This is a genomic window from Enterococcus sp. JNUCC 77 (assembly GCF_054819945.1).
Genome location: NZ_JBTHIG010000002.1, coordinates 285,326 through 342,996 on the forward strand (window position 1 = coordinate 285,326; position 57,671 = coordinate 342,996).

A 57,671-nucleotide genomic window follows, 5' to 3' on the forward strand; every position below is an offset into this window, starting at 1 on the left:
TCCTTTTAAACCAATATTTATGGAATATCGGTATCGAATTGTAATAAAATGTTGTCAGAAATAAAAAAATAAACCTTTTAAATAATCGGTATAATTAATTAAATAAATAATTAATCTCTTCATTTTAGACAAAAAAGCAAAAAATATATTCAAAATAAAGATTTATTATTACGTTTAAAACGAGACTTCATAATCGGTGGGTCTTGTGGATTACTTTGAACCTCAAACAATCTTAAAAAAACTAAATAGGGATAAATATATAACGTAATCGTTTGTTTTTTAAGAATTTATCAAAAAAAAAGACCTCGATCGTATGTGATCGAGATCTCTACTAGCTATTTCCCAGCAAAAAATATTTATTAATAAGTGTGCCACTCCCCTTATCCCACATATTTATTTTTTCCTCTTGATACTTTTCAAAATTTTTTTACACCTGATATCTAAGAAAAAACTAAAAATTTTACTTGAAAAAGTACCAGTTAGATTGGTTAACCTCAGCTGATTCTTATGAGTATTTTTCACTTGTTTAATCATTCATCTGTTATTTTTGAGAAGCTTAAGCAAAAAACCTCACTCAGTAATTCAGCATGAACTAAATTATCTATAATTACTCACCTCCTTTTCATCTATCCTCATCTTATTCCGTTTATTTTTTCAGTTCGTTTTAGTTATCTTTTAAAACGATTTTCATGACAGTAAATCAATTTCCGCAACGATCTGACAATAGGCGTGGCTATCGTTTTTTTATTCCCTAAGAATTTTTACGAATTTTAGTTTATTAAGGATTATTTCTTAGAAAAATGCTGATATCAGCTCATTTTTTTAATCTTCATAAAAGTAAGATCCTAGTCGTTTGGCTAGTTGTTTGCGCCAGTAAAAAATGGTGCTGCGGCTAACCTGATATTGGTCGGCGATTTCTTGGATACTACGCCCAGCGAGCCAGCGTTCTTTTAAAAATATTTGTTCACCACGAGAAAGCTTGGGCCAATTGATGGTTAAAAATAACTTTAATTGGCTTTCAGCTTCAGGATTATTGATAGGTTCTTGGTATCGGTCATAGCTTCGTTCTTTAATCTTTTGCTGGCGCAAATTTTTCCGCTGATGGTCTCTGACTTGCCAACATAAATAACGGAACATTTCTGGCAAATTAACTTCTTCTTGGGTTAAACAGCGTTGAAAGAATGCCAACTGCAACTGTTGGAAATAATCTTCGTAATCAGGACTAAAGGGATACACGCGACTGACATGTAATACCTTGTGAAATAGACCTTGGTAATTTTTTAAGGCTGTTTCGATTTCTGCTCTTTCCACAATGCCTCCTGTAATTATTTTCTCCGGCCGGGTACTCATAATTTAGAAGCGATTGCCGCCTTTTCCCAATTTAGAACTTGCTAAATTCTTAGTATTCTTACCTGATATGTCTTGCCAAAAAAGTGTTTAGTAACTTCTATAACAAACCTAAAGGAGTTGATCAATCAATGAAAAATGGACCCTATGGCAGTTGTAATACTGACATCTTGGATTGCAATATTGCCAGTCCTGTGTGGGATTTCTATCTTGAGAAAGCCACCCTTTTTCACCAAAATAACCGGTGTGAGATCCACGCTGTGTTGCCTGTGCCAAATAGTTTAGACACTTTGTTTTTATGTAACGACACGCTCGCTTTCACTAGTCAAAAAAGTTTCAAAGTATTGCAGGAGCATTTTTTTCGTGATAGCTTTTTAGATTATCATATTGTCTGTAAAACCGTGCGAAAGTTTCAGCAGTTTCCCCAATACAAGGTCCCGATGACTGATGGGCATCAACTTTTGGTTCCGCTGGAGAGTCCGTGGGGAGCAGCGATTTGGTTGAACCCTTTGAAAATTTATCAAATCCATGAAAATCCCCATCAGACTTTGATTGAGTTTGAACAAGGACCGTTGATTGTTTCGACTTTACGGAAAAGGAGTTTGAGATGGTTGAGCTTGGAGGCTTTGCTGCTATTTGCTGTGATGCGAAGGGATTTTGCCTTTTGTCCACGAGAATTGACCGACTTAAAAAAGAATCTGCCTGATTGTGGACACTCCCCTTTTTTGCAAACTATTTTGTTGGCCTTACCACGAGATTGTCAGCAGCTTCCCTTGAATAAATTCTCGCAAACATATTTCACGGAAGCTTTTAAATGGCATTACAACGCTTTGACTAGTGACCCAAATTAAGAAAGAAGGAATAATATGAAACCATTAATTATCGACATCAGCGAATGGCAAGTCCCAGCCAAAATGAATTACGCCGCTTTAGCCAAACAGATCGACCATGTAATCGTCCGCATACAATACGGCTCGGCTTATTTAGACAAACACTACGTTAGCCATATCAAAAATTTCCAAGCCTGCGGTATTCCAGTGGCGGTCTACGCCTTTGTCCGTGGGATCAACCATCACGATATGGAACACGAAGCACAGACTTTTTATCAACGAGCCAAAGAATTTCAGCCAACATTTTACTGGTTGGATGTAGAAGAAGTGACGATGGCAGATATGCGAGGTGGTGTAGAGGCCTTTCGTCGAAAATTAAAAGATTTAACTGGCGCAAAAGTGGGGGCTTATATCGGGCATCACCTGTACAAACAACTAAATCTCGTCACCGAAAACTTTGACGGTATCTGGTTGCCAACTTACGGACGAGACACTGGAACTTATCAAGGGGTCAATCCGTCAGTCACACAAAGATACGACCTCCACCAATATACTAGCCGTGGACGGTTGAACGGATATAACGGAGATCTGGATCTCAATCGTTTAACTGGGCAAAAGAATCTTAATTATTTCACCGGGGAACCATTAAAAGATCTCCAATGGGGCATCAGTGAACCCGGGCATTTCAAACTCCACAGCGCTATTCATTTACGCTGCGCACCTACGACAAATGCCTTGAAAATTGCGACATTAAAAGCCGGCGAAGTCCTCAAATACGATGCCTTCGCTCACGAAAACGGCTATGTTTGGCTGAGACAGATTCGCCAAGATGGCACCTTCGGCTATCTCGCCACCGGAAAAAGTGACGGCCAAAAACGAACTGAAGCACCATGGGGTACTTTCTTTTAAGTTATTGAAAAGTGAGAGACATTCAATAATTCTCTCCAGTTATTTTTAATAGATATTTAATATCCTAAAGTATTCCAACTAATTTTTGAAAAGATAGCTTATCAATATGCAACGGATAATAATTATTGATGTACTTGAATTGTGTGCTAGATTTTTAAACAACAACAAACAAGCAGTTAGACAAGAGAGTTGTCTAACTGCTTGTATTGGTCTATTGATAAACGCACCTGATCAGAAATGTTGAGAGATCTATTCCCTTTCAAATCAACTCTTGATTATCGTAAAATAATTAGAGGTTCACTTTTGTATTTATTTCCCGTAAAACCCAACACCCTCAGAGCGCCAACCTTCACGAACCAAGCCAGTATTTTCAGTTGTACCCAAAGTATAATGATGAGATCCCGCATCTTGCGCATTCGGATTAAATACGCGATAAATTGGAATTTCATTATTTTCAGCCGCATAAAAGGCAATCCCCTCTTTATTCCAGCCAGCTTCTCCCACCGAATCATACTCAGCTTGATCTAAAGTATAGAAATGTTCACCAGAGTTTGGATTGTACAAACGATAAGCTGCTTTGCCAGTTTTCTCGCCGCCATACCAGCCGATGCCTTCGTCTTGCCAGCCTTTATCAATCAGACCTTGAGCTTCTGATTGACTCAACGTGTAAAGATGTTCACCATTGTTTTTGTTGTAGACACGGTATAGTGGTAAACGATCTGGATCACTTGGTTCTGGTTCTGGAATGGTCTGCTCCTTAACAATCAAGCTTCCTGAACCATAGGTCACTGCGTAATTATTGCCTATTTCTGTTTTGATACCGGGATTCAAAGTGATGCCAAATGTTCCCGCTGTTTTCCCATCACTTTCGAAACGGGCAGAAGGTAAGGTGCTGAATAAATCAGTTTGTGTTTGCCCTGCCACAAATCCATCATAATTAATTGTTGCTTCTGGTAAAGTTTCCCCTTGTTGAAGGGTGACATCGTCCACCGTCACTGCTAATGGTTTCTCAGTAATGTTGAAACTTCCTAGTAAAATATCGGCTGCACCGTAGTTTTCGGTTTCCTTTGTTCGAGCGTAGACTTGGTATTCTCCCACATTAGTAGAATTAGACTCATTTCCATCTTGCTTGATGATGGTGTCGATTTCCCCTAGTTCTGCTATATCGCTGGTGATTTCAATGATTGGTTGTTCGCCATTGTAGACATAATTTTCTTCAATTGTTGCTTTGAAGTTAGTTGCTGCTGGTTGAGGTTTATCTGCTATGGTAACTTTTCCATTTGTAATAATACTAGCGTTTTTAAAATTCGTATTCTCACCAACAATGATCTTAATCTGATAAGTGCCAGCTTCTTTCATCGTCGCTGTCTCTCGACCGTCTTTCACATACCTCACTTTATAATTGGTTAAAGTCGCATCCTTTGGTTTAATTTGATTGTTAATAGTCCAACCTTCACTGCGATAAGCGAGATTGGTGGTGGTTGGATAGGTAAAGTCACTTTTTGTCGGCGTCGCTTTATTGATAAAAAATGTGATGGCATCTGTCGACTCGTAAGCTTGATAAATATTCCCACCAGCTGTCTCAAATTTTGCTTGGTATTCTCCTACTTGAGTTGGCATCCCTTCACGATAATTTTCACTACCAGCATCGGCATACTTAAAGGTCATTGCGCCAAAATCCTGTTGGTTATAGCCTTCAATTTCCCTTTCAGTAATTCCCTGAGGCTGACTATTATAAGTAAAATTAGCAGTATTTCCAGGCAACTGACCACTGTCGACGATTTTTCGATTCACCGTGACACCATCCACTTCAAAGAAACCTATGTTGTCATCATTTTGATAAGCGATTCCTGAGACGCCGTTACGGTATGCCCAGTTTACAGTTGGGCTATAGGTCGAAGACGCATCAGCTGTAAAACTTAATTCGTTTTCCGTTCCAGCAGTGTAACTAGCAGAAGGATTTTCAGCTCTTTCAATCACAATCGCTTTTTCTTTTAGACCTTCCCAATTGGAAAAGCTATTGGCTCTGTAAATTGAATCTACACCACTAATATTTTCATTGTAGATAACGCCATTGGTTGTGTTTAATGTTGTTTGCTCACTTGAACTATATCCATATAGGTAGATATTGCTACCGTAGTATACTGAATTACTGACTCTATTGTTGACGATTTGACCGCCATTCAGGTTTATTATAGAAGTAACTGCATAGATGCCACCGCCGTTACGACCTGTATTGTTATGGATACTCCCACTATTTACATTTATTGTGGAAGCAAGAGCATATATACCACCTCCAGAATTATTTTCTGATCTATTGTCACTAATTATCCCACCATTTATATTTACAGTGCCATTAAAAACATATATACCACCGCCAGAATTATCCCCACTATTTCCTCTCGTAATCTTACTGCCACTATTCAAATTTAGCGTTCCATTATTTCCAACATAGATTAGTGAACCGTTAGTTGCTCTCTCTTCACCATCAATCGTCACATCTTCCAAAGTCAAACTGGCACTATTAGCAACATTAAATGCTGCATAAGAACCTCTCGTTATCTTAGTATTTCCATTTTTTGGTTTCAGCAAAATATGACGATCACTTCCTGATACAAAAATTGTATCGGTCAAAGTAATCGCATCACCTAAAATAATCTCCACAGGATTCTCTACACTACCGGCTGTCGCATTTTCAATTGCCGTAACCAATCCAGCTTCTGTCGTGATAGGTTCCGCCACTTGCGGCGTGATAGGCGTTCGCAGCATTCCTAATTTCAAAGATTCATTCATCAAGCTTCCTGCTTTTACTTGATGACTTGTATCTTCTTCTGCAGATACCGGTAAACTACCTAAAGCTATTTGGCTGACTAATAAGATTCATGCACTGACTTGGATGAATTTTTTGCTATGAGTAACCAAATGATAATGTCGTTTTTTTATCATTATTTCCGCTCCTTTTCCCTCAGTTTATTCAGGTTAATTATAGCAAATCCCCTCTGACAAAAATACATAAATTATTCTATTAAAAGTAAAATTATTTGATTTAACGCATTTTTATGGTGGTTTATCTGTAAATGTTTTATTTTTTAGAAATTGACATTCTTTTGAAAATTATATCTCTAAAATAAAAGAATTGTTTCCATTTGTTATTTTAATCGTTAATATAAAGTCCTATCCGCTTAAAAATAAAGCTTGTCGATCCCTTTTTTTCAAAATTTCCCCGAGGATTTTGATAAAGATATATAAACGCACCAATTGGCGATATTTTTCCATTAACAAATGCCATTCTCCTGCGGTGAAATATTCTCCGAATTGATAGATCGAAACCGCCAACTTTGGCGTAGCCGGTTGATTAAAATAAATTTCCCTAACCACGGGATATAATGGCAAGTCTAACTTCTCCGCTGCTAATGCCCGTCTAATAAGTAATGCCTCTACAAATTTCAAGCACAAGGCAAAATTCATCGTATGCTGATAATACTTAGTCACTTTTCGTTGGATTTTTTGATAGTCACGATTAAATAGTTGACGGCAAGTGAAGTGATGCTTTTTCATAAGTTTTTCTCCTCATTTTTTCCTCTTACATTTAATAACGAAAGTTTTTGAAAAAAAGTCCAAAAAATTATTCAATCCATTTTACTTTGCAGGATAAATCACTTTTATTGGATATTTATTTAAAATAATATTTGCTGCAATTTTTTGGCTAGGATAAAAAAATATTTGCTTTAAAATGGGTTAAATTTTGCCGGCAGCGATTTTCCTTTTCATGATTATTTTATTTGTTTATAATAAAATCTCTCTGTTTTACTAATTCAATTTTTATTTACTTCAAAAAAATAAATATATTGTTATAATTTTTTTTAGCCAAATTCATTTCAATTGACCAAGAGGCAAGAGGGTCTTTATGGTAGAAAATACCTATTTAGTGCTTCTCATTTAGAAAATCATTGCTTATGTTTCTGACAAACTATCTATTTTGACGATTTAAGCTGAAACTTAAAAATAATTAGAAATAATGATAATTTTTTAAAATAAAGGTCTTTATGTCTTTACCGGCTTCAAACATATGCTATGTTGTTGATACAAGATACTTAGGGGGTCATTTTTTGAGAATCTTTATAATTGAAGATCAGTTTATCTTTAGAAAGAAAATCATTGATTTAATCCATTCTGCCAGTGCCCATCCTTTTGAAATAGTCGAGGTACTCAATGAACGAACCTTTTTTCAAGAAATCGAAAGAATGGATATTTATTCGACTGATTTGTTCTTTATCGATATTGATCTTAATTTTTATTTGACGGGAATTGATTTAGCAGAGGTTATTCGGGGTAAAAATAGAGAATGTGGCATTGTTTTCTGTACTTCTTTTGAAGATAAAACCATCGAAATTGTCAATCGTCAAATTCTTCCTTTAGGCTACTTAGTGAAAGATAAGAATCGGGGGTTGGTGCAGCAGGATTTAGCGCGGATTCTTCAAAAATTTGTAACAAATACGCAAGAAGATGTAGGAAATCATCTTAAACTTATCATCAATCAAGGGCGTGAAAAAACCATCATCAATGAAGCAGATATATTTTACATAGCGACTATTCCTAGTCATAGAAATACACTTACTTTGCGTTATCAGCAGCAAGAGATCCTGGTTCCTGGTAAATTAAGAACTTTAAAAACAGAATTGAAAAGTCCCTTTTTCATAAAAGAATTGAAATCTTTTATCTTAAATATCAATAAAATCGAAAAACTATATTCCACAGATGGTCTGGTACAATTCATCGATCAAACAATTTTAGACATTGGTCTGGTGGGGACTAAAAAAGTACAACAGTTTTTACGAGAGGAAAATAGTGATGTCTCCGGGTAATTCGATGGCGCTGGCTTCTTTGTGCAACATTGTACTGTTGTGGACTTTTTTGATCAAATGTTTATTTCCAGAAAATCCAGCTATCTGCTTAATGTTTTGTGGTTTGGTAATTTTTTTTTCTCTTTATTAAGCCAAGAAATTTCGGCTTTTCTAATTTTTTATTTCCTTTTTCTGCTAGAATTAATATTGATGAAGCGTTATTTGTCTAATTGGTTACTGCCGGCATTAATCTTGATTTTTCAATATGCTTTAATCGTGTTTGTCCGCCTGATCACTTATTATCTCCCAGAATATATGGTGATAGGCATCGACTTCAATTCTGGAAAAACCCTGTCGTTATTAGCGTTTATTCAAGTGAGTTTATTGTTAGTGTTATCACATTATTTGGTTAAGTTAGACAAAAAATATCATGTGGTCGGCTCACTAAAAGAGATGCCAAAATCATTTTTTCTATCAGGTATCAGTCTGTTTATCCTGTTTATTATATTAATGACTTTGCTCAATTTTTTTTCGATTTTTGGACCATTCACCTTACTTTTCTTACAGCTGCTCTTGATTTTTTCGATTGCTACTCAGACTATTTCAGTCTTTACTTTAAGGAACAAAGTTTATCAAAAAAATGCCTATTTGAAAGCCTTGAAACGTTCAATGAAAGAGGAGCAGGAAAATTACGAGTTGGCTAGAGAATATCGACATAATTTTCGTGGTATTTTATTAGGTCTCAACGAATATTTAACTAGCGAAGATCTATCTGGCGCAAAAGATTATTTGTTGCAAACTTTAGCTGATTCAGAGGACTATTTTAAAGAATATCGCTATAAACAGTTAGCTGAGGTTCGAAATGCTGCGATTCGCGGCGTATTATCTGATTTTATCAATCATTGTGAAGAAGATCATATTTATCTAGAATTAAAAATTTTTGACCAAGGTACGGACCTGCCTATCTCTCAGATTGAATTGACCCGTTCCATTTCGATTGTGCTAAACAATGCCTTTGAAGCAGCTGTGATGGAACCGCAAAAGTATATTTACGTCGAACTACAAAATACAGCAACCAATTGGCAAATGACGGTGACTAATCCCTCCACCCTAAACCAGTCAAACATCACTACTTTGCTCCAAAAAAATTACTCTAGCAAAGAAAATCATAGTGGTCTGGGCTTGTTTCAATTGAATAAGATTAGTCGGAAGTACGCCGATTTTTCATTAATGATTGATAAATCACCTGACCAATTTACCGTCGACATTACGATTAAACAAGTTTAAATTCAGTGTAATCTCAAAGACTTTTAAAAATTTTTTTGATTGCACAAACCCTTATGAAAGCGTTATCAATTTCCGTATTTACTGACTATAGTTTGTTACACTTTTTACATATTCAATACGGGGAGTGGAACAAATGTTAACCATCAATTTAAAAGTAGGTACTTATGTAGAAATCAAAAAATTCGAGTATGTCTGTTACGAGTCGGGAAAAATGCTAAATAAGGCTGATTTTGATAAATTTACACTTCAGCCTAATCTTACTTATAATTTCCAAGGAGAAAACTATGTCTCTATTTTAGGATCTGAAATCATGTTTTTAGAATTAAATAATTAAATAGATCAATCACAAAAAAGCTGAACCTTTCATTATGAAAAGTTCAGCTTTTTTTAATTAATTAATTGTAATTGCGCGACCATCTTTTTCAGCGTTGTATTGACCGACCGTGATCCATGCTCTAGCACCATTATCGTATTTCATATTTTTACCACCGCTGCCTGCACCATCATCTGCTGAATAGTACAACGGATCATAGACTAAAAATTTGCCATCTTGATAACCAGCAATGACTTTACAATGATTGCGATTGGTATCACTATCGACTTGATAAGACGAAAATCCGTAATATAAAACTGGTTGTCCGCTTAACACGCGATTGATAATTTGGGTCGTACTTTCCCCAGAAATATCGACTGTATTGCCGCCAAAAGTTTGACCATATGTGGCTAAGGCATTAGGTTTGATAACCCATCCAAAGCCTTGTCCGGTGTATACGTCGCCTTTTTGTCCATCAGGATTAGCCGGATACATCGGTAAATTATCTTGCATTGTTTTCGGATCAGCATTGATCCCTTTTGATCCAAGTATCATCGATAAAGCCGCTGAAGCACAGCCCCATGGTGCTTTTACTGGGACGTATTGGCTCACATAAGGCACTTCTGCGATAAAACTTTTAGTCGTAACTGTTGAAGCGCCGCCGGAAACAAACCAAGAAGTTCCTTCATTTTTCCAGCCCTGGCTAACTAAACCATCCCGTTCACTTGCTTCTAAAGTATAATGGTGACTACCTGCATCTCGTGCATTAGGATTATAGACCCGATAAACTGCTTCACCTGATTCTGGTGTTTTCCAAGCAACACCTTCAGCGTGCCAACCATTTGCGACTAAATTCTGTTGCTCGCCGCTGTCTTTTGTATAAAAATGTTCCCCTGAATTAGGGTTGTAAACGCGGTACAAATCATTACCGCTACCGTCAATCTGCATACTAATCCCTTCGTACACCCAGCCGATACCCATCAGGTTATCTCGTTCACCTGAATCTAGCGTGTGTAAATGTTCTCCCGAATTCGGATTATAAACCCGATAAATTGGTGCCAAATTATTGGCAGGTGTTACTTCCTCTGCGTCAGCCGCCTGTGCAGTAAATGCCAATAACCCAAGCGCCGACAATGATAACCATAACCATTTGTTCTTCTTCATATAGCTCCTTCTTTTTATACCATAACCAATGGAAGTTGGAAATATTTTATTAAAAATAACCACTAAAATTTAGGATTACGCTTAAATTTATTTAGCTCCTACCCATATTTTAACGAATCCAAAATGAAAAATCAAAATTAAATCCAGTTATTTTTCAAATTTATTTAACTAATGCAATCCTTTTACTTTCTTTAGCTTCTATAAAAATTTATAATCTATTTGAGGAGTGATGATATGGAGAAGAAAAAACGCCAGCCTTTAATTGCTTTTTTAGGAGGTAAAACCTCTTATTATATTGTAGGCTTAGTCGTTTTATTAGCATTAGCTATTTTATTACTACAAAAAGTATCTTTTATTTTCCATCCAATTGTAGTTATTTTACAAACTATTTTACCACCGGTGGTCTTTGCCTTGCTGCTGTATTATTTACTAAATCCTTTAGTGGACTTTTTAAATAAGCATGGTGTTCCCCGAACTTTGAGTATTACCTTAACCTATCTGGTTATTTTTGGGTTATTAATATTCGGCGGCTTTCAATTGGTCCCAGTAATCGAAGACCAAAGTCGTGACTTGGCAAATAATTTCCCAAACTTAATCAACGACTTCCAAAAAGCCATCGAAAACATCTTGGCTAATACACCGTTGAAAAACTGGGCAGAACAAGCCTTTGAGTCTGTCGATGAATGGTGGAAAGATATCGCTGGGATCGTCGGTGACAACTGGCAACAAGGCGCCCAAAGCCTCGGCAATATTTTCTCAGCCGTTTCTAGTGTGGCAATTACCCTTTTCACTGGACCGATTATTGCTTTCTTTTTAATCAAGGACCCAAGAAAACTATATCAAGCGGTGATCCAAATTACCCCACCAAAATTTCGTGATGATACCAAATCCTTAATCAAAATCGCCAACCAACAATTAGGCGCCTTTTTGAAAGGACAAGTGATCGCCTCGTTATTATTAGGCTTAATTTATTGGGGCGTTTTCTTATTAATCGGCATGGAATATTCCACCGTCCTAGCTTTAGCAGCCGGTATTTTAAGTATCATTCCATATGTTGGCGCCTTTTTAGCTTTCATTCCGGGATTATTTATCGCCTTCCAAATCTCAACTTTTATGGTGGTAAAATTCGTGATTGCCTGGTTTGCCGTTCAATTATTACACGGTGACTTAGTGGTGCCGCGAGTGATGGGCGATCGCTTGAAAATCCATCCAGTCACTATTCTTGTGGTGTTACTAGTGATGGGCGACCTATTAGGTGTGGTCGGAGTAATCTTCGGAATTCCGATTTATTCAATGGTCAAATTAGTCGTCGTCTTTATATTCCGCAAGTTTAAGCAACGCTACAATCGTTACTTTGGCGATGAGGGCGAATATCAAGAGACGAAGTTTTCGGAAGAGGATTATTAAAAGTAGTTAGAAAAACTTTCTTAAATGAAGGTTTTTCTTTTTTTGGTAAACTATTTTCACAGTTTGTTATTTAAGTTAATCACTTAGTAAATTATTGAACCCTTTTTTATAGCATTTCCATTGTGAACGATCGACTTATAGAATAATAAAAAGACGTTATATTTTTAATTAATCAACTTTTTCACTCATCCCCCTTGACCTTCCCTCAAAGGGAGCCTTTAGAATCCTATTACACTAGTAAAAGGAGTGGATGATGATGAAAAAAATCACAAAATATATTGCAATGATGCAAGATAAAGCTAAAAATCCATTAACTGAAGAAGAATTGTTGTTAGGTACTAAAAAAAATAAGATTATCAACTTTTTCACTTCAAAAGATTTACACAAAAATTTGGATCATACCTTATCCCACGTAAAAGAAAAACTTGGGAAAATTAAAGGTAACTTGATTATTAACGGAAATCTGCCCCAACCTATCATCAATCAATTAATGAATCTTGCTTTGAAAACCAAGAATCATTTCTCCGTTGTGGTCTATGATGGTTACCGATTATGGAAATCTAAAAAGTTCGAAGGTTCTCATTCGTTGGCGTTGATTGTGGTCGAAAAAAATGAACGCACATCTGTATAATCAGATGTGCATATGCTTATATCTACTATTATATAACCGATTAAAAATCCCCAAAAACAATGCCCTCTTTCTTCACAATAATCACAATCGATTGTTGCACTTCTCCCTTTAAGAAAGCTTCTTCACGATTAAGGACGGGTTTTAAATTTTCAGTAGCGGCTATTTTATCTGAAAATACAAAGACATAATAATTTTTATGGGCAATTTTTTGAGCTAGTTTTTGTGATAGTTTCATTTTAATGTCTCCTTTGAGAAAATTTTGGCAACAGAAAATGACTGATTTTTTGATTGATTAAATTTAGCCAAGCTAGTTTGTGATTCAGCCACAAGATACAACTGCTGCTGAAAAAACCAATCAACCCACTAGCAACTACATCGATTGGATAATGAACCCCCACCCAGATGCGCGCAAGCCCTACAAGGATCGCCGAAACCAAATATAAACTGCGATACTTACTTTGGCTAGTGAGAAATAAAAGACTCATAATAGAAAAAAATAGTAGACTATGATCACTAGGAAAAGCATTATCCACCGCATGATTAACCAATTGATGAACACCTGTCAAATGAACGAAAGGTTGCGGATGATTATATAAAAGTCCAGCAATCTTTCCTAATAATTCTGCAAAAACAAAGGAAAGTCCCGCTAAAAAAATTCGCTGACGACTATTTATCAGTTGCTTCGAGAAAAACCAGCGATATAAAATGAAAAGATTTAACAAAATCGGGGAAAAATTGGCGGCAATAATAAAAAACCAATCAATCACCTGCACTTGTCCGGCAAAATGATTGATTGCATAAAATAGGTTGTTATTGAGTTGATTCATCGGCTCACTTCTTTCTTTTATTATCTTACATAAGATAAGAAAGAAAAGTAAATTCGATGACACGATTTGTTAAACAAAAGATAAACTCTTTTAAACTAAGGCATAAATCGATAGCCTGCACCCCAAACGGTTTGAATATGTTGTGGCTCAGATGGATTTTTTTCAATTTTTTCTCGTAGCCGGTTAATATGAACTGCCACTGTACGAATATCGCCAAAAGCATCCATTCCCCAAATCCGCTCATAAATCGCTTCTTTACTAAAAACATGTTCAGGATTTTCCATCAGAAACAACAATAATTCAAATTCTTTATGCTTTAATTGGGCCACTTCTCCAGCGACTGTAACCTTCATGGTATCAGGGCTAATCTCGATTTCACCAAATTGAACAATTTTACTAGTATTTTTTTCTCCTCTGGCTTTCAAACGCTCGGCCTGAGCCAAATTTGATTTGACACGTGCAACCAATTCCGATGGCGAAAAAGGTTTACTGATATAATCGTCAGCACCCAAACCTAAGCCCCGCAATTTATCTAGCTCATCCCCTTTAGCTGTTACTAAAAGAATCGGCACCATGACCTTATCACGAATCCGCTTCATAATTTCGATGCCATCCATTCCCGGCAACATAACATCTAGTAATAATAAATCATATTCATTGGATAAGGCTTTTTTTAAACCTTGATGCCCATCTGTCACAATCTCGGTTTCAAAGCCGTTAATTTCTAGAAAATCCTGTTCAATTGTAGCGATAGCTTCGTCATCTTCAATAATTAATATTTTTGTCATAAGTTTCCTCCGATACTAGCGGGAATGTCAGCTCAATCGTCAATCCACCACTCTGTCGATTTTTGGCAATAATCTTTCCAGCTTGGGATTCAATCATTCTTTTGGCGATCGCTAAACCAAGCCCACTGCCCTTTTCTGGTTCAGTTCGCGCCTTATCTCCACGATAAAAAACTTCAAATAAATTTTCTAGCTGGGCTTGTGGCACGCCGGGACCATTGTCGCTAAAAGTAATCACCGCCTGATTTCCGACGATATATTGATTAATAACCATTCGATTATCTGTTTGATTACCATATTTTATTGTATTTTCCAAAATATTGATAAAGACATTTCGGGTCTGTTCTTGATCAATTCCCACATAAGCATTCGCAGTGCTAACTTCTAAGGTCATCGTTAAATGGCGCTCGCGATATTCATCTTGCACACTTGTAACAAATTGACTGATAAATGCACCTAAATTAACAGTTTTTAAATGTAACGGAATTTCTCCGATATCAATTTTTGAAAATAGAAAAAGCTGTTCCACTAGATGATTCAGTTCATCAGTCTTTTGAGAAATAGTCGCAAAATACCGACTTTTTTTAACTGGCGTCTGAGCAACACCCGCCTGTAATCCCTCTACATAAGCTTTTATCGCTGTCAATGGCGTCCGCAAATCATGGGAAATACCAGCAATTAGCTCTTTCTGATTTTCACTATTTTTTTCTTGCTCCGCCACCATGCGTTCAATCTGACCAGCCATCTGATTAAAACTTTCCACCACCGGATAAAATTCGTCTTGATTTTGATAATCCACGCGCCAATCCAAATTTCCATCTCGTAACTGTTTTACTCCCGAAGTTAATCGATCCAAGGCCTCATTGATGGGCTTGTAAATAAAACGAATCATCATAATATTCGTAAAAATAATTGCGCTCACCGCAAAAATTCCGCAAACCACCGCCACAAAAATAATCAAGCTTTTATTGTCCACCAACGTCTCTTCAATCATAATATGATAATTATCATTAACGGCAATGAGGGTTTCATCCCCCAGTTTAAATTTCACTAACAATAAATTATCCTGTGATTGAGAATTAGGCGCATCACTTGCAATCATGGCTTGTACCATCTCCTGATTGGAAAAGCTACCAATTTTCTGAATCAATTCCCCTTGCTGATTATAAAGAAAAGTCGTCAGGTGCTCACTATCATATTCCTCTCGTAATTCTTTCACTTCTGCCGCCACATCAGGCGAAGGTTTCTTTTGCAGCTGTTCAATACCCTCATGAAAATAGGCAAATTTTTCGTTGGAACGATACTGGCGGAAAAAGTCAGAGCCAAAGCTTTCATTAAACGCTAAAATCAATGCCCCCAAAACCGTTAATGTCACCACAATTGGCATGACAATCATCAAAATATTCGAAATAAATAACCTTCTTTGAATCGTCAAATTTGGCCCTCCTGATGACACTTAATATTATCTATACTATAGGGTAAGGAAAATAGCATAGCAACTTTTTTATGTAGTATCCAGCTAAAAATAGCCTACCGAAAATTTTTTTATCTTACATTTTTAATGTAGCATAAGTAAACCTCATTTATTCTATGACCTCAAAAAAACTGCTATTCAACTTCATCCGTCACCATGGTGTGGCTTTGTTATCCTAGATCCTATCTAAAAAATTTGCGATAGAAAACTGTAAAATTGTTTAACTTAAATTCGTTAAACTTAAATCTCTTATTGATATAATAAACAAATTGATGTTTTTTTAGAAAAATCATAAATATTATTAATAATTAATCAACTCCTCCTTATAATAAACACTAAAAAACAAAGAATTTATCAAATAATCAAAAAAACTACCTAACAAGCGTTAAAATGTTTTTTAATAACTATTCATATTTAACAAAATATATCATATAATAACAATACAGAAAATAACAGGCAAAATAATAAGGGGGATACATATGTTAACAATCAACTTAAAAGTAGGTACTTATATCGAGCTAAAAAATTTTGAAAAGGTCGTAATCCATTCGGAAAATGATGCAAAAGAAGTTTCTAATTCAAATTTTGAGCAATTCAAACTCAATTCACAAGTTAGCTATAATTTTTTTGGTGATTTACAAATTTCAATTCAAGGAAGAGAAATCATGTTCCTAGAATATCAAAATGTATAAAAATGGTATACTAGCTTTTTTGAAATTGTTTTAGCGTTCAATACGTCCAATCATTTTTTCAGATTGATCAACTAGTCACTTTTTTGTGGCTGGTTTTTTTGTTATTTTTTTCCACAGTAGATTGAATCTATAGATAAACTGGACCCCTCAATTGCACTAACTGTGCCAATAGCAGCTGAAAATTTACATTTTGGGATATGATATAATGAAGTAAAGTTACAGTATAAAGGAGCTGTGCTATGCAAGTTGTTGGTTTATTTTTAATTGTGATTGGTCTAGGGATGATTGCTTTTGATTTTACTTACTACAAAACAAAAAACCTAAATGGCTCTTGGATCAGTTTTGGTATTTTGTATACGATAGGTATCTTAGGGGTATTGAATAACGATGCGCTAAAACAAGCATTAAATGTTGATACTGGAAAAAGCTTTTTTAGCATCTGGTCAATAATTATTTTAGTGGTTGGTATTGCCGCTGCTTATTTCTATTTTCAAATTTTATCAAACAAAGGAGATAAAAAATTAATCATAGGAATCTTGACTGCCGTAGCCATCCACTTTATTCCGTTTTTTTCCATCTACGCTTATATTTTGTCAGCAGCGTTATTAATAAATTGTTTTATCTCATTTAAAAAAAAAGAAATCTCAATATATTCTACGGTTGCCATAGATGCCGGAATCAAAATGTTTATGGGACTACTTTTATTCATGCAAATATTTAACTAATCTTTCAGTTTTTTATTCGTTGAAAGCCTTTTGGTGTTTAATAAGCATTGTTGATTAAAGTAAAAAAATAACCACTTATTTCAGCATTTTATTCTCAAAAAAACAAATAACCAGAAATAGTAACTCTTTAATTCGATCGTCTTTATTGTCAGTTAGATGTATTTTGCGCAAACTAACAGTCTGAAACTTTGAGGAGGAGAACCTATGGGCACCTTTAGTTTTTTAATTTTTAAAAGCTATGTCATTCTTATTGCTGTAGGATACTGTTTATTGCTAGGCCTGACCTCTTACAGGACCAAATTATTTAAACCCGTTCTTATTTTAGCTAGTGTAAGTCAAATAATTTTTTTAATCTACTATTTAAAAACTGGCACCTACCTTCTCAATCACAGTGCTTCACTTACTTTGTATAATGAATTTTATTTTTATATCGAATGCTCCTGGTACTTCTTTTCAATCTTCCTACTCCTCACTATTTTTTTCAGATTACTGTTTAGCAAAACCTTTAAAGAGCAAAGTACAATGATAAAATCTCTCTTGGTAATATTCATCGCATTTTTTTCGTTTATTATGGTTAAATACGGCTTGTTTATGTATATATTACTGTATTATGGATTTGCTCCGTAGAAGGGTTGTAGATTGACCAATCAATATTTGATAAATACTTTGATTTTAAGCTGGCCACTCTATTGATACCAGACTGATTTTAATTAGCTATATTTTATATATCTAGGAGCAGTTTGCTATTAGTAAACTAGTTATAATTGGTCTACGATTTTTTATTCCAGTCATCCTAAAAAAGATACGACTTACTAACATCTAAAATATTACCATCATTTATCCAAAATAATACTGACTACACTATTCAAAAGAGAAAGATAAGGAAAATAAAGTATCTACTTCCAAATATCTTCCTCCATTTTATATTGTTTTTCTTTTACTTCTATTGATCGTCTCCATCACCTCTTCATTTTACTTTTATCAATCTGCTATAAAAAAGTGTTAAAAAATTTGATAGAATCTATGAAAATTATTTCCGGATAGTTACTAGCAACACCCTATCCATTTGACTGATATAGTCGCTAATATTTCAACATGCTATAATCAAATAAATCTTAAATTTAAGGTGGGGAAATCATATGATTTTAGAAACGGAGCGCTTAATTTTACGTCCTTGGTCAAATCATGATGCAGAGGCATTATCCGAGCTGGCATCTAATGAAAAAGTTGGGCCTATTACTGGTTGGCCGCCACATACCAGTGTTGAAAATAGTTTAGAGATAATAAAAAATGTGTTTTCTAAAGAACATGACTTTGCGATTTGTCTAAAAGAACAGCCTGAAAAAGTAATTGGTTCGATTGGAATCATTTTAAATCAAACAAGCGAACGACGCTCTTTTATGGGTAAAAAAGATGCAGAAATCGGCTACTGGCTGGGTTTTCCTTATTGGGGAAAAAGTTTCATGCCTGAGGCTGCAAAACGGGTGATTCAATATTGTTTTAATGATCTCGGTATGGAAAATGTTTGGGCCGGTATATTCATTGAAAATAATAATTCCAAAAGAGTAGTAGAAAAATTAGGCTTTGAATATGTCTTACAGCTTGATAATGTAGACATACCCTTGCTAAACGAAGTAAAAACTGAACTTTTTTTTAAATTAACAAAGAATGATTGGCAGTTTTAACTAAGGAAAGCAGTGTGAAAAATAATTTTTGCATCATCTACCTATCAATTTAAAATTTGCTGCTTTTTTTATATCATCTTTACTTTGCCTCAGTGGCTAGGGAGTTTTATTGAAGTATTCGCGAAAATCGCAATAGATACTATAAAATATATTTTATTAATTGTTGGTGTTGTTATTGTGACTGTCCTTTTGATTTATACTTTAGTAAACAAGCCAAAAAGAAGAAGTAACAAGTTTCAATATTTTACGAACATTCATTATTTTTATCTGACCGTTAAAAGCGTATAATATTAATAAAATTCAGAAAGTTGGTAAAAAATGAATAAAAAAGAGTTGTTTAAAAAGGCTTTTCTTGGTTTTTTTTTGTTAGTATTAGGTTATTTAGTAGCCATTTTTATTTCAAGAGTGATCTTAAATAGATAATATCCAAAAAGTTTACTTAGCTATCTTTAAATAGATGACTTTTTTTTATCTGTCAGCACTCTTCAACAAACCGTATGTTTTTCTTTTTAATCAATGGCTTCAATATTAACTCTCAATAACTAAAGTTACCCTTGCCCCACCATTTTTATTTTCTATATTAATTTTACCACCATGGTCTTCTGCAACTTTTTTAGCTAAAGCTAATCCAATGCCATAATTGACATTCGTTGAGCGACTCTGATCCTGTTGCCAAAACATCTCCGTAGCATGTTTCAGTCCTTCATCTGAAAAACCTGGACCAGTATCTTCAAACACAAAATTTATATAGTTGTCTTCTTTGGTGACAGAAATTTTTATTTCTCCTACTGTAGAATAATTTATGGCATTTTCTCCAAGAGTGATTAAAGCTCTGACAAGATTAAATACATCAGCAAATATTTTTAATCCTTCTGGAAAGGAATAAGTAATCAATAAATTTTTTTGTTTAGCCAAAGGACGTAAAATTTCATCGATTTCCTTTAGTAACGCTTTGACTGACATTTCAGTTTTTTCTTTCATCTGTAAATCAAAGTTGGATACTTGTTGTAGCACTTGAAGATAGTGCTGCGCTCGCTGGCTTGATTCAAAAATTGCTCGGACCGATTCTTTTTGCGGTGCTGTTAGCTCGTCTTCTAATAATAACTCTGAATTTCCGCTGATAATTGTCAGTGGTGTTTTAATATCATGGCTTAATGCTGCTAAATCTTGTTTTTGTTGCTGCTGTGCTTGCCACTGTTGAACCAATGAATTTTTAAGTGCTTGCCGCATTTCTTCCATAGAATTCAAGCTACTATCAAACTCTTTAATACCACTTTTCATTTTTATTGGTGAATCTAAATCTTGCCGTGCAACCTGCTGGCTGGCTTGATTAATTAATGAAATCCTGTTACTTAAATTTTTACTCGCAAAGCGAATGACAAATACAGAATACAGAACTAATAATAGCAAAGTGATTCCAAAGAAAAGAAACTCCGGTCTTGGTAAATATCTCCGTAACCAAGCGTTGGTAAAAAGTGCTTGGTACTGCCAAACAAATAAAGAATAGCTGCCATCTGAAAATTTTAGATAAGCACCGTTAGCGTAATCTTGATTGAGGTTTTCATAACGTTTTTTTACATCTGTTAACTCTTTATTTTGCAAAGATGAAGAAACTACCTCTCCTTCAGCGTTGAAATAGATGTAATTAAAATAGCTAGTATCAAAATTAGTCGAGAAATGTCCTTGTACTGTTAAATCTTCAATAGTATTTCGTGCCGCCGTTTCTCCAATATTAGACGGTGCAATAAAATTTGTTTGTAGCATCACCAAAAATGCAGCAACCATCAAAAGGATGATTAAAAATGTCCCTCCAAATGCCATAAATAAAATGCGTGTCACATAATTGGTCAAACCAATGGATTGTTTTTTTGCCATTTATAGCCAATCCCCCAGACTGTTTGAATTGGTGCCAACTGATATTTTTTTAACTTACTGCGGATATTTTTGATATGCTCAACAATGACCGTTTCATCTGAAACACCATCTAAACCGAATACGGCTTCATAGATTTGTTCCTTTGAAAAGACCTGTTCGGCATGCTCCAGTAAATACACACAAATCGCATACTCAGACTTAGTAAATGAAATCATTTCTGACTGAAAATAAAACTGTTTGGCTTCTAAATCAACGGTTAGCTCTCCACTACGTAAAATATGATGATGTTCTCGCCTCTCTCTTCTTAAATGAGAAGCAACCCGGGCCCGCAATTCACCAATTGAAAAAGGCTTTTCGATATAATCATCGGCACCAATACCTAAGCCATGAATCAAATCTTGTTCAGCTGTTTTTGCTGTTACAAAGAGGATCGGCACATCCACTTGCTGCCGAATTCTTTCTAAATAACTAAAGCCATCTTCTTCAGGCATCATCACATCCAGTAAAATCAAATCGGCAAACTTTGCTTTTGCAAGAGTGACTTCAGAAGGATTTTCAGCCGTCTCAACTTGATATCCTTGTCGTTCAAGTGCCGTTTTCATTAATTTTAAGATTTGTGGATCATCATCAATCATCAAAATTCTTGTCATCATTTCCTCCCAAAAAAACTATTCTTCGTTCGTACGACCTTCCCAGCTGCTCATGATGGCAAAGAGAATGACACCCATTACGACCGTTACAACTAATATTAGCAAAATAATGAGGGGAAAAGGAATAAATTTCAGTAGTACATCACCGGTAAAATCAGTTCCCATTAAACGAATCAGCCTCATTCCCCAGGCACTAGGGACAACAATCCAGAGAATCTCTCCTAAACTGGTCATCATTAAAGCTGCTAATAAAAATTCTAATGCAGCTACTCCAAAACTGACATGTTCTCCCAATTTAAGACATAAGCTCATATGCAAAAAATACTGAAAAATACTACAGCCAAAGACAAAAAGAAATAACTCTCCCACCTGAAAAAAAGAAAGTTGATAGCTCGGCACTAACAAAAAATTTAGCAAATGATAACCAAAGACTGCAATAAAACAAGCCAACAAACCACCTATCAACAAATAAAAGAGCTTAGATAATAATGCACTACCACGAGACCTCGCACTCAGTAGAAAAAATCCTCCACCAGCTTCAATTTCTTGATTTATGACAATATTTGTTAGCCACGCAGCGACAATGGGATAGACTAAAGACAATACCTGACAAAAATTAATCATCATTAAATTACCGTTATGTTGGGCTATTATTTGATAACTAAAGAAAATAAAAATCCCTAGTAAAGGAATCAGTAAATGTAGCAGAAAAAAAAGAGTTTTTCTTATTTTAAAAAAATCAGCAAGCAAATTATCAATCATTTTTCTCCACTCCAATCAAATGATTTAGTTGTAAACCATGAACTGAAAATGAACAAGAAAATAGTAATAATAACCCCTGGAAGTATAACGCTTGTATTCCAAAGTGGACTATTTGCTGAGAGCGGCACACCATTGGGATTGATGCCAATAATTGGTGTCATTAATCTAGGTGGAATGGCAAAAGGAATATACCATATCTGCCCACCGGCAATATCTTGAAAAGAGCAAACGGTATTTGCTGCAATTAGACACAAAAAAGCTGCGGTTGAATTGTATTTTGTGACTAACCACATCCCTAGTGGTACTTGCCATGCCCAAGTGATTGTCAAAATTAACCCTGCTAACAGTCCTCGCCAGATTGGATATTGTGAACCAAAAAGCAGTCCAGAAATGGTTGAAAATCCAAACAGCATGACATTCATCAAAAAGAGATACGTACAGCCAGTAATTATCTTTGAAACCCAAATTTTCTGACTTGAGATGGGTAACGTTTTTAGATTGATAAATCCCATCCGTTTTTCACTGTTAATTAAACTAATTACTAAAAAAGCAACGGCTGCCGGTAAAAGTAGGATATACCACCAATTATAAGCAGCAATTTGTGATAACTGACCGCTCATTAAAAAAACTGCAAAAAGTATGGCTACCATTGGAAAAATTATCATCGAACGTCTCCCAAAACTACGACGACCTTTTATATATTCTGCTTGGATTAACGATTTCATTTTTAAAAACCTCCGACTTCAGCATACGTTTTGGCAACCTCTAAGAATAATTCTTCCAATGCTTGCGTATCCTTTGGTAAATCCCCTTGATAGCCCAATCTTCCGTTTGAAATAATACCAATTTTATCAACAGTTTGTTCAATTTCCGATAAGATATGACTGGATAGAATCACTGTAATACCTTTTTCTGGGAACGAGCGAATCAATTGTCTAAAGTCTTGAATACCAATGGGATCCAAACCATTTGTCGGCTCATCTAAAATCAGTAGTTTGGGATTATTTAATAATGCCAGGGCAATTCCTAATCGCTGTTTCATGCCCATTGAAAATTGTCGTGCTTTTTTCTTACCTGTATCAGTCAACTGCACAATTTTTAATACTTCTTCAATGCGTTCTTTAGGTAATCCCAGTGTCACTGTTCGCACTAACAAATTTTCTTTAGCCGTTAAGTTGCCATATAAGGGTGGAGACTCGATCAAAGCACCAATCTCACTTAAATCTTTTCGTTTCCAAGGTTGGTTCTGATAAAGAATTTCCCCCTTCGTTGGTGCTACAATTCCAGTCAGCATTTTTAAAGTAGTTGATTTACCCGCACCATTTGCTCCCAAAAGACCATATACACTATTTTTAGGCACCTTAATGGCTAGATCTGATACAACATTTTGATGATGATAAGACTTTGTTAGTCCCCTAGTTTCTAATAGAAGTTCATTCATGATATCGCTCCTCCTTTTGATAGCTTTATCATAGTAAAAAATTATCAGGAAACTATAAGGAAATATAAATGGTAGCTCATGGATCACGAAGTTCTATTCTCTGGTATTTGTGGCTGTTGAAAAATGAAATTAGATTCCAGCACAACTTCACAAGATAAACAAAAAAACTACGATCAACTGAAATAAAAGTTAATCGTAGGGAATGTTCATTTATTATTTGTACTGGAGAAATCCGTCGTTTTTGGTCTACTCATTTCTCAACGCGTATACTATTAATAGAATTCTAATAGAAGCATACCTATAATGAACAGCTCCATTTTTATTTTATAAAGAAAAAAACAGATAACCTATAATGGTATCTGTCTTTATCAAATAATTATTTCTCAGAAAAAATTGATGTTAGTACCGAATTTTTACTAGTAGTAGCAAACATATCTGAGGGTAAAAAAGCACTAATGGTTATAAATATAGATAATAACATTGTAAAGAAGGTAAGCAATGGTGATCCAGAAAGGTTTAAAGTTGTTAAAGGTGTAGTAACGTCTGAATAGCTACTATATGCTGACGCCATGCTAGTTACTGAATTTAACACAGTTGAGTATAAATTCATCCCCCAAGTATAACTAAGGGCATAATATACAATAAATAAAACTAAAATTGTCTTACTTTTCAAGCCTGTATCTCTTAATCTTCTTACTGATAAAGCAATGGAAGGAATGATGATTGCTAAAGTAAATAGTACAATTATAAATAACATAAAGCCATTGATAGGTGATTCATAGTATTCTCTGTTGCTGGAAGATATCCCAGTAATTATAGTTAAAATGACATAAATAACTAAAATTCCTAGCATTGCAAACCAATATCCTCTACGTGTAGACCGTCCTCTAAAATCAGCATAACCTTTGAAAAAATCGCTCATGGCCTGAGGGAAAGATACTTTCCCTTGTTCTAATATTCTTTTCATAATAATCCCCTTTTAAATATTGTATTTTACAAAAAAATTAATCTACTTAAATTTGATCCAAGTTTAATTGGCATAATAAAAAGTGTTACCTTAGGTATACCCATAGGTAACACTTCTCATAAATATATTATTCTGATTCAGGTACTTCTACAGATTCTTCTAATGTAACTAAAGCATCTGCTAATTTGTTCAATTGGTCCTGTAATTCATCTTGAGTAGCCTTAGTATTATCTAACACTGCTTGAGACTCTGCTACAACTGCTTTAAAATCTGCATAATCAGTTGGATCATAATCCGCTTCTTCTAAAGAGTTAGCATACTCAATCAAATCTCCAAGCTGTTTTGCATATGATACAGCATAAAATTGAACGTCTTCGTTAATCCAACCAGATTTCACTAAACCATCATGTTCAGATTTACTTAATGTGAACATATGGGCACCGGCAGCTAGTGCATTTTTATTATAGCTTCGGTAAACTGGAGCGGTTGTGTCTGCAGAACTTAGGAATGATTCACCTTCTTGAACCCATCCTTGTTTACTTAACCAATCATATTCTACGATACTCTTGGTATAGAAATGGTCTCCAGCGTTAGGGTTGTATAGACGGTAAACTTTTTCTCCTTCAGTTGGTGTCAACCAGGCAAGGTCTTCTTGAACCCATCCCTGATCTTCTAACCAGCTGTATTCATCAAGACTTGCTGTAAAGAAATGTTCTCCTGAATTAGGATTATAGACACGATATAATTCTTTTTCTGTTTCTGGTGCTGGGGAAGTTGCCTCCGCATTTGTACTCAGCATAAAGGCTGCACCCATACCAACAAGCAATGTAGCTCCTAAAATAATTTTCTTCATGAAATTCCTCCTTAAAATAAATAATTGTCACTTTATTTATTATAACAAAGAAATCGTTTTTATGTTGATAAATTTGAAAATATTTTATCATTAATGATTTAAATCAATGAATATTGATAGATATATCGGCATAATTAAACACTATGAAATAAAAATCATTTATATAGAAACAACCTTTTTTGGTTTTTTATATTAGTTTTCTATTTATCTAGGTGTATAGAAGGCAATGCCTTCATCTCTCCAACCTAAACTAATCAACCAATCTGCTTCTGAACGAACCTTAGTATACATATGTGATCCAGGTCCAGTTGCATTAGGATTAAATACTCGGTATACAGGATCTCCTTCTTCTTTAGTAACCATATAGAAACCAATGCCTTCTTGCTTCCATCCTGCAGCCCCAACACTATTGTATTCAGTTACATCAGTTGTATAGAAATGTTCTCCTGAATTGGGATTATACAAACGGTATACTTTAGTCGCACTTTTATGAGTTGGCACGACACTTTGAAAGGCAATACCTTCTGGTGTCCATTTATATGTTTGAATCCAATCATATTCTTTTTTACTAGTCGTAAATAAGTGGTCTCCGTCATTTGAATTATATGCTCTATATACAGGAATCAATTCATCTTTCGGAATACTATTACTCTTATATACAAAGGTAACGACTTTAACATTTGATGTGTATTGACCAGTAGGTTCTCCAACAACTTCAATCATTGTATAGTTATCAATATTTAATTGAGTCGCTGCATAGTCAGAACCAATTGCACCACGGAGTATTTCATTTTCTCTTAAAGTTTTACCTTCAGAGTCTTGATACTGAACAACTACAACTCCTTCTTGAAGAGGATTATCATCTGTTAACAAGTGATAAGAAAGTTTAATTGTTTGTGCTTCTTCGTTCAGTAATAGGCCACTAAGAGGAGCAAATCCATCATCTGTAATAACACCATTAAATCCGTACTCAGGTACATAAATAATTGGTGCATCATAACGTTCACCGTATTTACCAGTTATCGTTTCATCCGCATGGATTTTTTTAATAGGATTACCATTTACATCGTACTCCCAATACTCAACAGTTATTTTTCCAGGAACAATTTCTGAGTAGATATAGGTTACTTCCTGAGATTCATTCGTAAAGGTTCCTGTTGTATTACCAACAACTTCTTTAAATTTATAACCAAAAACTTCTTGTTGCGTTGTTGTATATGATTCTCCTATTGGACCAGTTAAAATAATATCCTCAGATATTGTTTTACCTTGTTCATCTACATAGTGAGCAGTTACGCTTGCACCAGCCGCTGGTGTCCAAACTGCATATAAAGTAGCTCCTTCAGAAACAATTGTAGTTTGATTGCCAGCTTTTAAATTGTCATCTGGTTTCGTGGCACTTGGATCAGTAGACCATCCTAAGAAATCATAATTTTCTCTACTTGCATTTAAATCTGATTGTCCATTAATTATATTAACTTTTTGAGTATTATTTCCTACTTGATAATAAGTAGTAGGTTGTTTTTCTCCGTAATAAGTTGAGCCATCATATTTATCAGGTAAATTATCGAAATTAAATTTACCTCCATTACTATCATATTTCAACCAAGAAATTTCAACAGATCCGATGTCTGAAGGTTCTATTCTAGGAATATTTCTTTGGTCTACAGGTAAACTAGTTCCATCTTTAACTTTAGCATCTGCTAGAAGTTCTGGTGCAATTGGAATAGTTGGAACTGTTTCTCTGGTATTCGAACTTCCTGCACTGATAGTAGAATTATCTGGGACAAGACCATATGGAATATTTCCAAAAACTTGTTTTCCATCTTTTACAATGTCCCCTGTTGCTCCTGTCGCATCATAACCGATATTATTTCCTTTATCAGTCGATTTTACAGAAGAAGATGCAATGGAGTTTAGTGTTTCTGTTCCAGTAGAATAACCATTTACATTATCCACCAAGATATTGTTTGTAAAATTTCCTCCAGCACCATTAAAAAACGGCGCTCCGGCAAAACCAATAGCTCCTCCAGAAGTTACTGATTTGTTTGCAGCAAATGTGTTAGAAATAAAGTCAACCATAGTTTTTCTACTGGTACTTCTACCACCATTTTGATAAATCTGAATTGCTCCACCACTTTGAGTTACGCCACTGCTTGCAGAACCATTTGACTTATTATCATAAAAAGTATTGTTCTGGAAAAGGATCCCAGAAGTAACGCCATCAGTGGAAGTCGAACCATTCGCTTGTATTAGAATGGCTCCTCCGTTATCTCCGGCAACGTTAGAATCAAATGTGTTAGAATCGAAATCTATTTTGATTCCTTGCATTACATTGAAAAATGCGATCGCACCACCATCGGCTAGTGTTTGAACACCGGTCATAGAAGAAGCATTTTCCACAGCTTTATTTTCTTTAAAGTAATTATTCTTAAATTCAAAAGAAGCAGAAGTTGAAGGAGCATAAAACCACATTGCTCCACCCTCGCCACCAACAGCTCCTGTACCAAGAGCTAAAGTTTCATTATTGAAAAATTTAGAATTTTCAACTACTAATTTACTAGAAAATTGTTTTCCAGCAATAGCTCCACCACCATATCCAGGTGCATTTGTCGTATTATTTTCAAATGTGCTATCTACAATAGACGTATTCCCGCCAATATTCATAGCTCCACCATCAGAAGGATTATGGAAGTCTCCAACATAGACATTATCTAAATTGAAATCGCCTTTATATCCACTGGTATTTATTGCTTTACCAGAAGAGTTATTTCCTTGAAGAATCATGTTTTTAAGTGTTACAGAGCCAGCAGTACTAGAGCTCCCTCCAGAATATGAAAACATTAGAGTGCTTCCATCTGAAGTTAAGGTTTTATTTTGCCCATCAATTATAATTGGATAACTGGTATTTTCTTTCAAATCAATTGTTTTCGATATTGTTTGAGGAAAGTTGGAATCTAAAGTAATCGTTCTAGCTTGTGTCGCAGTATTAACTTGTGTGATTAAATCATCAACTGTTGATACTTGTACTGTATCTGCGAGCACTCCTTTACCAATAAATAATGTTAAAAAGACGAGTAGTCCATTTAACCAGAAAAACTTTTTGTTCATATTTAAATCCCCTTTTTTGATTGATAGTACTTCTTTCTTAAATAAAAGAAGTACTATCCTTTTAGAATCTACTGTATAAATTATTTTGATTGAACCCTAAAGATCATTTATTTTTGCTATCAATAGATCATGTATTGCAATGATAATTTCGATAATATTTATCTATTTAGTTTTCTTAATTTTCTTATGAAAAAAAGAACAACCGCCATCAATACAATTAATGTTCCTAAAATAGAAAATAAATAATTATAGTTCTCACCTGTATTAGGGAGTATTTTACTTAAAAAGCTCTTGCCAGAACTAGTGGGATTATTCGTAGTCGTTATTACTTTTGGTGTATGAGAGTTGGTAATAATGATGTTCCCTTTATCAGAATCATCAATAACTGTCGTATATCCAGGCACATCATCGATTTCTTTCACTGTGTAAGTAATATCTTTCCCATCTCTTCTTTGGTCTAAGTCTTTCCAAGTAGTTGTCCATTTGTTCCCACTATTTAGCTCTTCAGGATTACCCGTTTTCACACCATCCGCATAAAGTTGTACAGATATTTTATCTGGTCTTAAGCCATCTTGATCATTCTTATCATTCCAAGCTTTAGTAACAGTTACACTGGTTTTTCCTGGTGTATAACTATTGGTAATATCAGTACCTGTTACTGTTGGTGTATAGTCAGTCACTGTATCTTCGGTGATGGTGTAAAGAATCTTGCTACCGTCTTTGTACTTATCTATGTTAGCGAAGGAGTACTTCCAGTCCTCTTTTGCAGAGACTGTTTTTGAATCTACTTTTGTCCCATTAGCTAACAAGTTCACCTTGATTGATTCTGGACGCTTGCCATCTTGATCATTAGCATCATCCCAGGTTTTCGTACCTTCGACAGTGGTTTTCTCAGGCGTGTGTGAATTGGTAATGATGACATTCCCTTTATCAGTATCATCAACAACAGGTGTGTACCCTGTAACTGTTCCCTCTTCTTTCACAGTATAAGAAACATCTTTCTTATTTTGCTTTTGAGCTAAATCAACCCAAGTAGTTGTCCAGTTGTTATCACTATTTAACTCTTCAGGGGCACCAGATTTCACACCATCCGCATAAAGCTGAACAGAGATTTTTTCTGGTCTTAAACCATCTTGATCATTGTTATCATCCCAAGCCTTAGTAACAGTTACACTGGTTTTCCCTGGTGTATAACTATTGGTAATATCACTACCCGTTACTTTTGGCGTATAGTCTGTCACTGTATCCTCAGTAATTGTGTAAGAAATTGCTTTACCGTCTTTATACTTGTCTAAATTAGTAAAAGAGTACTTCCAATCTTCCGTTGCAGAAACTGTTTTTGAATCTTTTTTTGTTCCATCTGCTAACAAGTTTACGACGATTGATTCTGGACGTTTACCATCTTGATCATTAGCATCATCCCAAGTCTTCGTACCTTCGACAGTTGTTTTCTCAGGCGTGTGTGAATTGGTAATGATGACGTTCCCTTTATCAGTGTCGTCAACAGCAGTTGTGTACCCTGTAACTGTTCCCTCTTCTTTCACAGTGTAAGAAACGTCTTTCTTATTTTGCTTTTGAGCTAAATCAACCCAAGTAGTTGTCCAGTTGTTTCCACTAGATAACTCTTCAGGAGCACCAGATTTCACACCATCCGCATAAAGCTGAACAGAGATTTTTTCTGGTCTTAAACCGTCTTGATCATTATTGTCATCCCAAGCCTTAGTAACAGTTACACTAGTTTTTCCTGGTGTGTAGCTGTTAGTTATATTTGCTCCTGTAATTTTGGTTGTGTAGTTAGTTACTGTATCTTCAGTAATTGTGTAAGAAATTGCTTTACCATCTTTGTACTTATCTAAGTTAGTAAAAGAGTATCTCCAATCTTCCGTTGCAGAAACTGTTTTTGAATCTATTTTTGTTCCATCTGCTAACAAGTTCACATTGATTGATTCTGGACGTTTGCCATCTTGATCATTAGCATCATCCCAAGTCTTCGTACCTTCGACGGTCGTTTTCTCAGGCGTGTGTGTGTTGGTAAGGTTAGTCCCTGTTACTGTCGGTGTATAATCAGCCACAGCTTCTTCGTTAATTGTGTAAGAAATCTCGGTTCCATCATCTTTGTATATTTCTAAATCAGAAAAAGAGTATTTCCAACCATTTGCCTCAGAGACTGTTTTTGAATCCACTTTTTTTCCGTCAGCCAGTAAATTTACTGTGATTGAATTTGGACGTTTACCATCTTGATCATTGGCGTCATCCCATGATTTAGTTCCCTCAATGGTCGTCTTGTCTAATTTATTAGTAATTTCATAACGGTAAGTATTTTTTTCGTTAGGATCACTCTTATCCGTCTGAGTCATAGTATAGCCACTTGGTACGTCTTTTTCGTTCACAGTATATTTATTTTCCACTGCTTTTGCATTAGACATATGATATTTTTCTAAGCCTTTAATTTCCAGCGTTTCCCAAGTACCATCTGTTGATTTAACGATTTCATATGGATCAGTTGAGCCATCTTGATTAAATGCTTTGCCATCTTTTTTCAACTCAACTACGATATTTTCTGGACGTTTGGAAGTATTCCCGCCGTCTTCCCAGATTTTTGTTACATAAAGGTCTACAGTTTCAATAAGACCTAGATCCCAGTTCTCACTTCTTTGTCCATCATTTACATGGAACTCTGCAGTTACATATGGCGCATCTATCCCTTGAGAAGTGGTATCGCTCCGATCATCAAATTTCATGCTACTACCATTGACAGTTCGCTTATATGATGCCGGCATTTCTTTTAGTCCAACTACATAATCTCCTGAAGTTAAATCGGGACCAGAAAATTCATAGTATCCATTGTTATCTGTGACAGTTGCTTTTACAAAAGCATAGGTGCCATCTGCTTCCTTTTTATACAAATTCATCGTTGTACCTTCTGGGTACGTATCTTCTAAAGTAGTCTGCCAGATACCGTTTATAGCAGTGTCTAGCCAAACATTTCCCGATATAGCTACACTATTATTTGCACTTGATTTATCTACATATCCACCATCAATGTTATCTACCTTAATTATATTTTCAGGTGTAAGATCGATAGTATCTGTAATACCTAGATAACCACCTTTTTTATCTGATAGCCAAGGAGCATAATCATAAATGACACTTTTATCACTCATGGGTTTCATATCATTCACGTTATTATCATTTAATTCCAGGTTTTTAGTTAGATCCCAACCAGCATCATAGCGATCATTTTGCATAATCACACGATACTTACCTGCAAATAATTGAGTGAATTCATAATATCCATTTACGTCTGTAGTAGTTTGATCAATAATATCATTGTTCTCATTTACTAAATAAACTGGATAATTAGGAATAACTGGTTCACTATCATTTCTGATCCCATCCCAATTGCTATCTTCCCATGCATATCCGTTCAGACTTTTAACAGCATCATTCCCAACCATCAGACCTGCTTTTCTTGGTTCAGTCACTGCTATATTAAATTTATTATTTCCAGACTTATAATATCCGCCTAGTGCCACACTAGCCCATAAAGATTCTGTATTTGTGGTAATTTCTGGGACATGATAATCCATATAAACTTTTATGCCCTCACCAATACCAAGGCCACTTTTCTTAACAATTTTTATCGCTCTATAATCATCCGTTAATTCAGTCGCTCCATCCCAAGGTTCCCATGTAGAATTAGAAGAATACCCTGAAACACCGGTATTTTTTAAATCTTTTTTATTATTAGCAGCGGTGGCGTCTTTAGAAACATATATTTCATATTCATCAAAATTGACTCCAGAAATGCCGGATCCATCATCGATCGATAAACCTTTTAGATAACCTGAAATAGTACTGTTTTTAGAGACATCATTAGTTGTGACAGTGTCGTTTTTGTAAGGCAACATACTGATTAACTCTGTTTGATTTGTGGGATTTGTTCCGATATTTTCAGCACTTAACCGGAATATTACATTTTTTCCTCCATTTTGATTTACTAATGAATTTACAAACGAAAAGTCTTCTTCATTTGTTCCACCAGTACTTACTTTAATTTCGCTTGAAAATTTTAAAGAAGAATCAAAAGTAGCCCATTGTTGAATAGCAACAGCATAGTTTGCCCATGGCATTCCTGTAGCTCCTCGCCATCCAACTCCTGCCACATATTTTTGATTTGGATTATTAGATCCTAAAAAAGCTGTAAAATCAACAGCTGAACCTGTTCTACTCGTTGGTTCAATGTCTCTAATGATCACTTGATATTTCGAATCATATGTTGTAGCCGGCATAGATTCGTTAATACTAATTTTGACTAAATTATACCCACCATCACTAGGAATAATTTCAACCGTTGGTTTTGTTTTAAAAACACCATCTTCGTATCCTTTTATGGTTACTTTTTCAGGATCAATGTTTAAAGTGTTAGGATATTTAACATATACAACAGGGTCTTCTATGGCTATATTGCCACCTGCCCATCCAACATTTGCCGGTGTATTTTTATAGGAAAATGTATCTCCTACAGCAAATGTATTTTGAGAAGTTACTGAATCTTTGTTGTAAAATGGTTGTCCCCAACCTTCCCAGCCTGGATAAGCTCCCTGTACTTCTGGGATATAAACGGTTGTAGCATCGTACTCTTTGTTAATTTCTACATAGCTATCTCCGTCTAAATACTCTCCAGAAAACTTGGCAGTGTTAACAATATTATTATTTGTACTTAAAGTAGTGTCCGTAATATTTTCTGTTGTTTTTCCATTTAATTTGAAAATTACATCTCCACTGTTAGCTGGAATAACCTTACTTCCACCATAAGAAAGATCTAATTTTACCAATGTAACATATTCATCACTTGCTAAATTTAATGAAGAAACAGTCACGGAACCATTTTTACTAGGGTCACCAACCACTTGCCATGAACTATTTTTATTGGTTTGATAAGAGAATTGACTATCTATATTGTTTAATGTCGAATTCCAATTAAAGTCAGTGTAATTATATCCTTTAAAAAAATCTGTCTCTTTATATGGATCGTCTATGATAACCATGTTTTTTGTTTCAGAACCAGATGTATAATTAACTGAATACTCAATTGATTGATCTGCTTTTTTATAAATTTCTTCAGTTGCAGTCTTTCCTAAGACTCCAGCACCTTTATATAGTGTTTGTTTTTCTTTAATGGTACCTGCTTCAGTAAATTCTTCACCGTTGTATCTTGTGCCTGTAAAAGTAGCTTTTATTTCATAATTCTTCTCATTAACACCATCAGGAAGATCTCCATCCTTTAGCTTCGGATAATTGTAATCAATCGTTAGACCTGAAAAATTCGATTTATCTACATCAAATGGAGATACATCTAGTAATATATACTTAGTTCCATCTGGATTAGCTTTTACAGTTGATAAATCAAGATTTTGTCCTTTGAAATTTAGCCCATTTAAGACAATATCTGCTGGAAAATCAACTTTCAATTTACCGTTAGCTACATTTAGCCCACCTTCTTTTAATTCTGGTGTCAAATTGATTTGAGCTGAATGTGGTATATAAGCCTTGAATGTACTAACTTGGTCAATAATATTCATGTATACCGGTTTTGCAGTATTATACGGAGAAACCTCTGGTATACTTGCCGCATCTGCATCATCTGCATTATCTCCGGTAAAAGTAACCTGGCCTGATAAAATTTCTGAAGGCAAACTTACACCCTCTTTAAATTTTACAGGGATCTTAACATCGTAATTCCCACCGGCCTGAAATTCTGCAAATCTAATGACAATATTATTTCCTTCTATTGAACAAGTGTATTCACCATTAGGATCTGTTGGTAAAGTCCCTGCCTCAAGTTTATCTGAAGAAGATAGTGGTATCGTTGCAACCGCATTATATACAGTATTGTCCGTTCCGTAAGACATTCCACCAAAAGTTAATATAAGATTGAAATAATCTCCTGAAGGAGGATTATTTTTATCAACAGCAACATCAACTCCTAATTTAGCAATCTTATCGGTTCTCGTTATACTTGGGTTCACCGTTTGATCAGCTTTCTCAATAGGGGGAATTGATTGTTCAGTTTGAACTTCATTGTTTTCTATATTTGGAACCTCTTCTGCAAAGGCTGCCCCAAAAGATGAGAATTGAGAAAACATTATCACAATCAACATAAATACATTGATTACTTTATTAAATATTTTTTCTTTACGTATTTTCTTCACAATACTCTCCTTAAAAATTATCCATATATTTTCAAAAGAAAGGACTAGCGGTATATAGATACTAGTCCTTTTTTACTCACCTTTATTTAGGAGTATAGAAAGCTATTCCTTCATCTCTCCATCCCAAACTAATTAACCAATCGGCTTCTATTTTAGAAGCTGTATACATATGAGAACCTGGCCCAGTAGCATTTGGATTAAATACACGGTAAATTGGATTACCTTGTTCTTTAGGAACCATGTAGAAAGATGTTCCTTCTTTTTTCCAGCCAGCTGCAGCTACAGTTTCATACTCAGATAAACTGGTTGTATAAAAATGCTCTCCAGAGTTAACATTGTATAAACGATAAACTTTTACTGCATCTGCATATGTTGCTTTAACACTCTGGAAGGCAGTTCCTTCACCAGACCATTTTTGATCTTGAATCCAATTGTATTCATCTTTGCTTGTTGTAAATAAATGGTCTCCATCATTCGGGTTGTATGCTCTATATACAGGTACTAAAACATCTTTAGGTACTACACTGTCTTTTTGATAAACATAAGTTACAATCGGAACGGCATTAGTAAATGTACCTGTAGCATTTCCAATAACTTCCTTAAATTTATATCCAACAATATCTTCTTTTTTTGTTGTATATGGCTTGCCAATTTCACCGCGTTCTATATAGCTAGATTTGATTTCGTTTCCATCAACATCTTGATATTGGACAAGTACCATTCCTTCAGTACTCTCACCTGCAAGCTTGTGATAGGTCAACTTGATTGTGCGATCTTCTTCATCCAGTAATCTACCTGCAGCTGGTGCATATCCCGCTTCTGTATCAGTAACTACACCATTAAATCCATATCCAGTAAGATAAAGAATTTCGGCATTATAATAGTCTCCATATTCTCCAGTAATAGTTCGCTCATCAAGTTTTTTTACTGCATTTCCTTTAGTATCATATTCCCAATACTCAACAGTTAATTTACCAGGAACTATTTTAGAATATACATAGGTGACTTGTTGCGGACTAGAAGTAAATTTCCCATTTGCATTTCCGACAACTTCTTTAAATCTATACCCATAAAAATCTTTTTGAACTGTGGTGTAGTCTTCATCAACTTCACCTTCTAAAACGGTATCTTTTTCTTGTAACTTATTGCCAGATTCATCAACGTAACTAACTGTCACATTTCCTCCCTGAACAATATCTTTCCAAACAGCATATAAAATAGTATTTTTTGCAATAGTGTATTTGTCTCCAGCATTATATAGAGGAGATGTACCTGCTACATAATTTTGATCTGTACTCCAACCAATAAATTTTGCATTATCTTTTTTCATATCATTTTGATCTTTTAGTACAATTGATTTTTCACCATCATATGGACTATCCGAATCAACAGGCGCTGTTCCTGAAGAATTTCCGTTTCCGTCATATACCATTACATACCCTAAACTTAACTTTCCATATCCTGGATTAGTTTCTAAATTGATACCCACATATGGATTAGTCACTGTGATTCCAGCCAATGAAGCATATGGTAACAACGCATCTGGAACACTTACGATGAATGTAGTCTCTCCAGAAGGCGATGAGACTGTCAGCAATCTGTCAAATTCACCTTTATTTATTTGGTTAACATCATCCCAAGTACTATCTTTCATAACTAACAAGTTTTTAAATGAAAAATTCAAGGTGCCAAATTTATTTTGTAAGTCTAAAATATTTTGTCCCGTAACATTTGGTTTTACTGATACAGAAATTTTCAAAATGTTATTTGCTGACGTTACAGACTTTATCTCAAAAATATTTGAATACGCTGCAGCTTCTTCTCCATCAAATAACAAACTATTAAAATCTGTCGTAGTTTGTAATTGATTTATAGTGTTTTGATTCAAGGAAAAATAATTTGATAGTGCACTATTTAAATCAATATTCAAGTCAAAAGAGCCCGAAATCAGTGCAGCAGACTTGAACTGTCCTATAAAAGTTTGTTCAAGGGGAGAAATTGTAGATATCTGCCCTGTAGAGACCGCTTGAATAATTCCATCAATATTATTCAAATCGAATTTAGCTTGTACACCAAGAGAATTAGAATCACTTTTTAATAAAGGATTATCCCAGCCAATCACACTACCATCTTGCTTTATAAATGATACTGTTGTATCTCCAGTCGCTTGCAACGTCCCTTTATGCATAGCTGCGTTATATTGAGCTTTATCAGCATCCGTAGACGCATGAACTTTTGCCCCTCCCGTGTACATAGTTATCCCAAACATTGCCACTAGACCTAATAAAAAAAATGGGATCTTTCTTTTCAAATTCATTTTTTCTCCTCCTTATATTTTTTAAATCCTCTTTCTAATACGCTTATGTTGAGGCATTAAAATCCCCATCCTTCCGTCCAATTTTTATAATGTTCTTATGTTCAGCCTAGTTAAAGGTAAGGTTACGACTAACTGAAATTGTCACATCTGGATTAAACTCAGGTATATCCTGACATTTCCATCAGATACTCACATACAATCTAAATTTGTTCCGTTTCTCCACCCAACGTTAACTGCAATATCACATTAAGTTTTATTTGTTGATTAAAGACGTCGCTAGAATTTGGATTTTAGATTCTATATTCTTGTTTCTTCTCTTGCATGTCTTTTTTAATAGGTCAGTAAAATATTAATCTTCTAAATCCATTTGATTCATCTGTTCCTGATATCCAACATGCGATAATAGTATTCATTTTTATTAGCGAATTATTTCCATAACTGTTGTTATATATCCGATATATAGCTGCTTCAGGATTAGCTATGGATGTTATTGTGTAGCATCTTCTTTTTTCTGTTTTGTCATCCTATTAATTTACTAATTCCAAAGAATAACCTTTGCCCCAACTGGTTAAGATCTTCATATTCTCTATGCCAAATTCCTTTAGCTTCCTATTAATATTTTTTGAAATATTTGAAAGCCGGCTTTGGGTAGAACTTGTACAGTCTTTACCCCATATTTTTTCTGACAACTCTTCTCGTGAGACATATCCAGTAGCTTCTTCTAACTCTTTAAAAACAAGTTTTTCTTGATTCGACAAGGTCCTTAAAAATCTTCTTTTTTCTTCTTCCTTCATCGTTTCTTCATTAATACGAATAGATTTTTCCATATTCGTATTCATTAAAGTCAACTGATCTTCGTAATGATCACACCAGAGCAGCTCCCTGAGATAATCAAAATTCGTTTCCTCTGAAATAAAATGAGTGATTCCTTTTTCCAACCATAATCCCTTCTCATTCTCACTCAGAGAGTGACTTGTTTTTAAAATAATTATTGTCTGCTTAAAACTACAAACAGAAAGAATCTCGTAAATCATCTGATTAGAAACTGTCTCACTAAAAATAACTACTTGAAAATATTTTAGTAATCCGCTAACATCACCTCCGGTTCTTAAAATTTTTAACAGTTGTTCACTGCAAAAAACCTCATGTTTTATTGCATTTAGATGTTGAATAAATTTAGTTTCAAAGAATGAACAATTAGATAATAATAAAATATTCATTTTCTCCTCCTTTTCTCAAAAATTTACATCAAAGTATGCAATAATATTACTTATTAAGAAAGGATAAAAATTGATTAAACAGCCTCATCTATTTCAATAAATTCTTGTTTTTATAAAAAACGAGATAGATATGTGCTGTTAAGCAGTTTATAAACCTTCTATACCTTATATTGTAATTTGTTTCGTGGTTTATATCAACAAATTTATTTAAAAACGTTTTTTATGACGAAATATCTTATTTTTTTAAAAGAAAGCTGTATTTTCGCGAAAAAAGTATTAGCCGTCAATTAAGCCGTCATAAATTTATATATTATTGAAAAGGAGTCTTTCAAATTGAGTCGAAGAGGAGAAAACATTTATAAACGCAAAGATGGACGATGGGAAGGTCGTTTCATTAAGGGAAGAAGAGAAGATAATAAAATTAAATATGGCTACATATATGGGAAAACTTATCATGAAGTAAAAAATAAATTGTACATTTTTAAAGCAAAGTATCAGAATTTACGAGAAACGAATGGTGATAGCGTAATGCCACTTATTAGTTGGGGAAAATACTGGCTTGCTTCCATTCAAGACTCAGTTAAACAATCTACCTTTGCTAGTTATGAGTATAAATTAACTGCTTACGTTTACCCATCAGTTGGAGATTATCCATTAAATGAACTAAATAAAATACAATTTCAAGAATTAATCACGACGTGGCAAAAAAAAGGAATATCCAATGCGTCAATTCATGTTATCTATCGATTATTAAATCAGTGTCTTAATGCTGCTGTAGAAAGAGGTGATCTTACAGTTAACCCTTGCAATCAAATACAGCTTCCAAAGATTAGAAGAAGAAGGATTTCTTCATTATCTAGAGGACAGCAAAAAGAGATAGAAGCTGCTGCCAATCAGATCAGTGGAAAAGGAAGACTTGCAGTCCAGTTAGGCTTATCGGCAGGTTTGAGAATAGGAAAAATCGCAGCATTGCGTTGGGAAGACGTAGATTTTGAAAAAAGATTGTTAAGAATTAACTATACGTATCAAAGGATTAATTCTTTATCTGATAAAAATAATACTAAACTATACTATACCGAATCTAAATCAGATGCCTCAACGAGACTAATTCCTATGACAAAAAAACTTCTGGATCAGTTAAAGTACTATAAAAAGAAGTCAGATAGTTACTATGTTTTAGAAACTCAAGGGAAACCTTGCGAGCCTCGCTTACTAACTTATCACTTTCATAAAATAAGAGATTTAGCCGGATTAAATCATGTTCATTTTCATCAATTGCGTCACACGTTCGCAACTCGCTGTATTGAAAAAAATGCCGATATCGCATCAGTAAGCGCATTATTAGGTCATGCTTCAACTCAGATGACATTAGATACGTATGCTGATGCTATGTTAGAACAGCGAATTCAAGTAATAGCTACATTAGATCAAAAAGGAGCTTAAGAGAAAAAAAACTATGATTATTTTAAATATATGACTAAAAAAAAGTTTTTTTGGGCCCTTTAATGAAAACGCTTTCTATAGGACTTGTTTTTTTATTTTCCTTACTTTTTCATTATTTAATTCGCTAACCAAAATTCATTATAAGCCGTCTTTGACCGTCAGTAAGCCACTTAGATCTCGTAATAGTCTAAGCTTCTGACGGTTTTCTTGTTTTTTATAAGAACAAGAAAAAAACAGTCATGTTTAAGCTAACTTTAAACATAACTGTTTCTCTTTTATCGTATTAATTTTTGAAATCGCTTTCTTTTTAATTTAATGAAAAATATCAATTTGGAAACACCTACTTATACGCCTTATCCCTAGAACATAAGTAGGTGTTTTTCTCTATGTTAATAGAATAAAGGTTCGCTGATATTGCTTTAAAAATGACTATTCTGAACGAATTGATAACTCTTTTACTGATATAAATCTTTTTTTTATTAAATAAAAAAAGCGCTCTTTTTCTATGATCATTTACAGATTACACGCTTATTAAATATCGAATTTTAGTATTATTTTTTTTTGTTTAATACAATTCTCCAGATACATATTATCTGTATTAAAAACAGATAATTATATGTATAATTCAATAAATAAGTTGAATAAGTAGTAATTATATATAATATTTATCCGTAATAACGAATTATTTTCATTCTGTCTGTTGAAATTATTGTTTCTTAAAATTTTTATAATTTATCCAAAATAGAAGGATTCATACTGATTCTCAAAAATCAAATAGTCATTAATTGATTCTTAAATCTTGATAATAGACAAAAATTCAGACAATAACTTTTTAAACATAATAAACCTGCCAGTTATTAAAGAAAGATATCTTCTAATTGACTATAAAAATGTCGCAATTATTTCTTTTGCAATATTAATATCATTATCCCGTTGAAGATCTCTGCTTTTCTTTGCTATTAGTAGATTTCTATATTATTTTGAGTTTGATATACTTAAATCGAAAGCAGGTGTTGATATTGGAAAACCCACTAAAACTAAGATTGATGCAAGAAAGTAAATCATTACAAGAAGTGGATAAAACAGAAACACTTAACTTGCTTGGTGATTCAAAATTAATCAAAAAGTTAACTCATGTTGAACACAAAAATTTGTTAACTCACATTTGGAATCTAATTGGGTTAGCGGAAATTCCCAATACAATTGACCTACCTTATACTCAGAACCTAGTTTCTTATATTAATAAACATATTGCTACCGAAGAAGGATTTTCATATACAGGTATTGCAGCTGAAATTGTCCCCTGCTACAACGCATTGATCTTTGAAGCTTACTGCCGTTTAGGTCTTGGCCATACTGATGAAGCTCAAGCGGCACTCAATTGGATAAAACAATATCAAGTTTTTGATCGTGTGACAAAAACAACTTGGCCGTATGAAGGTATTTGTAAACATGGTGGCTGTATGAAAAATGTTCCTTGTTTTATCGGGATTGGTAAAACGGTGCGGGCATTAATTACTTATCGAGATTTTTCCCAAAATGAAGACACTGAAGTAAATCAATTAATCCAAATAGGTTTGGACTATATGATGCAACATCACATGTTTCAAAGACTGAGCAATCAAAAACCCATTAGTCCACACATCACCGATATCATGTTTCCCCAAAGTTATGTGCTTTCGTTGACGGACATTGTTTATATTATTGGAAAAACGAATAGTTTAAATAGGCCTGAGATACTTCCGGTATTAGATTTATTAAAGGACAAGCAAACTTCTACCGGTGGTTGGAAAATTGACTATATTTATTCATATCAAGGCTATGTCCCATTTGATAATCGAAGGAAAGATTCCGAATGGATCACGTCTTTGTTTTTAAGCTGGCTGGGAACCGATGTGTTTTAGTGCATTGATTCTATTTCTATTTTTTTCAATAATTATCGACTGATTTTTTCCATACTTATTGATGGAAGACGCAAATTATTTAATTGCTTTTGTAAGACAATTGCCATGAATAACGTAATCACAGCAGTCAGGATATCTGCAATTGGTTGGGAATAAATGATTCCTTTTGTTCCCAATACTTGTGGCAACATTAAAATAACTGGAATAAAGCAGATACCTTGGCGACAAATTCCGAGAAAAAAACCTTCCTTGACTCTTCCTAATGCCAAGAAAAGTGACGAATACACGGTATGAAAGCCAAACAACATAAATGAAAGTCCAATAATTCTTAATGCTTTGGCTCCGATACGAACCATTTCGGTACTTCCAGTTGAAAATATTGAAATAATTTGAGTTGGAAACATCATCATCGTTATTCCGAAAATGACACAAAAAGCGGTTGACCAGATAATCGACACTTTAATCGCTTCAGCGAGACGATCATATTTTTTTGCGCCAAAATTAAAACCCGCAACAGCTTGAAAACCTTTGATAAATCCAAAGACCATTAATGTGCTCAAGGACACAATTCTAGTCACTGAGCCCATTCCAGCAATAAAAGAATCCCCGTATTCTCTAGCTTGTATATTGGTTAAGGTAATAGAAATGCTTGTTAAAACTTGAAAGGCCAACGTCGAAATACCCACCTTAAATACTGGCAGAAGAATATTTTTCCCTAGATCAATCTCTGAAAATTTGAAATTGAACACACTATTCTTCATTAGAATATTGAGAACTAATACTAAAATAGCCATACTTTGAGCAACGACTGTCGCAAAGGCAGCACCTGCAATCCCCATCTGAAAAGTATAAATAAAAAGTGGGTTCAGGATAAAATTTAAAACGGCAGTTAAAGAATTTACGATTAGCACTAATTTAGCTTTGCCTTCGCTAGAATTAAGGCTATTCATCGTAACGATATAAATATTTAGAATCAAAGAAGGAACATAAATTTTGGCGTAATCCAAAGCAAAGTTCAAATTTTCTTTGGTTCCACCTAAAAATCTTAAGAGACTTTCTAAGTTAAACATAATTAAGAGTATTGCTAGAATTCCTAAAAACAAGCTACCATAAATGGCGGTTGAGGCAACTTTGTTTGCTTCTTCCATTTTTTTTGCTCCTAATAAGCGTGGAATATACGCTCCCGCGCCATTTCCAAATAAAAGACCTAAAGCAACAACGGCTTGTCCAATCGGTGCACAGATCAGAATTGCTGAAAGTTGGCTGACCCCAAGTTTGCTGATAAAAAAAGCATCCCCAATATTATCTAAAGCCGTAAATAACATTCCTAACATTATTGGCAAACCCATCTTAAATAAAAGGGGCTTAATTGGATCCGTTCCCATATTGATTTCCTGTACTTTTTCTGTCATATTAATCCCTCCAAATCTTCCATTAAAGAAAATACTATAATTTATAGTACTTTACTTCGAGAAGTTACAATACTATAATTTATAGTAAATTGTCAAGGAGGATTTTTATGGCTACAATCGATTTAATTGTTTTAGGGATATTGAAAACAGAACCACTTAGCGCATATGATATCCAAAAACTGGTTGAATACCGCAATATTTCTAAATGGGTAAAAATTAGCACCCCTTCTATATATAAAAAAGTAATTACATTAGAAGATAAAGGACTGATAAAAAAAACTTTGGTGAAAGAAGGTAAAATGCCAGAAAAAGCTGTTTATTCTTTAACAGCAGAGGGAGAAAAAGAATTTAAAAATTTGATGGTATTGACTTCACTTCAACCGATTAGAATTTTTTTAGATTTAAATGCGGTCATTGTCAATCTTGATTCCCTTTCAGCTCAGGAACAAAAGGTTTGTCTGGATAATATCGAAAAAAATCTGAAAATGCTTAAAACCTCTTTAGAAGAAAATCAAAATATGAAAGCTAGCCTCCCAGAAATATCACAAACAGGGAAAGCCGTTTTGAATCAGCAAGTGATTTTAGCAGAAGCTATTGAAAATTGGCTAGAAGATACCCGGAAAAACCTAAATGAATAAGAAGTATCTTTAAATGACCCTAGTAGATGTAAAAAAACTATATGACTGACTGATCCAAACTTCAATTTTAACAAACAAGGAGCAAATAGAGATGAAAAAAGAACATACTACTGAAACAGATTTATTTAAAATTCTTTATATTATGGATGAAACAGGTATCAAATATTATCTCGATGGTGGCTGGGGTGTCGATGTTTTAACGGGCAAACAAAATCGTCAGCATCGAGATATTGACCTTGATTTCGATGCTGATTTTACAGATGATTTACTAAAAAAACTTCATGATATTGGCTATGAAACCGTCACAGATTGGTTGCCGGTGAGAATAGAATTGTGGCACGAAACTTATGGTTATTTAGATATTCATCCTTTTATTTTTGATGCTGATGGTTCTGCCAAGCAGGCTGATTTAGAGGGTGGTTTTTATCAATTTGAAGCAGATTTTTTCACGACTGTCCGCTACCAAGATCGTCAAATTCCTTGTATTTCTCAAAAGGCACAATTACTTTTTCACAGCGGCTATGAGCTACGAGAAATCGATCAGATTGATATTCAAAATTTAAAAAGCTTAGAATAATATTTTAATCAAACCTCTTACTTCCAAAAAGTTAATAGTAGTCGTTAAAAAAATTAGCTATAAAAAGAACTTGTCCCCCAAAAATCAATCATTGATTCTTAGGTGGCAAGTTCTTTTAGTTATTGTGGGTAACTATTTCTTTGGCATTAAAAAACACAATTAAATGATCATTTAATTTTTTTCTAGCTTCCCGACTATTAAGTTTCTCAAATTGACAATTAAAAAAAAGACGTTTAAATTCTCCATTAGACAATTCAAGTTTTCTTTTTAACAGAGTTGAAAGCTTAATATCCACGGGATAATCACTATAAATTTCTAATTTAACAGACTCAGATGAAAGGAACTTTTCCCCAATGATTTCATAATCAAGTTCCTTAATATAAACCCCATTCTTTTTCAAAGTAGTTTTATCCAAACTATATTTTTTTACTAGCTCTGGATCATTATCTAAAAATTTATTCAGCATTTTTAGATCTATTTTATTTGAATTTACTCGAGAAAAGATCGTCGCATTCCAGCTAGTTTTACATTGTTCACAATTATAGATTAACCAAATATCTAGATTTTTCTTTTGCGCATTCACACGAAACATCTCTGAACAAATAAATTCAGTATCTTTGTGGCATTTTTTACAGTGGCGAATAATCGTAGGTATGGACAAGCAATTTACTTTCCATTGAACATTTTTCATCACCAACAATCCTTTCTTAATTTACTTAAGAAAGAGCTGAAACAGGTGGATCTACCGCTACCATTCTCATACCAAAGCCCCCTTTTCCAATAAAAAAATCTTCTAAAACTAGTCACTTGGTTAAGTCACTTCATTTTAGAAGAAATTTGTGCTGTTGGCTTCTGAATTCTTGCTCTATTTTACTGGGATACAACAATCTAATTTAACATAACCTTTTCGCCAATCGACTTCACGATAAATATTCAAACCATATTGTTCTCGCATATTAAAATTACTTTGCGGTAACCAGATACTAAAGAGTCCCTGCAGCTCGTTAAAAATATCTGGAATATAGCCTTCAAAAGAATATACGGCATATTTTCCACCTGATACAGTTGCCATTGCTTCTGTTTTTTCTGTCACACTTAAACAAAGATCGCACAGGTTATTTTGCTGGGTGGTTGAAGATGGATCTGTATAAAATTTTTCAATCATGATAGTCGCCGAAGTCATATTTGCTTTGTTGTGATCAATAAAATTGGACCAATTCTGTTTGACATTCAAATAATTATCTAAAGTTCGTTGATAAATCACTGGATAATCCGGCAGATTTTTTATTTGAACAGCTGCTTGATAATTCTCAAATGATTTAAGCTCTTCTATTTTTTCGTTATCAAAAGGATTGATAACCCTGCTTGAATTAGCAGTCTTTCTAAACTCAGTTGGCGATACTTGGAAAAGATTTTTAAAAACCGTACTGTAATTATTTGCACTGTAACCATAATCCAAACCGATATCAGAAAGTGTCCGTGTCTTTTCCAGCTTGATATCGATTGCGCTTTGTTCGACTTTCAATCTTTTGATAAAAGAATAAACACTTTCCCCAGTGACTTCTTTAAAAATTCTAGAAAAATAAAATTTCGAAAGATAAAGATAATCGGCAATATCTTCAATCAAAATATTTTCCTTATAGTGTTCCAATATATAATCAATACTCGTATCTACCAGTTTTTTCTTATCCATCTGAGCTTGCCTACCTTTAGTGATCCTGATTTGTTTAAGTATATCATCATTTATTTTTCCAAATTAAAAAAAGAGCTTCATTTCATTATTATTATGAAATGATCGCTCTAATTTTTCATGCAACGAATTAAATCTTTGTTACAAAAAATTGGTATCCGCATTCTTCAATCAAAAACATGTGAGCCACTGATGATTATTTCTGAGGGCGACAGCGTGGCTTCTTCAATGCTGGCTCCAGAATTTTTTAGATATTCTTTTACAATATGATAGCCGATGGTATATCCAGCATTTCTGGAAAGTCCAACTGGCGCATAACCCTGTTCTCGTGCAACTTCATCACCATACATATATGCGGCAACTTCCTCAAAGCCACGTCCTTTACGACCGTCCTTTATTACTTCAATTGAGTAAGCTAATTCCTCTTCATCGTAATCTTGCACCCAAGGACCACGCTGTTCAATTCCAAATAAGGATTCGGCAAAAACTTCTGCCAAGCCTTCAATAACTAAATATTCTTCTACGCTGACATCTCCGTGATTAAAAGGAGCATAAGTAAACCGGATATTATGATTGAATTCATGAGCTAAGGCTGATTTTAAGCGTGTACGATTATAGTCGTTAGGAAAAACAATTAAAATTATGTAGCCAGGAATCCCTCCAAAACCGCTATAACCTTCACTTGCCATCACAATTTTATTCTCAGGATCAGCCAGAAGTATATTGAGAACAAATTCTTTCAAAGGAATCTCGTAACCAATATTTTCAAACCTAGCAATTCCTGTATCAATCACTGCTTGATACTCCTCAAAAATCTTTGTCGCTTTTAACTCAGAAATCTGGTCGGCAATTAAATCAACGCTTTTTCTAGGCGTCCACATCCCCATCATCTCCGAAGCCATGACTACATCATAGCCTCCTGGTGTTTTTGGTAGAAGTGGCGCATTTAGATATTGCCACATCTTTTCCATTGGCTGCATAATTTCATAGCGAAAACTATTCTCGTCAGCTTGGCCATTGATTGCTTTTTCATAAAACGATAATGAATCAATTAATTGAACCTGCTTTTTTTCCATAATGATTCCCCCTTCTTTTTTAGAATAAGGGTTTACGCAACGTCAATGTCAAGTGGAGAAATTTATTTTAGCCAAGAGTATTTTTGTAACGTCGATATTTTTTGTTGCTTAAGCGATAGATTGGTTGTCTGTACATTTTTTAATACTTTTTCTACGTCCTCTTCATAATCATAATATAGTGTCTAAAAAACTAAGGAACCATTTTAATTTTAGTCTAACTATCAATATTTTTTCTTTTACCATAAAAATAATATTAAAAATTAAATAAATATTGAATTTCTCTTTTTTATTGGGTAACATGATATTGAGAATCATTCTCAATTGTGAAAAAGGAGGAGTTACTTTGAAATCTCAAAATAGTCTTAGCTATTTATTTAAATTAGCTGGTCGTTCACGCTGGTTGTTACTGTTTTCTGGAATCTTTAGTCTCATTTCAGGCTTATTAGACTTTGTCCCATTCATTATGCTTTATCGAGTATTGCTTTTTTTATTCGGTGAAAATCCTAATGGTGAATTGGCAACGCAATACGCGATATATGCAATAATTGCTATTGTTTTTAAATTTTTAACAAGTATTATCAGTGGTGCCCTTTCTCATATCGGCGCTTTTAATACACTTTATGAGATTCGGTGTCGTCTAAGCGCTCATATTGCAAATATTCACTTAGGTTTTTTCACTAACAACACTTCGGGTAAAATCAAAAAAGTGATTATTGAAGATACAGAACGTATTGAAACTTTGTTGGCTCATCAAGTACCCGATCTTGTAAAAGCCGTCACCGCACCAATTATTATGTTTATCTATATGTGTACTGTTAACTGGCAAATGTCCGTCTCCCTCTTATTACCAATCGTTCTAGGGGCTGCTGTGATTATGTTGGGCATGCGTAGCAGTGGCAGTTATATGCCCCTTTATCATCAGCTAACAGGCAAATTAAATTCTTCTATCATGCAGTTTATCAATGGTATGAATGTGATGAAAGCTTTTAACGTGACTGCAAAAGGCTTCAAACAGTATTCCGATACTGTTGAGGAATACCACGTGATGTGGACAGAATGTACAAAAGCCCAAGGTCCTTACTATGCAATTTTCATGGTATTAATTGAATCAGGTATTTACTTCAGCTTCCCTATTGGTGGCTGGATGTACTTAAATGATGCCATTGATTTACCCGTTTATCTTTTCTTCATGGTGATGAGCATTGTCTTTTTAACTTCTCTAAAAAGTTTGTCTAATTTTTCTGTTGCCATTATGCAAATAATGACCGGGACAGAAAAAATTAAAGAAATCATGAATGTGCCAAATCAGCACTTTGGCTCTGTCTCAACGATGAGTCAGGAATTAAATGCGCTCGATTTTGCGAATGTTACTTTTGCTTATGAAAAAGAAAATGTGTTAAAGGATCTTTCGTTGCATATTCCTGCAAATAGTTTGACGGCATTTGTTGGCGTTTCAGGTTCTGGAAAATCAACGACTGCACAATTGATTCCCCGTTTTTGGGACAATCAAAACGGATCAATCAAGATGGATCAAACAATGCTGAAAGATTTTTCTGAAAAATCACTGATGGAAAATGTTAGCTTTGTTTTTCAGGATGCCTTTATGCTCCATGACACTATCCGAATGAATATCGCTGTTGGAAAGACCGATGCTACGGAAGATGAAATCATTGCAGCAGCTAAAGCAGCACAAATTCATGATATGATTATGGGCCTTCCAGAAGGTTATGACACGATTTTTGGAGAAGCTGGGGTAAAAATGTCTGGCGGTGAAAAACAGCGGATTTGTATTGCTCGAGCTATTTTAAAAAATTCTCCGGTCTTGGTATTAGATGAAGCCACTAGCTTTACTGATATTGAAAATGAACGGAAAATCCAACTGGCTCTCGGGGAATTGCTGAAAGATAAAACCACAATTATGATTGCTCATCGCTTGCATACCATCATCAATGCGAATCAAATTTGTGTATTTGATGACGGTCGAATTATTGAACAAGGAACCCATCAAGAACTTTTAGACAAAGCTGGAAAGTATGCTCATATGTGGACAGCGTATACCTCAGAAAGAGCGGTGGTAAGATGATTCAGATTATTAAGAATATCCAATTTATTATTGGAGAACAAACCAAATTGTTAGTCAAACCTTTGCTATTGGCGATTTTAGATGCTTTTCTTAATATGTTTTTTTATGGCGTAATGATTTTAGGGATTGTTCGATTAGTGGAGAGGAGTTTTACTAGAGATTTTTTTATTCAGTGTGTTTTCTTTTTAACAATCGTTTTTGTGGTTCGTCTTTTTCTATCGCGGTTTACTTATAATTCTATGCAGATCAATGGATCAATCATTGTCACAAAGTTAAGAATTCAGTTGGCTGATCACGTTCGAGGTTTAAATTCTGGCTTTTTCAATCAGAATAGTATCGGCAAGCTTACCAGTAATTTCACTACCGACATTGCCGATTTTGAGCAGGTCTTAACCCACAACTTCATTGATTTCTTTAAGGCGTTTTTTATGGTAACGATCGGAATTATTGCAGCAGTGGTAATTGATGTTCGTTTTGCACTGATTATTGTGATAATGATTTTAGTTGCCCTGCCTTTACTGATTGTCGGTGGCGCAAAAGGAAATAAACTTGCTGGAACCCACAGGGAAAAAATTAACGATGTCATTTCTCGTGTAGTGGAATACATTAACGGTATTAAAACTTTTAAATTGTACCAATTGAGTGGCGCAAAATTTCAGCGTTTAGATCAATCCTTCAATGATTTAAAAAAATCAGCCATCAAAGTCGAACTGTCGTTAATACCATATGTTATGGTTTTTTCGACTATCGTCTCCTTTATTATTCCCGTGGCACTTGTTTGGGGCACTTATTTACTGACTAATGAAGCTAGTAGCCCAGAAAGTTTTATCGCTGTGCTGATACTAAGTATATCGATTTCTGGTCAGTTGATGGCCATCGGTATGCTTTATCCACAAATGAAATTCATTGCTAAATCTGCAGACAATTTGCGTGAAGTTTTATCAGCCAAACCTTTGAACTACCAAGTAGATGCTTTGGATGGAGCAAATCATGCGATTCAATTAGAGGATGTGTCCTTTTCTTATGAGAATGGTGTACCTGTACTGAAAAATATTTACTGTGAGATTCCCGACGGAACTACAACCGCACTGATTGGACCTTCCGGCTCTGGAAAATCTACCATCATCCATTTGATTTCTCGCTTTTGGGACGTTCGGAGCGGCAAACTAACCATTGGTGGCGTGAATCTTACTACAGTAAAACCTGATGCTTTAACTAAGCATATCAGCTGTGTTTTCCAAGAAGTCTATCTATTTAACGATACCATTTTAAATAATATCAAAATCGCGAAACCAAATGCTGATCACAGTGAAGTTGTTGCCGCTTGCCAGGCTGCAAATTGTCATGATTTCATTTTGAAACTAGAAAATCGTTATGACACGATTGTAGGCGAAGGTGGTTCTACCCTTTCCGGAGGAGAGAAACAACGGATTTCGATTGCTCGAGCAATTTTAAAAGACGCACCTATTGTTCTTTTAGACGAAACAACATCTAGTCTCGACGTCGATAATGAACGAGAAATTAATCAAGCTTTAGACAAACTGATGGAAAAGAAAACGGTGGTAGTTATCGCCCATCGTTTGAACACCATTATCAATGCCGACCAAATTATTGTACTGAATGAGGGTAAAATTCGAGAAAAAGGAACACACTTTGAACTCCTTGCAAACAATGACTGGTACGCCCAAATGTATCAAGAACAAGTAAGCGCTCGTAACTGGGTGATTTAACACTCGGAAAAATGTAGTGTCTGAATGTACCGACCCTCAAAAGTTAGACCAAAAAACTAACATTTTGGGGGTCGATTTTTTTGGCTAAATACAGTTTCGAACCGAAACTGAAAATTGTTCATGAGTATTTAGATGGTAAGGGAGGTTATCAGTATCTGACAAAAAAAACGCTATTAATTTTTAGGTCAAGTAAGGGATTGAGTTAAAAACTATCATCCATCGTTCCGTGAAGAAGGACTGCTAACGCTCTCATGATGCCACACATAAAAAAAACAATATTGCCATATTTTCAACATACCTTCTTTTGTAAATTGGAGCATGGTACACTTGATTTACGGAGGTGTTTTCATTTGAACAAACTTGATACTACTTGGTTATTAATCGGCATTTCTTTTCTACTTTTCGGTTTTACAATTGAAAAATTTTATTTATATTAGCTGCACCCTTCTTGCTAATCGCGATTACAGACCGTGACTCCCATAAAGATGAGCATGAAAATGGGTAAAACAAACTTACTCTTAATCTGATAGTTTACTTAGTGGTTAGCTGATTTTTTTAATGACATACAGCCTGTACATCTAGTTTCCGTTTAACTAATATTAGTATCATTTATGCACTTTCCAATAATAAGGGGGAAATAAAATGAAACAAAGTATTGTTCATATTGCTTTAGTAGTTGATGACTATGATGAGGCGATTAACTTTTTTACTCAAAAGCTCGATTTTGATCTAATAGAAGATACTTATCAGCCTGAACAAGATAAAAGGTGGGTTGTGGTCTCGCCTAAAAATTCAAATGGAACCACCATTTTGTTAGCGAAAGCTTCAAAACCAATTCAAAAGGACTTTATCGGAAATCAAGCTGGCGGCAGAGTCTTCCTTTTTTTGGCTACTGATGACTTTTATCGAGATTATCACAACATGCTTTCAAAAGAAATTGAGTTTGTCAGAGAACCTAAAACTGCAGATTATGGGATAGTCGCCGTCTTCAAAGATCTATATGGCAATTTGTGGGATCTGATTCAATTCAACGATGACCATTCAATGAGTATAAGAATGAATGATTCTACCAAATAATAGAGTTGGTGGAATCTTATTTTTATGCCCTTTCTTTGAACCGCTTAAAAATTTTCAAAATTCTTCTATCCAAAATAGACAAAAAGTTAAACTGGAAGTTTTCATAGAAAATGAAATAAAACAGTTTAAAGAAAACAGAAAGTCATTAAGAAAGACCTTATAGAATACCAACCTAGTATAGTTATCAAAAAAAGCACTAGAATGAACGTGATTTATGCAAAATAAAGAGCCTACTTTTTTAATGAAAGTAGGCTCTATAAAATAATGTTTACTTCTATGTCAAATAGACCTAAATATTGCGCCAATTAACAGTTAAATTGAGACATGAATTTTTTATTACCTGATCCTAGATGTAAGTATAATATTGTGCATTCACTTTTGTTACCAAATACTATATTATTCAATTTTCTAGAAAGAAAACGAATTTATAGGGCAATAGTTATTGGAGGTCACCATCCAGATAGTTAATAACTAAGTATTTAATCACAGGTCAACTTATATGAAAAAAGAAAAGCAATTAAATTTTAGTAGTACCAACAACATTTACGAGAATATTTCTAGTTTTCGTCTATTCATCAAACAAAATATATTCTCGAAATTTCCGTGCTAAAATGGTTAAAATAATATTTAATCCTACCATAGAGTAACTTCCAGTAACCATGGGGCTGGGTAGTTCACTGGTTTCGTAATAAAGTTGATAATCTGCCGCATCACTCAAAAAGTTTTTCCCAAAAAAAGTAACTGAACAAATCGGCACCTTAATTAATTGCAGATTTTTTATAGCATTTTTAATAGCTGGTGTATTACCACTCAATGAAGTAACAATAACTAAATCATCAGCCGTAAGTGTTTGGCTAATCATTTCAAAATTAGTCTCACCAGAAATTAAATAATTAGGTCTCCCCGATAGAAAAAGATCGTTAGAAAAATCTTTTGTATAATTATTTTGAGTAAAACCTGTTGCGTACAGATAAAGTTGATTGGCTTGTTTAATTTTATCCAATAGTGGTTGAAAATTAGTTTGGCTAGCATATTGGAACGTTTGATCAATTTCTTTTTGTAGAGTAGCTACTAAATCAGTCGGTGCAATCGTTGTTTGAAGTAAAGATTGTTCGATCGAGTATTTCATTTCTGAGAACCCTCTAAAACCTATTTTTTTTGCTAATCGCAAAACAGAACTTTTTGAAGAGAGTAGCTTGTTTCCTAATTCATTTATTGAGAGTGTGATTACTTCAGCCTTATGATTGAGGATATAATAAATCATCTCTTGTTCATTTTTAGACAATTTTTCAAAATTAATTTTAATATGTTGGTCGAAATTCATCAAAAAAGCCTCCTGTCTTCTTAATACTAAAGAAAAAACTATCAGAAATCAAACAATCTCCGATAGCTTTAAAACTGATTATTTTAAAAGAAAAACGACTGCTTCGTAAGGACGTAGAGGCATTGTTTGGGAAAGAGTTTCGATTTTTTCTGGATAGTTTCCGATTAATCTCTCACCACTTTTTTCTACTAAATCTTTGGAAATCTCAACGTTAACTGTATCTGGACTAAAAGAACATAGCACTAATAAAGTTTCTCCTTGATATTTTCTCAAGTAACTATAGACTGCTGAGTCTTCCTCATTAATCAATTGATACTCGCCCAACTGAATAATCGGATATGCTTTTCTTAAAGCAATTAGTTTCTTATAGTAGTAAAAAATAGAATTTTCATCCTGCAAAGCTTTTTGAACATTGATCGTCTGATTGTCTGGTGAATAGTCAATCCAAGGTTTTGCACTTGAAAAACCACTGTCAGACTCACCATTCCATGGCATGGGTGTACGAGCGTTATCCCGTGATTTTAAATAAACCGACTGTTTAATATAATCCTCAGATTCACCAGCTGCCAGCATTTCTTGATAAAAATATTTAGTCTCAATATCTTGATATTCCTCAATTTCAGTAAAGGGAACGTTTTTCATTCCGATTTCTTCCCCTTGAAAAATAAATGGTGTTCCCTTCATCATATGAAGCAAAGTTGCTAGCATTTTCGCCGAAGTCTCTCGATAAACACCATCATCACCAAAACGAGTCACCGCTCGTGGTTGATCATGATTGCTCCAGTATAATGAATTCCAACCATTGGCTAATTTATTTTGCCACTCGGTTAAGACTTTTTTCAAATCACTTAACTTAAAACGAATATCTGAAAACTTTCCATATTTTCCGTAATCCAAATGCATATGATCAAAATGGAAAACCATGTCTAGTTCTTTTCTTTCAGGAAAAGTATATAGTTGAGCTTGCGTGCTGTTTGTATTCGGCGTTTCCCCCACTGTCATAACATCAAAATCGCTTAAAACTTCGTGATTCATTTCCTGCAAAAATTCGTGAACTCTAGGACCGTTAGAAGCGCCTGCATAGTATGATTTTGTATATGCTAAAGTTTGAGACGCATCTGGATAAGCAGGGTCCTTACTGATTAAGCTGATGACATCCATCCGAAATCCATCAATTCCCAACTCAAACCATTTTCGCATCATTTGATAAATCTCTTGTCTGACAGTTTCACTTTCCCAATTTAAATCCGGCTGTTCTTTAGCAAAACAATGAAGATAGTATTGATTACGACTTTCTACATATTCCCAAGCTGGACCACCAAAAGTTGATCCCCAATTATTTGGTGCCGATCCATCGGGTTTAGGATCTTTCCAAATATAGTAATCAGCATAGTCATTTTTACGATCTTTTTGAGATTCAATAAACCACTGATGCAAATCGCTAGTATGATTCACTACCAAATCCAAAATAATTTTTATATTGAATTCATGGGCTTTGTTTAATAACTCTTGAAAATCAGCCATCGTGCCATATTGAGGCAATATTTTTTCGTAATCCGAAATATCATATCCGTTATCAACTAAGGGGGATTCAAAAATCGGATTCAACCAAATAACATCAATTCCTAAATTAGCCAAATAGGGAAGTTTTTCAATAATCCCTTGGAAATCTCCAATCCCATCATTATTGCTGTCTTTAAAACTCAGGGGATACACTTGATACACAACACTACTCTTCCACCATTCAACAGCCATTATTCATCCTCCTCATCAATTGTTTGTTCTGTTAAAAAATCATTTACATAAATAATTTGTTCTTGTCCTTCTATAATTCCTTGTCGTAAGTTCTCTGGATCAATTACCTCTTCACCCAGAGGTAATAAACAAGCCATAATTACCGGTAAATTCATTCCAGTAATGACATGAATATTCGGCAAACTTAGATATCTAATAAAATTTTGATTGACCGATCCTCCTAAAAGATCAGTGAAAATAATTGCTTCATCTGTATCTGTAAGATCAGCCAAAGCGTTATCAATTTCCTGATCAACTGGTGTATTTGTTGTATAGGCAGCAATTGTTGTGACATCTCCAAGATTAGGCATGATATATTCTAAAGTTTCTTTCATCCCTATGGCCAGATTATGATGGCTAGCTAAAATAATTTTCCGCATAAAACGCTCCTTTTAAAAAATAATTTATACTAAATTTTAAACCGTCAAAACACCGAAGAAAGAAAGAATCAAGGCTAAAATAATTATGGAAAAAATTATTTGAATCACACTCATCTTTTTCGAAGTGATTAATTTATAGACTGCAAAAGTCAATAAAGCTGGTAACAAAGCTGGCATAATACTATCTAAAATTTGAGACTGAATCGGTAACTTAACTTTTCCTGATTTAAAAACCAAACCGACATTTATTTTAACAACTGATGGGATTAAGGCTCCCACTACTGTAAGGCCCATAATGGATGCTGCTTCAGTAAATACAGAAATTTTAGCACCTAAAACAGTCACTAGTTTAATTCCGGAAGTGTAACCAATTGAAAATAATTTAAACCGGAAAAGTAAAAAGAAGATATTTAAGACCAACCAGATAACTGCTCCTGTTGGATTCCCTTCAAGCCCCATATAAGCCGCAATTGAACCCATAATAGTTGGATATAAAACCCAAACCAAAGTGTCCCCTACACCAGCTAACGGTCCCATCATCCCAGTTTTAAAGTTTTGAACTGCATCTAATGAATCAATACCATCATTTTCTTCCATTGCCAAACTTGCACCTAATAATAAATTGGCCATCCAGGTAGTAGTATTAAAATACTTAAATTGATTATTCAAAGATGCTACATAGTCTTCGTCGTTAGGATGGATTTTACGCAAAGCTTTTTCTAGTCCATATACGACAGCCGGTCCTTGTTGGTTCTCATAATTAAAAATATTACAAGCCATAAACATGTAACGAAAAGCTGCTCGATTGATATCTTTTTTCGTCAATTTTTTATTCAGATTATTCATCAAATTCATCTCCTTCATCAACAACACCTGTTTCAGTGGCTAACTCTGAGGTATTACTTTTTTTCATTTCAGTAATGAAGAAATAATAGGCCAATGCAAAACCAATAATTGATACACCTAAAATTGGTAGTTTTAAGTAAGCTGCCAATACAAAACCAATTAACAACATAGTCAAATATTTTTTAACTGGCATCACCTGTAACAATAGGGCAATCCCGACTACTGGTAACATGCTTCCAGCAATTGACAAGCCATCAGTGAACCATTTAGGAACAAAATCCAAAATTAAATTGATGATACGATCACCGAAAATTACACATAAAGCAGTTGGCAAAGCTGTACTCAAACCAAAAATGACTGGACCCAACCATAAAATACGATTCATCTTTTTAAAGTTCATTTTATTTGCCGCATTTTGTGCCGCGTGAGTCACGTAAGTATTTAATATTTTTGCTAAAACGTCTAATTGAATTCCCAACATACCTACTGGAACACCCACCGCTAAAGCAACAGCCTTTGCTTCTTCAATATTATTTGTCGTTCGAATTGCTACATAAATTCCGACTAGAGCAGCTAATCCCCAGTTGGGAACAGAAGATCCGCCAATATTAGCCACGCCTAAGGCCATTAACTGAAAAGTGCCACCAATAACCATTGCTGTCTGCATATCCCCCATAATGATTCCTGCAAAAAGTGCTACCATTATTGGGAACCAAGTTGTTATTACTAAACCTTGTTGATCCCACACCATCCAGATTGATAATCCAACAATCAAAATTCCTTGAATAGTTTCCATAAGATTTTCTCCTCATCTATTTAATATATGTTTCTAAGCTCTCTTCAGGATCTCCAGGAACAAAATGAAAAGTTACCGGCACACCATCAGCTTCTATTTTTTTCAAATCAGCAATTTCTTTTTGATCAACAGAAACCATTTTCTTCACGGTTTTTTTCCCATCACCATCAAACATAATACCGATATTAACTTTAGGAATCTTTACGCCGCCTTCAATCAAACGTAATAAAGTTTCTGGTTCTCGAACAATCATGAAAACATTATGATTATCATATTTACCACTGTTAAAATTGGTAATAGCTGTTTCTGTATCAATAATTGACATCCCAGTTCCTGCAGGTTTACTCATTCTCATAGCAGCTTTTTGCACTTCATCTTTACTAACTTCATCATCTACTACCATCAAACGCTTTGCTTTAGTGGCACCAGCCCACTGCGTCACCACAATTCCATGAATTAAACGTTGATCGATTCTTGCTAATACTAACCCCATAATAATGATCTCCTTTTATAAAAAATTTCTTTTGTTATCGTTTACAATTTGTAGTTTATGGGCAAATCAATTGCAAA

46 protein-coding genes are annotated in these 57,671 nt (G+C 34.5%); 17 read left to right on the plus strand and 29 right to left on the minus strand.

The window, feature by feature from the left end:
* Window positions 1-822: 822 nt before the first annotated feature.
* A complete protein-coding gene (locus ACVWNY_RS14405; protein ID WP_218327262.1) occupies window positions 823-1,311 on the minus strand; it encodes a helix-turn-helix domain-containing protein in 489 nt (162 codons plus the stop codon).
* Between the two features lie 167 nt (window positions 1,312-1,478).
* Between ACVWNY_RS14405 and ACVWNY_RS14410 the strand changes: the two genes are divergently transcribed.
* Window positions 1,479-2,198 (plus strand): hypothetical protein, encoded by a 720-nt coding sequence (locus tag ACVWNY_RS14410; protein ID WP_454072237.1) that lies wholly within the window; start codon window positions 1,479-1,481, stop codon window positions 2,196-2,198.
* A 15-nt stretch (window positions 2,199-2,213) separates the two neighbouring features.
* A complete protein-coding gene (locus ACVWNY_RS14415; RefSeq protein ID WP_454072238.1) occupies window positions 2,214-3,086 on the plus strand; it encodes a GH25 family lysozyme in 873 nt (290 codons plus the stop codon).
* Window positions 3,087-3,395: 309 nt separating this feature from the next.
* Here the strand turns inward: ACVWNY_RS14415 and ACVWNY_RS14420 are convergent, their stop codons facing one another.
* Together ACVWNY_RS14420 and ACVWNY_RS14425 are read right to left on the minus strand one after the other, a co-directional pair.
* The gene (locus tag ACVWNY_RS14420; RefSeq protein WP_454072239.1) at window positions 3,396-5,879 is read right to left on the minus strand and encodes an MBG domain-containing protein; all 2,484 of its coding nucleotides are present in this window, start codon (window positions 5,877-5,879) and stop codon (window positions 3,396-3,398) included.
* A gap of 381 nt (window positions 5,880-6,260) precedes the next feature.
* Window positions 6,261-6,644, minus strand: a complete 384-nt coding sequence (locus ACVWNY_RS14425) for a hypothetical protein (RefSeq protein ID WP_454072240.1) — start codon at window positions 6,642-6,644, stop codon at window positions 6,261-6,263.
* 551 nt (window positions 6,645-7,195) lie between these two features.
* Here ACVWNY_RS14425 and ACVWNY_RS14430 point away from each other — a divergent pair.
* The 3 genes from ACVWNY_RS14430 (at window position 7,196) to ACVWNY_RS14440 (ending at window position 9,551) form a co-directional block, all read left to right on the plus strand.
* On the plus strand, window positions 7,196-7,951 hold the full coding sequence (locus ACVWNY_RS14430) for a LytR/AlgR family response regulator transcription factor (protein WP_454072241.1): 756 nt from the start codon (window positions 7,196-7,198) through the stop codon (window positions 7,949-7,951).
* A gap of 189 nt (window positions 7,952-8,140) precedes the next feature.
* Window positions 8,141-9,217: a GHKL domain-containing protein gene (locus tag ACVWNY_RS14435; protein ID WP_454072242.1), complete on the plus strand. Its 1,077-nt coding sequence runs from the start codon at window positions 8,141-8,143 to the stop codon at window positions 9,215-9,217.
* Between the two features lie 133 nt (window positions 9,218-9,350).
* Window positions 9,351-9,551 carry a hypothetical protein gene (locus ACVWNY_RS14440; RefSeq protein ID WP_218327270.1) on the plus strand — a complete coding sequence of 67 codons (201 nt, stop codon included), beginning with the start codon at window positions 9,351-9,353 and terminating at the stop codon, window positions 9,549-9,551.
* Window positions 9,552-9,608: 57 nt separating this feature from the next.
* Here the strand turns inward: ACVWNY_RS14440 and ACVWNY_RS14445 are convergent, their stop codons facing one another.
* Window positions 9,609-10,694: a C39 family peptidase gene (locus ACVWNY_RS14445; protein ID WP_454072243.1), complete on the minus strand. Its 1,086-nt coding sequence runs from the start codon at window positions 10,692-10,694 to the stop codon at window positions 9,609-9,611.
* A 234-nt stretch (window positions 10,695-10,928) separates the two neighbouring features.
* On the opposite strand from ACVWNY_RS14445, the gene ACVWNY_RS14450 reads away from it, so the two are divergent.
* The gene (locus ACVWNY_RS14450; RefSeq protein WP_454072244.1) at window positions 10,929-12,101 is read left to right on the plus strand and encodes an AI-2E family transporter; all 1,173 of its coding nucleotides are present in this window, start codon (window positions 10,929-10,931) and stop codon (window positions 12,099-12,101) included.
* Window positions 12,102-12,357: 256 nt separating this feature from the next.
* Entirely contained in the window at window positions 12,358-12,732 is a 375-nt protein-coding gene (locus tag ACVWNY_RS14455; RefSeq protein WP_454072245.1) for a hypothetical protein, read from the plus strand.
* Window positions 12,733-12,772: 40 nt separating this feature from the next.
* Here the strand turns inward: ACVWNY_RS14455 and ACVWNY_RS14460 are convergent, their stop codons facing one another.
* From ACVWNY_RS14460 to ACVWNY_RS14475, 4 genes are all read right to left on the minus strand, one after another.
* Window positions 12,773-12,967, minus strand: coding sequence for a hypothetical protein (locus ACVWNY_RS14460; protein WP_218327289.1), 195 nt, complete (start codon window positions 12,965-12,967; stop codon window positions 12,773-12,775).
* A 1-nt stretch (window position 12,968) separates the two neighbouring features.
* The gene (locus ACVWNY_RS14465; RefSeq protein ID WP_454072246.1) at window positions 12,969-13,559 is read right to left on the minus strand and encodes an undecaprenyl-diphosphatase; all 591 of its coding nucleotides are present in this window, start codon (window positions 13,557-13,559) and stop codon (window positions 12,969-12,971) included.
* A 95-nt stretch (window positions 13,560-13,654) separates the two neighbouring features.
* The gene (locus ACVWNY_RS14470; protein ID WP_454072247.1) at window positions 13,655-14,347 is read right to left on the minus strand and encodes a response regulator transcription factor; all 693 of its coding nucleotides are present in this window, start codon (window positions 14,345-14,347) and stop codon (window positions 13,655-13,657) included.
* Window positions 14,325-15,779 (minus strand): sensor histidine kinase, encoded by a 1,455-nt coding sequence (locus tag ACVWNY_RS14475; RefSeq protein WP_454072248.1) that lies wholly within the window; start codon window positions 15,777-15,779, stop codon window positions 14,325-14,327. The genes ACVWNY_RS14470 and ACVWNY_RS14475 overlap by 23 nt, the downstream gene beginning before the upstream one ends.
* A gap of 518 nt (window positions 15,780-16,297) precedes the next feature.
* Between ACVWNY_RS14475 and ACVWNY_RS14480 the strand changes: the two genes are divergently transcribed.
* From ACVWNY_RS14480 to ACVWNY_RS14490, 3 genes are all read left to right on the plus strand, one after another.
* Window positions 16,298-16,510 carry a hypothetical protein gene (locus ACVWNY_RS14480; RefSeq protein WP_218327293.1) on the plus strand — a complete coding sequence of 71 codons (213 nt, stop codon included), beginning with the start codon at window positions 16,298-16,300 and terminating at the stop codon, window positions 16,508-16,510.
* 239 nt (window positions 16,511-16,749) lie between these two features.
* A complete protein-coding gene (locus ACVWNY_RS14485; protein ID WP_454072249.1) occupies window positions 16,750-17,235 on the plus strand; it encodes a DUF6609 family protein in 486 nt (161 codons plus the stop codon).
* 1,139 nt (window positions 17,236-18,374) lie between these two features.
* A complete protein-coding gene (locus ACVWNY_RS14490) occupies window positions 18,375-18,920 on the plus strand; it encodes a GNAT family N-acetyltransferase (protein ID WP_218327295.1) in 546 nt (181 codons plus the stop codon).
* Window positions 18,921-19,448: 528 nt separating this feature from the next.
* Here the strand turns inward: ACVWNY_RS14490 and ACVWNY_RS14495 are convergent.
* From ACVWNY_RS14495 to ACVWNY_RS14545, 11 genes are all read right to left on the minus strand, one after another.
* Window positions 19,449-20,795, minus strand: coding sequence for a HAMP domain-containing sensor histidine kinase (locus tag ACVWNY_RS14495; RefSeq protein WP_454072250.1), 1,347 nt, complete (start codon window positions 20,793-20,795; stop codon window positions 19,449-19,451).
* Window positions 20,768-21,445, minus strand: a complete 678-nt coding sequence (locus tag ACVWNY_RS14500) for a response regulator transcription factor (protein ID WP_454072251.1) — start codon at window positions 21,443-21,445, stop codon at window positions 20,768-20,770. The genes ACVWNY_RS14495 and ACVWNY_RS14500 overlap by 28 nt, the downstream gene beginning before the upstream one ends.
* Before the next feature lie 18 nt (window positions 21,446-21,463).
* Complete coding sequence (locus tag ACVWNY_RS14505) at window positions 21,464-22,207, minus strand: lantibiotic immunity ABC transporter MutG family permease subunit (protein ID WP_454072252.1); 744 nt, start codon at window positions 22,205-22,207, stop codon at window positions 21,464-21,466.
* Window positions 22,204-22,932 carry a lantibiotic immunity ABC transporter MutE/EpiE family permease subunit gene (locus tag ACVWNY_RS14510; RefSeq protein WP_454072253.1) on the minus strand — a complete coding sequence of 243 codons (729 nt, stop codon included), beginning with the start codon at window positions 22,930-22,932 and terminating at the stop codon, window positions 22,204-22,206. Before ACVWNY_RS14510 ends, ACVWNY_RS14505 begins: the two co-directional genes overlap by 4 nt.
* A gap of 2 nt (window positions 22,933-22,934) precedes the next feature.
* The gene (locus ACVWNY_RS14515; RefSeq protein WP_454072254.1) at window positions 22,935-23,648 is read right to left on the minus strand and encodes a lantibiotic protection ABC transporter ATP-binding protein; all 714 of its coding nucleotides are present in this window, start codon (window positions 23,646-23,648) and stop codon (window positions 22,935-22,937) included.
* A gap of 376 nt (window positions 23,649-24,024) precedes the next feature.
* A complete protein-coding gene (locus ACVWNY_RS14520) occupies window positions 24,025-24,615 on the minus strand; it encodes a DUF805 domain-containing protein (protein ID WP_218327301.1) in 591 nt (196 codons plus the stop codon).
* 127 nt (window positions 24,616-24,742) lie between these two features.
* Window positions 24,743-25,468: a hypothetical protein gene (locus tag ACVWNY_RS14525; RefSeq protein WP_218327302.1), complete on the minus strand. Its 726-nt coding sequence runs from the start codon at window positions 25,466-25,468 to the stop codon at window positions 24,743-24,745.
* A 204-nt stretch (window positions 25,469-25,672) separates the two neighbouring features.
* Window positions 25,673-28,579, minus strand: coding sequence for a MucBP domain-containing protein (locus ACVWNY_RS14530; protein ID WP_454072255.1), 2,907 nt, complete (start codon window positions 28,577-28,579; stop codon window positions 25,673-25,675).
* A 158-nt stretch (window positions 28,580-28,737) separates the two neighbouring features.
* Entirely contained in the window at window positions 28,738-34,794 is a 6,057-nt protein-coding gene (locus ACVWNY_RS14535) for a Cna B-type domain-containing protein (protein WP_454072256.1), read from the minus strand.
* An 82-nt stretch (window positions 34,795-34,876) separates the two neighbouring features.
* Complete coding sequence (locus ACVWNY_RS14540) at window positions 34,877-37,111, minus strand: MucBP domain-containing protein (RefSeq protein ID WP_454072257.1); 2,235 nt, start codon at window positions 37,109-37,111, stop codon at window positions 34,877-34,879.
* A gap of 527 nt (window positions 37,112-37,638) precedes the next feature.
* Window positions 37,639-38,331, minus strand: coding sequence for a winged helix-turn-helix domain-containing protein (locus ACVWNY_RS14545; protein WP_218327306.1), 693 nt, complete (start codon window positions 38,329-38,331; stop codon window positions 37,639-37,641).
* 333 nt (window positions 38,332-38,664) lie between these two features.
* On the opposite strand from ACVWNY_RS14545, the gene ACVWNY_RS14550 reads away from it, so the two are divergent.
* Together ACVWNY_RS14550 and ACVWNY_RS14555 are read left to right on the plus strand one after the other, a co-directional pair.
* Window positions 38,665-39,774, plus strand: a complete 1,110-nt coding sequence (locus ACVWNY_RS14550; RefSeq protein ID WP_454072258.1) for a tyrosine-type recombinase/integrase — start codon at window positions 38,665-38,667, stop codon at window positions 39,772-39,774.
* Between the two features lie 1,019 nt (window positions 39,775-40,793).
* On the plus strand, window positions 40,794-41,678 hold the full coding sequence (locus ACVWNY_RS14555) for a hypothetical protein (protein WP_461211744.1): 885 nt from the start codon (window positions 40,794-40,796) through the stop codon (window positions 41,676-41,678).
* A gap of 32 nt (window positions 41,679-41,710) precedes the next feature.
* On the opposite strand, the gene ACVWNY_RS14560 is transcribed toward ACVWNY_RS14555, so the two are convergent.
* Window positions 41,711-43,090, minus strand: coding sequence for an MATE family efflux transporter (locus ACVWNY_RS14560; RefSeq protein WP_454072260.1), 1,380 nt, complete (start codon window positions 43,088-43,090; stop codon window positions 41,711-41,713).
* Window positions 43,091-43,197: 107 nt separating this feature from the next.
* Here ACVWNY_RS14560 and ACVWNY_RS14565 point away from each other — a divergent pair, with 107 nt between their 5' ends.
* Together ACVWNY_RS14565 and ACVWNY_RS14570 are read left to right on the plus strand one after the other, a co-directional pair.
* Window positions 43,198-43,728 (plus strand): PadR family transcriptional regulator, encoded by a 531-nt coding sequence (locus tag ACVWNY_RS14565; RefSeq protein ID WP_454072261.1) that lies wholly within the window; start codon window positions 43,198-43,200, stop codon window positions 43,726-43,728.
* Window positions 43,729-43,819: 91 nt separating this feature from the next.
* The gene (locus ACVWNY_RS14570) at window positions 43,820-44,305 is read left to right on the plus strand and encodes a nucleotidyltransferase domain-containing protein (RefSeq protein ID WP_454072262.1); all 486 of its coding nucleotides are present in this window, start codon (window positions 43,820-43,822) and stop codon (window positions 44,303-44,305) included.
* Between the two features lie 115 nt (window positions 44,306-44,420).
* On the opposite strand, the gene ACVWNY_RS14575 is transcribed toward ACVWNY_RS14570, so the two are convergent.
* The 3 genes from ACVWNY_RS14575 to ACVWNY_RS14585 form a co-directional block, all read right to left on the minus strand.
* The gene (locus ACVWNY_RS14575; protein ID WP_454072263.1) at window positions 44,421-44,996 is read right to left on the minus strand and encodes a DUF1062 domain-containing protein; all 576 of its coding nucleotides are present in this window, start codon (window positions 44,994-44,996) and stop codon (window positions 44,421-44,423) included.
* Between the two features lie 174 nt (window positions 44,997-45,170).
* Window positions 45,171-45,998 (minus strand): AraC family transcriptional regulator, encoded by an 828-nt coding sequence (locus ACVWNY_RS14580; RefSeq protein WP_454072264.1) that lies wholly within the window; start codon window positions 45,996-45,998, stop codon window positions 45,171-45,173.
* A gap of 164 nt (window positions 45,999-46,162) precedes the next feature.
* Window positions 46,163-47,071: a DUF2268 domain-containing putative Zn-dependent protease gene (locus ACVWNY_RS14585; RefSeq protein WP_454072265.1), complete on the minus strand. Its 909-nt coding sequence runs from the start codon at window positions 47,069-47,071 to the stop codon at window positions 46,163-46,165.
* 343 nt (window positions 47,072-47,414) lie between these two features.
* Between ACVWNY_RS14585 and ACVWNY_RS14590 the strand changes: the two genes are divergently transcribed.
* The 3 genes from ACVWNY_RS14590 (at window position 47,415) to ACVWNY_RS14600 (ending at window position 51,961) form a co-directional block, all read left to right on the plus strand.
* Window positions 47,415-49,154, plus strand: coding sequence for an ABC transporter ATP-binding protein (locus ACVWNY_RS14590; protein WP_454072266.1), 1,740 nt, complete (start codon window positions 47,415-47,417; stop codon window positions 49,152-49,154).
* Window positions 49,151-50,884, plus strand: a complete 1,734-nt coding sequence (locus ACVWNY_RS14595; RefSeq protein WP_454072267.1) for an ABC transporter ATP-binding protein — start codon at window positions 49,151-49,153, stop codon at window positions 50,882-50,884. The genes ACVWNY_RS14590 and ACVWNY_RS14595 overlap by 4 nt, the downstream gene beginning before the upstream one ends.
* Window positions 50,885-51,526: 642 nt before the next feature.
* Window positions 51,527-51,961 carry a VOC family protein gene (locus tag ACVWNY_RS14600; RefSeq protein ID WP_454072268.1) on the plus strand — a complete coding sequence of 145 codons (435 nt, stop codon included), beginning with the start codon at window positions 51,527-51,529 and terminating at the stop codon, window positions 51,959-51,961.
* Between the two features lie 568 nt (window positions 51,962-52,529).
* On the opposite strand, the gene ACVWNY_RS14605 is transcribed toward ACVWNY_RS14600, so the two are convergent.
* The 6 genes from ACVWNY_RS14605 to ACVWNY_RS14630 form a co-directional block, all read right to left on the minus strand.
* A complete protein-coding gene (locus ACVWNY_RS14605) occupies window positions 52,530-53,285 on the minus strand; it encodes a MurR/RpiR family transcriptional regulator (protein WP_454072269.1) in 756 nt (251 codons plus the stop codon).
* 78 nt (window positions 53,286-53,363) lie between these two features.
* A complete protein-coding gene (locus ACVWNY_RS14610) occupies window positions 53,364-55,040 on the minus strand; it encodes a glycoside hydrolase family 13 protein (protein WP_454072270.1) in 1,677 nt (558 codons plus the stop codon).
* Window positions 55,040-55,459 carry a PTS sugar transporter subunit IIA gene (locus ACVWNY_RS14615; RefSeq protein ID WP_454072271.1) on the minus strand — a complete coding sequence of 140 codons (420 nt, stop codon included), beginning with the start codon at window positions 55,457-55,459 and terminating at the stop codon, window positions 55,040-55,042. Before ACVWNY_RS14615 ends, ACVWNY_RS14610 begins: the two co-directional genes overlap by 1 nt.
* Window positions 55,460-55,495: 36 nt before the next feature.
* Window positions 55,496-56,305: a PTS system mannose/fructose/sorbose family transporter subunit IID gene (locus tag ACVWNY_RS14620; protein ID WP_454072272.1), complete on the minus strand. Its 810-nt coding sequence runs from the start codon at window positions 56,303-56,305 to the stop codon at window positions 55,496-55,498.
* A complete protein-coding gene (locus tag ACVWNY_RS14625) occupies window positions 56,298-57,101 on the minus strand; it encodes a PTS mannose/fructose/sorbose/N-acetylgalactosamine transporter subunit IIC (RefSeq protein WP_454072273.1) in 804 nt (267 codons plus the stop codon). The genes ACVWNY_RS14620 and ACVWNY_RS14625 overlap by 8 nt, the downstream gene beginning before the upstream one ends.
* A 16-nt stretch (window positions 57,102-57,117) precedes the next feature.
* Window positions 57,118-57,594: a PTS sugar transporter subunit IIB gene (locus tag ACVWNY_RS14630; protein WP_218327324.1), complete on the minus strand. Its 477-nt coding sequence runs from the start codon at window positions 57,592-57,594 to the stop codon at window positions 57,118-57,120.
* Window positions 57,595-57,671 lie beyond the last annotated feature (77 nt).

Excerpts from the sequence above, each read along its gene's own strand:
- ACVWNY_RS14410 (WP_454072237.1), top strand. The coding sequence starts at position 1,479 with ATGAAAAATGGACCCTATGGCAGTTGTAATACTGACATCTTGGATTGC.
- ACVWNY_RS14415 (WP_454072238.1), top strand. The coding sequence starts at position 2,214 with ATGAAACCATTAATTATCGACATCAGCGAATGGCAAGTCCCAGCCAAA.
- ACVWNY_RS14420 (WP_454072239.1), bottom strand. The coding sequence starts at position 5,879 with ATGAATGAATCTTTGAAATTAGGAATGCTGCGAACGCCTATCACGCCG.
- ACVWNY_RS14425 (WP_454072240.1), bottom strand. The coding sequence starts at position 6,644 with ATGAAAAAGCATCACTTCACTTGCCGTCAACTATTTAATCGTGACTAT.
- ACVWNY_RS14435 (WP_454072242.1), top strand. The coding sequence starts at position 8,141 with ATGAAGCGTTATTTGTCTAATTGGTTACTGCCGGCATTAATCTTGATT.
- ACVWNY_RS14440 (WP_218327270.1), top strand. The coding sequence starts at position 9,351 with ATGTTAACCATCAATTTAAAAGTAGGTACTTATGTAGAAATCAAAAAA.
- ACVWNY_RS14445 (WP_454072243.1), bottom strand. The coding sequence starts at position 10,694 with ATGAAGAAGAACAAATGGTTATGGTTATCATTGTCGGCGCTTGGGTTA.
- ACVWNY_RS14450 (WP_454072244.1), top strand. The coding sequence starts at position 10,929 with ATGGAGAAGAAAAAACGCCAGCCTTTAATTGCTTTTTTAGGAGGTAAA.
- ACVWNY_RS14455 (WP_454072245.1), top strand. The coding sequence starts at position 12,358 with ATGAAAAAAATCACAAAATATATTGCAATGATGCAAGATAAAGCTAAA.
- ACVWNY_RS14460 (WP_218327289.1), bottom strand. The coding sequence starts at position 12,967 with ATGAAACTATCACAAAAACTAGCTCAAAAAATTGCCCATAAAAATTAT.
- ACVWNY_RS14465 (WP_454072246.1), bottom strand. The coding sequence starts at position 13,559 with ATGAATCAACTCAATAACAACCTATTTTATGCAATCAATCATTTTGCC.
- ACVWNY_RS14470 (WP_454072247.1), bottom strand. The coding sequence starts at position 14,347 with ATGACAAAAATATTAATTATTGAAGATGACGAAGCTATCGCTACAATT.
- ACVWNY_RS14480 (WP_218327293.1), top strand. The coding sequence starts at position 16,298 with ATGTTAACAATCAACTTAAAAGTAGGTACTTATATCGAGCTAAAAAAT.
- ACVWNY_RS14485 (WP_454072249.1), top strand. The coding sequence starts at position 16,750 with ATGCAAGTTGTTGGTTTATTTTTAATTGTGATTGGTCTAGGGATGATT.
- ACVWNY_RS14490 (WP_218327295.1), top strand. The coding sequence starts at position 18,375 with ATGATTTTAGAAACGGAGCGCTTAATTTTACGTCCTTGGTCAAATCAT.
- ACVWNY_RS14495 (WP_454072250.1), bottom strand. The coding sequence starts at position 20,795 with ATGGCAAAAAAACAATCCATTGGTTTGACCAATTATGTGACACGCATT.
- ACVWNY_RS14500 (WP_454072251.1), bottom strand. The coding sequence starts at position 21,445 with ATGACAAGAATTTTGATGATTGATGATGATCCACAAATCTTAAAATTA.
- ACVWNY_RS14505 (WP_454072252.1), bottom strand. The coding sequence starts at position 22,207 with ATGATTGATAATTTGCTTGCTGATTTTTTTAAAATAAGAAAAACTCTT.
- ACVWNY_RS14510 (WP_454072253.1), bottom strand. The coding sequence starts at position 22,932 with ATGAAATCGTTAATCCAAGCAGAATATATAAAAGGTCGTCGTAGTTTT.
- ACVWNY_RS14515 (WP_454072254.1), bottom strand. The coding sequence starts at position 23,648 with ATGAATGAACTTCTATTAGAAACTAGGGGACTAACAAAGTCTTATCAT.
- ACVWNY_RS14520 (WP_218327301.1), bottom strand. The coding sequence starts at position 24,615 with ATGAAAAGAATATTAGAACAAGGGAAAGTATCTTTCCCTCAGGCCATG.
- ACVWNY_RS14525 (WP_218327302.1), bottom strand. The coding sequence starts at position 25,468 with ATGAAGAAAATTATTTTAGGAGCTACATTGCTTGTTGGTATGGGTGCA.
- ACVWNY_RS14530 (WP_454072255.1), bottom strand. The coding sequence starts at position 28,579 with ATGAACAAAAAGTTTTTCTGGTTAAATGGACTACTCGTCTTTTTAACA.
- ACVWNY_RS14540 (WP_454072257.1), bottom strand. The coding sequence starts at position 37,111 with ATGAATTTGAAAAGAAAGATCCCATTTTTTTTATTAGGTCTAGTGGCA.
- ACVWNY_RS14545 (WP_218327306.1), bottom strand. The coding sequence starts at position 38,331 with ATGAATATTTTATTATTATCTAATTGTTCATTCTTTGAAACTAAATTT.
- ACVWNY_RS14560 (WP_454072260.1), bottom strand. The coding sequence starts at position 43,090 with ATGACAGAAAAAGTACAGGAAATCAATATGGGAACGGATCCAATTAAG.
- ACVWNY_RS14565 (WP_454072261.1), top strand. The coding sequence starts at position 43,198 with ATGGCTACAATCGATTTAATTGTTTTAGGGATATTGAAAACAGAACCA.
- ACVWNY_RS14570 (WP_454072262.1), top strand. The coding sequence starts at position 43,820 with ATGAAAAAAGAACATACTACTGAAACAGATTTATTTAAAATTCTTTAT.
- ACVWNY_RS14575 (WP_454072263.1), bottom strand. The coding sequence starts at position 44,996 with ATGAAAAATGTTCAATGGAAAGTAAATTGCTTGTCCATACCTACGATT.
- ACVWNY_RS14580 (WP_454072264.1), bottom strand. The coding sequence starts at position 45,998 with ATGGATAAGAAAAAACTGGTAGATACGAGTATTGATTATATATTGGAA.
- ACVWNY_RS14585 (WP_454072265.1), bottom strand. The coding sequence starts at position 47,071 with ATGGAAAAAAAGCAGGTTCAATTAATTGATTCATTATCGTTTTATGAA.
- ACVWNY_RS14595 (WP_454072267.1), top strand. The coding sequence starts at position 49,151 with ATGATTCAGATTATTAAGAATATCCAATTTATTATTGGAGAACAAACC.
- ACVWNY_RS14600 (WP_454072268.1), top strand. The coding sequence starts at position 51,527 with ATGAAACAAAGTATTGTTCATATTGCTTTAGTAGTTGATGACTATGAT.
- ACVWNY_RS14605 (WP_454072269.1), bottom strand. The coding sequence starts at position 53,285 with ATGAATTTCGACCAACATATTAAAATTAATTTTGAAAAATTGTCTAAA.
- ACVWNY_RS14610 (WP_454072270.1), bottom strand. The coding sequence starts at position 55,040 with ATGGCTGTTGAATGGTGGAAGAGTAGTGTTGTGTATCAAGTGTATCCC.
- ACVWNY_RS14615 (WP_454072271.1), bottom strand. The coding sequence starts at position 55,459 with ATGCGGAAAATTATTTTAGCTAGCCATCATAATCTGGCCATAGGGATG.
- ACVWNY_RS14620 (WP_454072272.1), bottom strand. The coding sequence starts at position 56,305 with ATGAATAATCTGAATAAAAAATTGACGAAAAAAGATATCAATCGAGCA.
- ACVWNY_RS14625 (WP_454072273.1), bottom strand. The coding sequence starts at position 57,101 with ATGGAAACTATTCAAGGAATTTTGATTGTTGGATTATCAATCTGGATG.
- ACVWNY_RS14630 (WP_218327324.1), bottom strand. The coding sequence starts at position 57,594 with ATGGGGTTAGTATTAGCAAGAATCGATCAACGTTTAATTCATGGAATT.